Raw genomic sequence first — 56395 nt, 5'->3', positions numbered from 1 at the left:
GCCCGCGATGTAAACGGGGACGTTGCTGCGCGCCAGACGGCGGATAAGGTGGCGCACTTCCACCATCTGCGGCGAGCTGCCCAACAGACGCGGCATGTCGCTCTCGCCGCCCAGTTGCGGCTCTTGCTGCGCTTGCGGCGTGATGTCGCCGCTGCTGAAACGCTCTTTGAGCGAACGCAGCCCGTCGGGGACGGACAAGGGCTGGTTGAATGTACGCTGCACAGATTTGGGCGGCGGCGCAGGCGTAACCGGCGTCGGTGTTTTTTCAGACGGCATCTGGTTTAATGCCGCCATCACCGGCGCGGGTTTGGGCTTTTCCTGCGGTGGTGGGGTAAGGGCTTCGGCATGGTCAGATACCGATACCGCCGATTTGACTAAGGAGCGCAGTTGCGACAGGGTAATCGGCTTTTGCAGGTAGTCGAAAGCGCCGGCTTTGAGCGCTTCGACGGCTTGGTCGGCATTGCCGAAAGCGGTAATCACCGCCACGGGGGTGTCCAACATCAACTCGTTGATGTATTGCACCACTTCCAAACCTGAGCCGTCGGGCATACGCATGTCGGTCAGAACCAGCGAATAATCGCGGTCGTCGAGTTTGTCTTTGGCTTCTTCGACACCGGCGGCGGTTTCGACGCGCAGACCCATTTTCATCAGGGTCATTTCCATCAGGTCGCGGATGTCGGCTTCGTCATCGACAACCAACACGGGGTCTTGCAGTTTACTCATTCGCTTCCCTCGGTAAAATCAGTTCAAAGCCGTTCATTTCGGCGTGATAGTGTAGTTGTCCCATATTGGCATGCGCCAGCTCGCGGGCGACATACAGCCCCAAGCCTGTACCTTGTTTTTCGGTGGTATAGAAAGGCTCGAAAAGATGGCTGCGCACCTCGGGCGTAATGCCTTTGCCGTTGTCGGCCACCACAATGGAGACGTGCATGCGACCGCTCGGGCGGATGAGCACGGTAATGGCGTTTTCATCTTGGCGGCTGTGGCGCCAAGCATTGTTGCACAAGTTCCACATAATCTGCTGCACATGCATGGCGTCGGCCAATATGGTTAGGTTGTTGCCGTCCATGTTCATGCGCAGGCAGCCGATGGCGGCGGGATTGTTGAGCGTGAATTCCTGTTTGAAATTGAGCCAGAATTTCATCAGGTTCATCGGCTCGCGGCTGATGTTGTCGCGCTTGTTGAGCAACGACACGTCTTCGAGCATTTTGTCGATACGGCGGATGTTGCTGTCGATAATGCCGTAGAGCTTGGTTTTGGCCGGATCGGGTTCGTCGTCTTCTTGTAACAAATCGCTGGCGTGGCGGATGGCCGACATGGGATTGCGGATTTCGTGCGCCAGATTAGCGGTCAGTTGGCCGAGCGAAGTCAGCTTGGTGGACATCGCTTCCGCCGCCACTTCGCGCAAAGAGCGAACATACAGCATTAGAAGCTCGGTTTGCTCCTGAATCAGCGGCACGGCGCGCACATGCATGGCGTGTTGGAAAATATGGATGTCGGTTTCAAAGGCTTTGTCGGGCTGATACTGCCAACGGGCGACCAATTCGGAAAACACCAATTCCTGCTGATCGACGGCCAAGTTGGGAAAATAGGTTTTGGCTTGTTTGTTGAACAGCCATACCCGTTGGGAAGCGTCAATCACAACCACAGCTTCCTGAACGCGGTTGAGCACCAAGCGGTTGAGCCCGCTGAGACGGCGGTAGGCCAGCTGGTGTTTGTTGGCCGATTCGGTGGCTTTTTCCAGATATTTGGCGGCAAAGGCAGTCAGAACGGCAACCAGATAGCAGGCGGTTATCAGCAGCCCGCCTTCAATCACGCTGCGGTTGTCCCAGCTAAAGGGATTGAATTTCAAACTGCCGTCCAGCAGCATATTGATGACAAACAGCATGGCCGCATAGCCCGCATGCAGCAGCGGATAATGGCCGTAGCTGAGCAGGCAGGAGGTGGCGACAAACGGCAGCACCAAAATGCCGAAACCCGAATCCAAACCGCCGGCGATATACACCAGAATCATCATCATGGAAATATCGACCACCGCGCTGGCATTAGGCAAAGCCAGCGACTGCCATTGCCAGTCGGGGCGGAAAATGGACAGCAAGATTAAGACGGCATACGCCGCCGCCCAGCTGTAAAATTCCATTTTCGGGAAAGACGCTTCGGAGAAAATGCCGCTGTATGTGCCGAAGATTTGAAACACAAGCAAAGACAGGACGATGGCAATCCGGGCGATGTTAATCAGCCCCGGTATGCGCTCGCCCAGGTTTTCCAATTCTGTGTTGCCGAATTTTGTCATGCTTCAGATTGCCTTGTTTATTGTTATCGTTGCGGATTTTTGATTACGGCGGCAAATTTTCAAGGAATTTGCCGGTTTCGGTTTTGCCGTCCCAGTAAGCGGTCGAAATCGTCAGGAAAAAAAGTATAACGGATTTGCTGCAATTTATGATGACGTTTGTACAAAACAATCATGAAAAAGCCGTTCAGACGGCCTGAACAGGCTTTTTCACTGCTTTTTGCGTTGAATTTGGCATACAAATCCACGGATTATTCGTCAAACAAACCTTTCAGACGGCCTGACAGATTCAGCGCCTTGCCTTTTCTGCCGCGCTTGCCGTCAATCTCGGCAATGCTGATGTTTTCCTTATGCACTGCGCCGCGTTTGCCCACGCTTTCCAGCGCCACGGCAGGGGCGGTCGTCGTCAGCACATGCGCCAGCTTCTCGCCCTCGTGCAGGCTGATGAGTTGCAAGCCGCGGCCTTTGGCCATCACTTTCAATTCGCCCAGCATAAACGCCAAAGCGCGGTCTTGGTCGGTCAGTGCCACCACTTTGCAATCGGGGTTAATCAGCGAAGAAGTGTACACGGCCACCGGCGGCAGCACGTTTTCGCCCTTATCCAGCGACATGACCACTTTGCCCGCTTTAATGCGGCTGACCATATCGCCGAGTCTGGTGATAAAGCCGTAACCGCCGCTGTTGCTCAAGAGATAATGCTGCTCGGGCAGGCCGGTGAGGATGGCGGCCACTTCCGCGCCGTTGTGCAGTTCGATTAATGAGGACACCGGCACGCCGTCGCCGCGTCCGCCGGGGATTTCCGCCGCGTCCAGCGTGTAGGTGCGGCCTTGCGTGTCAAGCACGATGACCGGCCACACGGTGCGCCCTTCCAGCGTTTGCTGCAAACGGTCGCCTTCTTTAAACGAAGTTTGGCTCAAATCCAGATTGTGTCCGGAGCGGCTGCGTATCCAGCCTTTGGCCGACAGAATCAGGGTAACAGGCTCGTCGGCGGTGGTCTGGGTCAGCGTGGCGCGGCCGGCTTCTTCCACCAGCGTGCAGCGTGCGTCGCCAAACTGCTTCATGTCCGCCTGCATTTCTTTGATGATAAGCTTTTTCTTTTCGCCTTCATCGCCCAGCAAAATATTCAGACGGCCTTGCTCTTCCTGTAATTCGTTCAACTCTTTTTCCAGCTTGAAGCCTTCCAAACGCGCCAGTTGGCGCAGGCGGATTTCCAAAATGTCTTCCGCTTGGATTTCGCTCAAACCAAAAGCTTTCATCAATTCCGGCTTGGGCTCGTCGCTCTCACGGATGACGCGGATAACTTCGTCGATGTGCAGAAAAACTTTCAGACGGCCTTCGAGAATATGCAGGCGTTTTTCCACTTGGCTCAAGCGGAACTGCAAACGGCGGGTCACGGTCACGACGCGGAAATCCAGCCATTCCTGCAAAATGGTTTTCAGGTTTTTCTGCGCCGGGCGGTTGTCTGAGCCCATCATCACCAGGTTTACCGGCACATTGCCTTCCAGCGAGGTTTGCGCCATCAGCGTGTTCATAAACGCTTCCGGCTCGATACGGCTGGATTTTGGCTCGAACACAATGCGCACGGGCTGCTCGCCGTCGCTCTCATCGCGCACTTTGTCGATTAAATCCAACATCAGTTTTTTGGTATTGAGCTGATCTTGGTTGAGCTGCTTTTTGCCCGCTTTCGGTTTGGGGTTGGTCTGCTCTTCGATTTCGGCGAGGATTTTCTGCGTGCTGGTGTTGGGCGGCAGCTCGGTCACCACCACACGCCACTGGCCGCGCGCCAGTTTTTCGATTTCATAACGCGCCCGCACGCGCACGCTGCCTTTGCCGGTTTCATACAAATGCTGCAAATCGGCGGCAGGGGTAATGATTTGGCCGCCGCCTGCAAAGTCGGGCGCAGGGATGTAGGCCATCAAATCGGCAGTGTCCAAGGCCGGTTTTTTCAGCAGCGCAATCGCCGCTTGGGTCACTTCGGTCAGGTTGTGCGACGGGATTTCCGTAGCCATGCCCACCGCGATGCCTGATGCGCCGTTGAGCAAAACCATCGGCAGACGGGCGGGCAGATGCAGCGGCTCTTCAAATGCGCCGTCGTAGTTGGGCACAAAATCCACCGTGCCCTGATGAATTTCCGACAACAGCAATTCGGCAATCGGCGTCAGCCGCGCTTCGGTATAACGCATGGCCGCCGCGCCGTCGCCGTCGCGCGAGCCGAAGTTGCCGATACCGTCGATGAGCGGATAGCGCAGGGTAAAATCCTGCGCCATGCGCACCATTGCTTCATAGGCGGAGCTGTCGCCGTGGGGGTGGTATTTACCCAAAATCTCGCCGACCACACGCGCCGATTTCACCGGCTTCGCGCCCGCCGTCAAACCCATGTCGCGCATGGCATACAGGATACGCCGCTGCACCGGCTTCTGGCCGTCTGAAACATCAGGCAAGGCGCGGCCTTTGACCACGCTCATGGCGTATTCGAGGTAGGCGCGTTCGGCATATTGGCCGAGCAGCAGGTAATCTTCGCCGACAGCGGCGGGAGCGGTGTGTTCAGTCATCGGATTGCTAAGATTTGAAAGACAAATAGACCGTTATTGTAAAGCAAAATAGGGGATTGCGCTTGGGTTGCGGGTGTGGAGCAAAATGGGAAGGGTAAGGCCGTCTGAAAAACGGCGGTTTTCAGACGGCCTTTGCCATTACGGTATGTCAAACCGAAACTCTTTAGAAAGTATAACGCAGCCCCAGCGTAAAGTTGCGTCCCGGCGCGGTGTAGTAATCCGCGTTGGTCGCATTCATGCTGCTGGTGAAGTAGTCATACGCGCCGGAGTAGGTGCTGCGCACCGCCAGATAGGAAATGTCTGCCCAGTTCCAATATTTTTGGTTAAACAGGTTGTTCGCGCCTGCGCTCAGGCTCAGGTTTTTGGTCGGTTTCCAATAAGCACCCAAGTCCACCAGCGTGTAATGGCGGGTCGGGTTGTAGCTGCTGCCGCTGATTTGGCTGGAGGATTTGCCGTTGACGCGGGTCAGCAACACATTGCCGCCCCAGCGCTCGGTATCGTAAGCCAAACCCAGTTGGATTTTCAGCGGATTGATGCTGTTAATCGGCTGCTTGCCGCCGTTGTTGTCGCCGGAATTGGTATCGGGACTGTTTTTGGTGTAGCCGCGAGAGAAGGCGATGGCGCCGTTGAGTTTCCAATTCGGGGCGAATTTCCAAGTGGCGTTGGCTTCCGCGCCGTAAATGCGGGCGCGGTCGAAGTTATGGTATTGAATAAGCATCGGAATCGACGCCTGAACGGTGTTGTAGTCGATAAAGTTTTTATACAGGTTGTTGTAGCCGACAATCTGATACTCGAAAACGGCATTTTTACCGCGTGCGCCGATTTCAAAATTATCCGCGTATTCCGGTTTCAGATTACCGTTGCCGATAATCGAATAGGTGCCGCTGTAACCCCAAGAGCTGGAAAGCTGCTGCGCCGACGGTGCACGAAAGCCGCGTGCGTATTGCGCATAAGGTTGGAGCAGCGGGTCGAGTTTCCACACCACGCCGATATGCGGACTGGCTGCCCATTTGTCTTGCTTTTTGACATCTTCTGCCGACGCATTGACCGAGGTATAGCTGGAAAAATCAGGACTATAACGGTAATAATCCACGCGCAGGCCGGGTTGCAGTAGCCAGTTGCCGAAGTCGAGCGTGCCGTCGGCATAGGCGGCGGCAGAAGTGACTTTGGCGTCGGCCGACGGATTGCGGGTCATGGCGGCGGTGGTCGAGGTGCTGTAATTGTCGTAGGTCAGGTCATGCTGCGCGAATTTGATGCCGTAACGCCAATCTTGTTTGATCGCGCCGGTAGTGAAGCTGCTTTTGCCTTCGCTGTCCAAGCCCCAAACGGTGTCGCGGGTATTGCCCGTATCCAAGCGCACAGTGTTGCTGGAGACACCGGAGCGGGTGGTAGTGTAATCGCGCACACGGCGGTTGTCGGTGCGGCTGTCCTGCCAATAGATTTGGCTGTTGACTTGCTCCAGCCAGCCTTCGCCTTCATAGCGGTGCGCCAGTGAGACGCGGTTGCGGGTGTTTTTGTCGCTGGTATCGTCGGCGTTGTAGGTGGTGGTCACGCCTCGGGAAGTGCTGCTGGTTAATTTAGACAGGTTGTCCATCCATTGATTACGCTTCAAATGCTCGGCGGTCAGGGTGACGCGCTGTTGCGGCGTGATTTGGAAATGGTGTTTGGTCAGGAAATAGCGGCTGTTGTAATCCAGCGGATCGGCTTCGGTACGGGTTGCGCCCGTGCCGCCGACATCGCCGCGTGTTTCGGTTTCGTGGCCGAGGCGGTAAGTGCCCATGACCATACCTTGCCAGATTCCGGCTTCGGCTGCCACGCCGCCGCTGACGGTTTTGCCTTTGTCGGCGCTTTGGTAACCGCCTTCAATGTAGCCACCGAATTTGCGGCCTTTCAAGAGGTCTTGCGGGTCAACCGTGCGGAACTGTACCGAACCGGCCAAGCCTTCGGCTTCCGCTCCGCGCTCGATGGTGGCGCTGCGCAGAGAGGTGGTTTCGATAAAGTTGCCCCGGCCGAAAGCCAGACCTGTGGAGGTGAAGATTTTGCTTTCCTGTGCTTCGGGCAGCGGAATACCGTCGATGTCCATGCCGACGCGGTTGCCGCTCAATCCTCGGATGTTGACGCTGTCGTTGCCTTGGCGCGAACCGGGAGCAGCGGTGACGCTCACGCCGACTTCGTTTTTCAGCAGCTGTTTCAGGTCTTTGGGCTGCTCGTTTTGGATTTGTTCGTAACCGATTTCGCTCACGCTGCGCGCCGGCGGTGTGGTTTGTCCGACCACGTGGACGGTGGGCAAATCGGCATTGTATTCGGCATCGGCGGCAACGGCTGGCAGGCTGCTGCCGATGGCGGCAACGGCAAGAAACAATTTATTGAATTTCATCATCTTTCCTTGTTTTGATTCGTGTTGGTGTTGTTTTGGGTGTTTCAGACGGCTTTACATAATCAAACAAACCGTGATTTCCGGCATTATACAAATGATAATAGATAATATTCAACATCAATATTTCAAAACGGCAAATGCTTATTTTTATTGATATGCAGCCGGTATCGTTTATTTTCAGACGGCCTGCAAGGTGGGAAGATAAATGTGTTTGAATAATAATGAATAAAGCAGCAAAAGGCAGATTAATTTACCTGATACAGCAATGTGTTGCTCAGTATCAACAGGGTGGCGGATATGCAACACTTTATGCCAATCATTAAAGGAAACATGAAATTTTGGCGCTTGCCCATAATATTGCGCAATCGGGCTGAAAATCCTGTGCGCTTGCATAATGCGCAAAGGCGTTTTGCCGACTAAGATAAGCCAACTTTATAAAAACATAACGGAACACTGCCATGACTGCTTCTAATCTCAAACCGTTATTTATCAAGGTTCATCCGACCGACAATGTCGCCATTATCGTCAACAGCGGCGGCCTGCCCAAAGGCACGGCGTTTTCAGACGGCCTGACGCTGATTGAAGATGTGCCGCAAGGACATAAAGTGGCGCTGGCCGATATTGCCCAAGGACAGGAAATTCTGCGCTACGGCGAGGTCATCGGCTATGCGGCGCAGGATTTGCCGCAAGGCTCGTGGATAGACGAATCCAAAGTGGTGCTGCCCAAAGCGCCGCCCTTGGACACGCTGCCGCTGGCGACCCGCCCCGCGCCTAAATTGGAACCGCTGGAAGGCTTTACCTTTGAAGGCTACCGCAATAAAGACGGCAGCGTCGGCACGAAAAACCTGCTGGGTATTACCACCAGCGTGCATTGTGTGGCGGGCGTGGTCGATTATGTGGTGAGACTGATTGAGCGCGATTTGCTGCCGAAATACCCGAATGTGGACGGCGTGGTCGGTCTCAACCATTTATACGGCTGCGGCGTGGCGATTAATGCGCCGGCGGCGGTAGTGCCGATTCGCACCATCCACAATATCGCACTGAATCCGAATTTCGGCGGCGAGATTATGGTGGTCGGTTTGGGTTGCGAAAAACTGCAACCGACGCGCCTGCTGGACGGTACGTCCGACACTATTCCGATTAAAGCGGAAAACGCGACGGTCAACAGTTTGCAAGACGAGCAATATGTCGGCTTCCAAGAAATGGTCAAAGCGATTTTGGAAACCGCCGACAAACATTTGGCGAAATTGAATGCGCGCCAACGCGAAACCTGCCCCGCTTCGGATTTGGTGGTGGGCATGCAGTGCGGCGGCAGCGACGCTTTTTCCGGCGTGACCGCCAATCCTGCGGTGGGCTTCGCTTCCGATTTGCTGGTGCGCTGCGGCGCGACCGTGATGTTCTCGGAAGTGACCGAAGTGCGCGACGCGATTCATCTGCTGACCCCGCGTGCGGCGGACGAGCAAGTGGGTAAACGCCTGCTGGAAGAAATGAAGTGGTACGACGATTATCTGGATATGGGCAAAACCGACCGCAGCGCCAACCCCTCTCCGGGGAACAAAAAAGGCGGCTTAGCCAATGTGGTGGAAAAAGCCCTCGGCTCGATTGCCAAATCCGGCCAGTCGGCGATTGCGGAAGTATTGTCGCCGGGTCAGCGCCCGACCAAAAAAGGCCTGATTTTCGCTGCCACGCCCGCCAGCGATTTCGTCTGCGGCACACAGCAGCTGGCTTCCGGCATTACCGTGCAGGTATTTACCACCGGACGCGGTACGCCTTACGGCTTGGCCGCGCTGCCGGTAATTAAAGTCGCCACGCGCACCGATTTGGCGCAGCGCTGGTTTGACCTGATGGACATCGACGCCGGCCGGATTGCCACCGGTGAAGCCACCATCGAAGACATCGGTTGGGAAATTTTCCGCTATATTTTAGATGTCGCCAGCGGCCGGAAAACCACTTGGTCAGACCAATGGGGGCTGCACAATGCGCTGTCGGTGTTCAACCCGGCGCCGGTGACTTGATTTTAGACAGCATGGTGCAATAGCGTGCCGGATAGGTTTTGAATGTGTGTGTTATTGTTTCCTGATTTAGGAATCATCCCGTGTCCGTGTGACATTTCATCGAGTTGGGTCGTCTGAAAAAGACGGCCTTTTTTTGCAGATACGGCTAAAAAATTTTGAAGTGCATACCAACATCAGCCACCTATACGCAAAATGACGTTTCTTAGCTAGGGAGATGAGTGGATGCTTTTTGGTCACTGCTGATAAATCAGAAAAGGCCGTCTGAAAATGCGGCATACATTTTCAGACGGCCTTTTCAGCCAATCCGCGCAGGGCTTAACGCAGGCGCAGTTGGAAAATCACTTTTTCAGATTGGCAGCTGAACACCAGTTCCATTTTCAGTTGGAATGCGCTGTCCACAGGTGTAATGCTGCTCTTGATTTGGCAGGGTTCGCTTTCCACTTCGCGGGCTTTCGCGGTGTAGAGCACTTCGGCTTCTTTGGCTAGCTGCTCGGTCTCGTAGGATTGCAGGATATCGACGGTGCAGTCTTCGCCGTCAAACACGGTGCCGACTTCGACGGTGCAGTCGGGGCATTTGCCGACGCCGTTTTCTTCGGTTTCAAATACGTTGCTGGATTTGTCCATGATGAAGCTCCTTATGTTGGGGATGGTCAAGTATAAACCCGATACCGGCCGTCTGAACAGTTTTCAGACGGCCTTTTGCGCTGGGTCAGAATTTAGAACCTGTATTCACAATCTTGATAGCGGCTTTTTATTGCCTAATCACACGCCTACTGCGTTGGACTTTTACGCCAATAGCCCACTATTGGCGCAAAAATCCGCCTTGTATTCGTATGATTATCCAACAAAAATCCATCTATCAATCTTATGAATACAGGTTCTTAGCCGTCCAAACGCTTGCCCAAGACATCGCGCACTTTCGCTACTAAAATATCCACCGCCACCGGGTTTTCCTCGTTGCAGGGGATGATGATGTCGGCGTAACGCTTGGTCGGCTCGACAAACTGGTTGTGCATGGGGCGCACTTGGCCGCAGTATTGCTCGGTGATGGATTGCACCGTGCGCCCGCGTTCGGCTACGTCGCGGCTCATGCGGCGGATAAAGCGCAGGTCGGCGTCGGTATCGACAAACAGCTTGATGTCCATCAGACTGTGCACCTGCTCGTCATACAGCGCCAAAATGCCTTCCAAAATAATCACGTCCACCGGCGGCTGGTGCTTGGTGTGTGCCGAACGGGTATGCTGCACATAATCGTATTGCGGCAGCTCGACGGCCTCGTGGTTGCGCAGCTGCGTGAGCTGCTGATAGAGCAGGTCGTTGTCAAAGGCAAACGGATGATCGTAGTTTTGCGTGCAGCGTTCGGCAAAACTGCGGTGGGTTTGGTCTTTGTAATAATAATCCTGCTCGATGATGGTAATCGGATGGTCGCGGAACGATTGGTACAGAGCGCGGGCAATGGTGGTTTTACCCGAGCCGGAGCCGCCGGCCACGCCGATGATAATGGGGTTTTGCATGGTGTTTTTGCGCCGGAAAAAAGATTCTGTAATTATATAACGAAATGCTGCGCCGCCGTATAACGGGCTTCAGACGGCCTTTGCCGCCGCCGAAGATACGGGATAATGTCAAAAAGTATGCGCATAAATGCGCGGCCGTCTGAAAAATATGTTATAAATTACATTTCCTGATTTTTACTGTTGACCTACTGGAGCGATTACATGGAATTGGTATTTATCCGTCACGGCTTGAGCGAATGGAATGCGAAAAACCTGTTTACAGGCTGGCGCGATGTGAAACTGAGCGAGCAAGGCATTGCCGAAGCGCAAGAAGCCGGCCGCAAGCTCAAAGCCGCCGGTTACGAATTTGACATTGCGTTTACTTCCGTTTTGACCCGCGCCATCAAAACCTGCAACCTGGTATTGGAAGAATCCGACCAGCTGTGGGTGCCGCAAATCAAAACCTGGCGTTTGAACGAGCGCCACTACGGTAAACTGCAAGGTTTGGACAAAAAACAAACCGCCGAAAAATACGGCGAAGAGCAAGTGCACATTTGGCGCCGCAGCTACGACACCCTGCCGCCGCTGCTCGATCCGAGTGATGAACTTTCCGCGCATAACGACCGCCGCTATGCCAACCTGCCGGACGATGTGATTCCGGACGGCGAAAACCTGAAAGTAACCTTGGAGCGCGTCTTGCCGTTCTGGGAAGACCAAATCGCCCCGGCCATTTTGAACGGCAAACGCGTATTGGTAGCCGCACACGGCAACTCCCTGCGCGCTTTGGCCAAACACATCGAAGGCATTTCCGACGACGACATCATGGCGCTGGAAATCCCGACCGGCAAACCTCTGGTGTACAAATTGGATGACAATTTGAAAGTGTTGGAAAAATTCTATCTGTAAACCACAGATAAAATCAGTATGACGAAAGGCCGTCTGAAACCCGATTGGGGTTTCAGACGGCCTTTTATTTTCAATATTGAATTTACAGCAAAAACAACGTTGCCAGCCCTAAGAAAATCAAAAATCCGCCCGAGTCGGTGACGGCGGTAATCAATACCGAGCTGCCCAGCGCCGGATCGCGGCCGGCTTTTTCCATCAGCGTCGGAATCGCCACGCCCATGACGGCGGCGAGCAGGAGGTTGAGGGTCATGGCGGCGACCATCACCAGGCCGATACCGATGCTGCCGTAGAGCAGCCAGGCGGCAAAGCCCATGACGCTGCCCCACAATAGGCCGTTGACCAGCGCCACGCCGACTTCTTTTTTCAATAGCCGCCACGCCTGCGCGTTGGTAATCTGGCTGGAGGCCATGGCGCGGACAATCATGGTGATGGTTTGGTTGCCGGAGTTGCCGCCGATACCGGCCACAATCGGCATGAGCGCGGCCAGCGCGACGATTTTTTCAATGCTGCCTTCAAACGCGCCGATGACACGGCTGGCGACAAAGGCGGTGCAGAGGTTGATGGCGAGCCACATCCAGCGGTTTTTCACCGAATCCCAAATCGGCGCAAACAGGTCTTCTTCTTCCTGCAAACCGGCCATGTTCAACATGTCGGCTTCGGATTCTTCGCGGATCACGTCCACGATTTCGTCGATGGTAATACGGCCGATGAGCTTTTTGTTGCCGTCAATCACGGGCGCGGTCACCAAGTCGTAACGCTCGAACGCCTGCGCTGCGTCTTCTACATCATCTTCGGGGCGGAAGCGCACGACTTCGGTGGACATGACGTTTTCCACCGATTCGTCGGGGTCGGACACCAACAGGCGGCGGATGGGCAACACGCCTTTTAAAATATCGTTTTCATCCACCACGAAAATTTTGTCGGTATGGTCGGGCAGGTGGTCGAAGCGGCGCAGGTAGCGCAGCACCACTTCGCAGGTCACGTCGGCGCGGATGTTGACCAGCTCGAAGTCCATAATCGCACCGACTTGGTTGTCTTCATACGACATCGCCGCCTGCACTTGGGCGCGCTCTTCGGCGTCGCGCGTTTGCAGGGCTTCGTACACCACTTGGTGCGGCAAATCGTCGGCGAGGTCGGCCAGCTCGTCGGCATCCAAATCATCCACGGCGGCCAACAGCTCGTCTTTGTCCATCGACTCGATGAGCGTTTCGCGCACGGAGTCGGACACTTCCAGCAATACTTCGCCGTCGTCTTCCGGTGCGACCAAGAGCCAGACAATCTGGCGCTCGCGCGGCGGCAGCGATTCCAATACGGCGGCAACGTCGGCAGGGTGGAGTTCGGCTAAAAGGGCGGAAAGTTCGGTAAATTTGACGTGCAGGCTTTCGTCTTCAATCGGAACGCCTTGTTCGATTTGCGGGAAAGCGGGTTCGAGAATTTCGCAGAGGGCGTGGATGCGGTCGAAATCGGCGCTGGCGCGCTCGATGCCGCCGTGTTCTTCATCATCGGCGCGGCGGTCTTCGGCCGGTTGTTGTTCGGTATTGAGGCTCATAAATGCTCCGCCCGCCTTGAGCGTCGGGGCATTCGGGCGGGGTGGTTATGGTTTTGGTTGTGAAGGGTTTGCGGTATTTAAACGCGAACTGGGAAGATCCATGGCGGTCGGCCTGACATCAGGCGCTGAGTCAAAAACGGGCGTATTCTACACGTTTTTGTGTGGGTTTACTATTTCAAAAATGTGACGATTCAAAAAGATGGCAAGGCCGTCTGAAAGCAGATGGTGTTTCAGACGGCCTCGGATGATTTGAAGATTTGAATCAGATAACTTTGACAGGTAAGGTCAGATAAGGTGTGTTGGAGCAGAGGCGGCAGTTGCGGCCTTACTCTTTCATCTCCAATACGCTCAAGCCCGGCAAGTCGGCAAAGCTGCGGTCACGCACGATTTGGCAGAAATTGTCGAGATAGCTTTTGTTGCGGTCTTCGTTGCGCATGGCGGCGTAGAGTTCGCTTTGCAGGCCGTTTGTAGTAATCGGGCGCGAGATGATGTAGCCTCTTTCCAGATAGGGCATGGCTGTCCAATAGGGCAGGGCGGCAATTCCCCTGCGGCTGGCGACCAGTTGGATAATGGCGATGGTCAGCTCGCTGTGGCGGCGCGGCGGGTTAATGCCTTTGGGCAGCAGCACTTTTTTCAATAAGTCCAGCATGTCGTCGGGCACGGGATAGGTAATCAGCGTTTCATCCATAAAATCTTCCGCCTCCCACACTGCTTTGGCGGCTAAAGGGTGGTCTTTGGCGCAAATGCCGACCATTTCGTAGGCAAACAACGGCTGATAATTCACATCGGGCTGGGTTTCGACTTCCGAAGTAATGGCGATGTCGGCACGGTGTTCCAGCAGCAGGCCGACGGGATCGACGTGGAAACCGGAGACGATGTCCAATTCCACCTGCGGCCACAAGGGGCGGAATTCGCCCATCGCCGGCATCAGCCAGTCGAAACAGGTATGGCATTCCACTGCCAAACGCAATTCGCCCGCTTCACCTTCGATAATCTGCGCCAAATCGCGCTCGGCTTCCGTCACACGCGGCATCAAATCATGCGCCAGCCGCAGCAGCCGCTCGCCCACAGGGGTAAAGCGCAGCGGGTTGGATTTGCGTTCAAACAGCGGCGCTTCGTAATAGTTTTCCAAAATGCGGATTTGGTGGGAAAGGGCGGACTGGGTCAGGAATACGCGTTTGGCCGCCAGCGACACGCTGCCGGTTTCTTCCAGCGCCAGCAGGGTTTTCAAATGGCGCAACTCGATAATGGAATCCATGATGTGTATTTCGTATGTTGGTTTTCAGACGGCCTGCTCATTAAATATCGTATAGCGCAGCCGTGATGTATTTCGTTGGAGCGTGAATATTAAAATAATTCATTGCCGGCGTGCAAATGATTCATGTAAATGATGGAGGCCGTCTGAAACGGAATGTAAGGATTCGGCAGCCCGGCTGTTTTCAACATAAAATGCGTAACCGATTATTTTTCATTTTGAGTAAACCCAATCAATAAGGAGGGCAGCTTATGGCCGCACGTCAGGACATTTTAAATTGGTGCGACGACACCTTGCAGGTTTCCGCCTACCGCGATTACGCGCCCAATGGTTTGCAGGTGGAGGGCAAAGCCGACATCGCCAAAATCGCCACTTCTGTGACCGCCAGCAAAGCGGCGGTTGATTTTGCCGTGGAGCAGGGCGCGGATATGCTGTTGGTGCACCACGGCATGTTTTGGAAAAGCGAACCTGTTACCATTATCGGCTGGAAAAAAGCCCGTATCGAAACCCTGTTGCAACACCAAATCAATATGGCAGGCTACCATCTGCCCTTGGACGGCCATCCGGAACTGGGCAACAATGCGCAGTTGGCGAGGCTGTTGGGCTGGACGCTGGAGCGGCAGTTTGGCGAACAAAACCTGCTCAATATAGGTCGTCTGAATACGCCGCAGACGTTGGCGCAGTTTTCAGACGGCATCGAGCGGGCATTGTCCCGCCGACCTGTAGTCATTGGTAATGCCAATCGGGAAATCAAGCACGTTGCATGGTGCAGCGGCGGTGCACAGGGATTCTTTCAAGAAGCAATCGACGCAGGCGCGGATGTGTATGTCACCGGCGAAATGTCGGAAGCGCAATACCATCTGGCCAACGAAACCGGCGTAGCCTTCGTCAGCGCCGGCCACCATGCTACCGAGCGTTACGGCATCCGCGCCCTGGGCGAAGCCTTGGCGCAAACCTTCGGCGTAGAAGTCTGCCATCTGGACGAACCCAATCCCATCTAAATGTTGAGAAATACCACAAAAACTTTACCTTATTTTAAATAATGCTTTGAGGATTACAACAAACTAGGTAGAATCACACTGTTTAATGGCTCGGTATTCCCAAAATTTTAGGACGACTGAATAATGGATAATCAAGAAATCAATAACGGCCGCCGCCGTTTCCTGACGCTTGCGACATGCGGCGCGGGCGGTGTGGCGGTCTTAGGCGTGGCTACGCCGTTTGTAGCCAGCTTTTTCCCGTCGGAAAAAGCCAAAGCCGCCGGTGCTGCCGTCGAAGTGGATGTCAGTAAAATCGAACCCGGTCAGCTGTTGACCGCCGAATGGCAAGGCAAACCGATTTGGGTGTTAAACCGCACGGACCAGCAGGTTAAAGACCTGAAATCCAACGACGGCGCATTGACCGACCCGAATTCGGATGTTGACCAGCAGCCCGAATATGCGAAAAACGAAAACCGTTCGATTAAGCCGAATATTTTCGTAGCCATCGGTATCTGTACCCACTTGGGTTGCTCGCCGACTTTCCGTCCCGACATGGCGCCGGCAGACTTGGGTGCCGACTGGAAAGGCGGCTTCTTCTGCCCTTGCCACGGCTCGAAATTCGACCTGGCCGGCCGCGTATTCAAAGGCGTGCCCGCACCGACCAACCTGATCGTTCCACCGTACAAATATCTGAGCGATACCACCATTTTGGTAGGCGAAGACAAATAATAAGGAACTGAACTATGGCAAACCAAACCAATAACAAAGCAAAAGCATTGTTAGACTGGGTGGACGCGCGTTTCCCCCTGACTAAAATGTGGAATGAGCACGTAGGCCAGTACTACGCGCCGAAAAACTTCAACTTTTGGTATTACTTCGGTTCGTTGGCATTGCTGGTTTTGGTGATTCAAATCGTCAGCGGTATCTTCCTGACCATGAACTACAAACCGGATGGCAATCTGAACGCCTACCATCTGCCTGCTGCCTTTACCGCAGTAGAGTACATCATGCGCGACGTGTCCGGCGGCTGGATTATCCGCTACATGCACTCCACCGGCGCTTCTTTCTTCTTCATCGTTGTTTACCTGCACATGTTCCGTGGTCTGATTTACGGCTCATACAAAAAACCGCGCGAATTGGTGTGGGTGTTCGGCTCGCTGATTTTTCTGGCATTGATGGCGGAAGCCTTTATGGGCTACCTCTTGCCGTGGGGTCAGATGTCGTTCTGGGGTGCGCAGGTGATTATCAACCTGTTCGGCGCCATTCCGGTTATCGGTCCGGATTTGTCCACTTGGATCCGCGGTGACTTCAACGTCTCCGACGTAACCCTCAACCGCTTTTTCGCCCTGCACGTGATTGCCGTGCCGCTGGTGTTGATCGGTTTGATTGTGGCGCACATCATCGCCCTGCACGAAGTCGGCTCTAACAACCCCGACGGCGTGGAAATCAAAAAGCTGAAAGACGAAAACGGTATCCCGCTTGACGGCATTCCGTTCCATCCATACTACACTGTCAAAGATATTTTGGGTGTAGTGGTGTTCCTAATTGTCTTCTGCGCCGTGTTGTTCTTCGCGCCTGAAGGCGGTGGTTACTTCCTCGAAGCGCCCAACTTTGACCCGGCCAATGCTTTGAAAACCCCTGCGCACATCGCGCCGGTATGGTATTTCACGCCGTTCTACGCCATTTTGCGTGCGATTCCTTCTTTCTTGGGTACACAAGTTTGGGGTGTGATTGGTATGGGCGCGGCGGTTGTATTGATTGCCTTGCTGCCTTGGTTGGATCGCGGCGAAGTGAAATCCGTGCGTTATCGCGGCCCGATTTTCAAAACCGCGTTGGTGCTGTTTATCATTTCCTTCATCGGCCTGGGTATCTTGGGCGCGATGGTGGCAACCGACACCCGCACTTTGGTAGCGCGTATCCTGTCAGTCATTTACTTTGCCTTCTTCTTGGGTATGCCGTTCTACACCAAGCTGGATACCAACAAACCGGTACCTGAGCGCGTGACCATGAGCACCACCAAGCAGAAAGTCATGTTCTTGGTGTATGTGGCGATTACCGCAGTAGGTGCATACCTGTTTGCAACCAATATCTGATGAGGGCAGTGAAAATGAAACAAACTCTGAAAAACTGGTTTGCTGCCCTTTTGTTGGCGGCGCCGATGAGTGTGGCCGTTGCTTCCGGCAGCGCCCACTATGAAAAAGTCGATATCGATTTGCGCGACCAAGTCAGCCTGCAACGCGGCGCACAGATTTTTACCAACTACTGCCTGTCCTGCCACTCGGCCAGCGGTATGCGTTTCAACCGTCTGAAAGACATCGGTCTGACAGACGATGAAATCAAGAAAAATCTGATGTTCACCACCGATAATGTCGGCGATGTCATGCTGTCGGCCATGAATCCGAAAGACGCACAAAAATGGTTTGGCGCCGCACCGCCGGATTTGACCCTGATTGCCCGTTCGCGTGGTGCAGATTACCTGTATGCCTACATGCGCGGCTTCTATAAAGATCCGACCCGTCCGAGCGGCTGGAACAACACCGTATTTGATAAAGTCGGTATGCCGCACCCGCTGTGGGAGCAGCAAGGCGTGAAAGCGGTTGAGCTGGACAGTAAAGGCCAGCCGGTTTGGGTAGAAAACGAACACGGCGTTCGCGAGCCCAAACTGTATTGGGAAACCACCGGCCTGCACAGCCGCCGTCTGCCCAACGGCAAAGTCATCGAAAAAGAGTACGATGCTTATGTACGCGATTTGGTGAATTACTTGGTGTATATGGGCGAACCGGCTCAGTTGCAACGCCACCGCCTCGGCTATGTGGTCATGATTTTCCTGTTGGCTATCATGCTGCCGCTGGCGTATTTCCTGAAAAAAGAATTCTGGAAAGACGTACACTAATCCAAGCATTTTGCATGCAAAAGGCAAGCCCGAAAGGGTTTGCCTTTTTGTTTGTAAAATGGTTTAAATTATATTTAAAAATAACAGCTTATATCGGTTTTGTGGATTTTAAATACCCAATCAGCTATAATTTCATCATTAACTTTATAAATAAAGGCCGTCTGAAAAAGACGGCTTTGCCGCCGGAGTAAAAGCATATGATGACCTTGTATTCGGGTATTACCTGCCCCTTCAGCCAACGCTGCCGATTCGTGTTATACGAAAAAGGCATGGATTTTGAAATCAAAGACGTGGATATTTTCAACAAGCCGGAAGATTTGGCGGTGATGAATCCCTACAACCAAGTGCCGGTATTGGTGGAACGCGATTTGATTTTGTACGAGTCCAACATCATCAACGAATACATCGATGAGCGTTTCCCCCATCCGCAGCTGATGCCGGGCGATCCCGTTATGCGCGGTCGCGGCCGTTTGGTGCTGTACCGCATGGAAAAAGAGCTGTTCAGTTTGGTTCAGGTATTGGAAAACGCCGAGTCCACCAATAAAGAGCAGGCCAAAGCGCGCGAAGCCATCGGCAACGGCCTGACCCTGCTGGCGCCCGCGTTCTCCAAAAACAAATACATCTTGGGCGATGAGTTTTCCATGATTGACGTGGCCTTGTCCCCGCTGTTGTGGCGTTTGGACTACTACGACATTAAGTTGGGCAAATCCGCCGCGCCGCTGTTGAAATACGCCGAACGCATTTTTCAACGCGAAGCCTTTATCGAAGCGCTGACCCCCGCCGAGAAAGCCATGCGCCGTTAATGGGAGCAAAGTCATGAGCACCTCTACCAAACCCTATCTGCTGCGCGCCCTGTATGAATGGTGTTTGGACAACAGCCAAACCCCGCATATCGTCGCTTGGGTCAACGAGCATACCCGCGTACCGCCGCAATATGTGCGTGAAAACGAAATCGTGCTCAACATCGGCCCGACCGCCAGCCACGATTTGAGCATAGACAACGAATGGGTCAGCTTCGCCGCCCGCTTCGGCGGCGTGCTGCACGATATTTGGATTCCCGTCGGCCACATCATCAGTATTTTCGGCCGCGAAAGCGGCGAAGGCATGGGCTTTGAAGTCGAGCCGTATCAGCCGGATAATGCTTCTAAAACTGCTGCGAAGGCAGCGGATAAGGCAGAAGTTTCTGATGAAGCAGACAAACCGAAAAAAGGTTTGAAACTGGTGAAATAAAAGCGGGACATGCAACAATGCCGTCTGAAAATAAGGATTTTCAGACGGCATTGCTCAAAATAAAAAGCAACGGTTTTTCCGTTGCTTTTTATTTGCGGGCTTAAACCCGAATTACAAACTGCCCAAGATAATGCGCAGTACGCGGCGCAGCGGTTCGGCGGCGCCCCACAAGAGTTGGTCGCCGACGGTAAAGGCGCTGATGTATTCGCCGCCCATGCCCAGTTTGCGGATACGGCCGACAGGGACGGTCAGCGTGCCGGTTACGGCGGCGGGGGTCAGGTCGGTCATGCTGGCTTCTTTTTGGTTGGGCACGACTTTTACCCAATCGTTGGCACCGGCCAACAGTGATTCGATTTCTTCAACCGGCAGGTCTTTTTTCAGTTTCAGCGTGATGGCTTGGCTGTGGCAGCGCATGGAGCCGATACGCACGCACAGGCCGTCGATAATGGTCGGGTTGTCGCTGCGGCCGAGGATTTTGTTGGTTTCTACGCCGCCTTTCCATTCTTCTTTGGATTGGCCGTTGCCCAAATCCACGTCAATCCACGGAATCAGGCTGCCGGCCAGCGGTACGCCGAAGTTGGCTTTCGGGTAGTCGTCACTGCGCAGGAAATCGGATACTTTGCGGTCGATGTCGAGAATGGCACTGGAAGGGTCAGCCAATTCGTCAGCAACTTGACCGTAAATCGCGCCCATGCCGTTAATCAGCTCGCGCATGTTTTTTGCGCCGGCACCGGAAGCGGCTTGGTAAGTCATGCTGGTCGCCCATTCGACCAAATCGTTTTGGAACAGGCCGCCCAAGGCCATCAACATCAGCGATACGGTGCAGTTACCGCCGATGTAGTTTTTCACACCGTTTTGCAGACCGGCGTCAATGACGTTGCGGTTAACCGGGTCGAGTACGATAATGGCGTCGTCGGCCATGCGCAGGGAGGAGGCGGCGTCAATCCAGTAGCCTTGCCAGCCGGAGTCGCGCAGGGGTTGGAACACGGCTTTGGTGTAATCGCCGCCCTGACAGGTCACGATGATGTCCATTTTCGCCAACTCTGCCACATCGTTGGCATCCAGCAGCGATTTGGCGCTTTGGCCGAAATCAGGGGCTGCGCCGCCGACGTTGGAGGTGGTGAAGAAATACGCGTCAGGGATGTGGGCGAAATCGTTTTCTTCCTGCATGCGCTGCATCAAAACCGAACCGACCATGCCGCGCCAACCGACGAAACCTACTTTCATGCTGTGCTCCTAAAAAGGGAAAATTGTTAACAAGTTTGTAAATGAGTGTTTTAACGCCGTCTGAAAAAAATGTAAAGGCTTTTATTGGATTTTTGTCTGAAAATGTTGTAAAACCCGAAATAGGGATTTTTTAAGAAAGGGATGTGATGATGAACGGATTGCAGACGCCGCTAACGCCTGTGTCGCAGGAAGAGGAAGTGGAAGTCGGTTTGGCTTCTGCGGGCAGCCGCATTGCGGCGGCTTTATTGAACAGCTTGTTTAATGTCTTGGTGTATCTGCCGTGGCTGGCGGCTTTGCTGCTGGTGGGCGACGATTATGAAACCTTGGCGCAGGGGGCGGGTGATACCGCTTTGGATGACAGCCGCGTTACCGGATTATTGTTGGGCGGCAGCCTGCTGATTTTGGTGTACGGCATTGCGCAAATTTTCTATATGAGCCGCGACGGGCAGTCGCTGGGTAAAAAAATCATGGGCATACGCGTGTTGAAAAGCAATGGGCGCAACCCCGGTTTTTTGGGTACGGTTTTGATTCGCGAGGTGGTGTACAGCCTGCTGGTGGTATTGGTGGCGGTAGGCATTTCCATGCTGGGCATGCTGCTGGGCTTGGGCGGCGCAGCGGATATGCTGGGTAATTTGGTGTCGTATGCGACTTATATTGCCTGCTTGGTCATGTTGTTCCGCACGCAAAGCGACCGCCGCACCTTGCAGGATATGTTGGCGGATACGGTGGTGGTGAAACTGCCCAAACGCTGAGTAGCGCAAGGCCGTCTGAAAATAATGTGTTTTTCAGACGGCCTTAGCCTTAAATAATATGAGTAAGGAGAACACAATGTTAGGCGCAGCCATCGGTGATATTGTCGGCTCACGTTTCGAGTTCGACAATTATAAGGCCACCGATTTCCAACTGTTTACCGCCGCTTCTGATTTTACCGATGATACCATTTGCACCGCTGCCGTAGCCGATTGGGTCAACCGGGGCTGCCGCGACGATTTGGTGCCCATTCTGCAAAGCTGGTGCCACCGTTATCCCCATCCGACCGGTGCTTACGGCGGAAGGTTCAGCAGCTGGATTCAGGCGGAGCAGCCGCAACCCTACAACAGCTGGGGCAACGGCTCGGCCATGCGCGTATCGGCGGTAGGTTGGGCGTTTGACAGTTTGGACGACGTTTTACATTATGCCGAACAGTCCGCCATTGTGACCCACAACCACCCCGAAGGCATTAAAGGTGCGCAAGCCACCGCCGCCGCGATTTTTTGGGCGCGGCAGGGCAAAGGTAAAGATTTTATCCGCGAGCAGATTGAAACACGCTTTGCTTATGCCCTGAACCGCAGTTGCGACGAAATCCGCCCCGATTACCGCTTCAACGAAAGCTGTATGCACACCGTACCCGAAGCGCTGACGGCATTTTTAGACAGTGAAAATTTCGAGCATGCCATCCGTTTGGCGGTGTCGCTCGGCGGCGATTCGGATACGCTGGCAGCCATTACCGGCAGCGTGGCAGAAGCGTATTATCGGGAGATTCCGCAAGAGATGGTGCGGCAGGCATTGGAGATTTTGCCGGACGAGTTGGCCGAAGTCTTGCTGGCGGTAAAAGCAAAATAAACGCTAAGGCCGTCTGAAAAATGTTGACTTACTTTTCAGACGGCCTTGATAAAATAAAAAGTCCTTACCGAAGTAAGGACTTTTTTAAATCTTGGTGGAGGTAAGCGGGATCGAACCGCTGACCTCTTGCATGCCATGCAAGCGCTCTACCAACTGAGCTATACCCCCAATGGTGGCGAATCAGGGACTCGAACCCCGGACACAAGGATTATGATTCCTCTGCTCTAACCGACTGAGCTAATTCGCCGTTTCGTGAAGTTGCTATTATATGTTTTTTTGAACGCTTGGCAAGGTTATTTTTGTGGGAAAATTTCGGATGTTTGATTTTAAAGGTAAAAAAGTTTGATGGTGGCAGCGCGAAAGGCCGTCTGAAAATATTTTCCGGTAGGGTAGGGCGGTTTCAGACGGCCTTTGGCAGGTATTTTACAGCTTGCGGCACAAATCGCCGACGGCAAAACCTTGCCAATCAACCTCGATATTTTTGCCAAAGGCGATGACCTTGAATAATTCGCCCATTTCGTGCGGGTTAATCAGTTTTTGCACGGCAGCGGCCTCGCGCAGGTAGTCGGCGGAATCAGGGTTGCCGCTTTGCGCCAGATATTCGGTCATGCCGAGGTTAAGCAGAAAATGCGCTTGGGTGGTGTAACCAATCAAATCCAAGCCGCCGTCCACGCCTGCTTGGGCGATGTCGGTGAAGTTGACGTGGGCGGTCAGGTCGGTCAGGCCGATGTGGAAAAACGGGTCGTGTATGGTGTGGTGGCGGTAGTGGCCGATGAGCGTACCCATGTCGCGTTGCGGGTGGTAATACTGCGCGGCGTCGAAGCCGTAGTCTATCCAAATCATGCCGCCGCGTTCGAGTTTGTCGGCCAGCGTGCGCACGAAAGCGTATTGGGCGGGGTGCAGCTCGCTGGTATAAGGCGTTTCGGTAGGGGGGAAATAGTGTTGCGCCGCGTGCAGCAAATCAGGGTCGGTCAGCGGTCGGGAGCTTTGGGTGAGGCCGTCTGAATTCAGGCTGACACCGATGTGTTCAAATGCGTCCCTGTCGCGGCGGACTAGCTCTATCGGCATGGCATCGAGTACTTCGTTACCAATCATTATGCCGTCAAAGCGCTCGGGCAAACGGTCTAAATGGACGACTTTTTGCGCCAACTCAGAGGGCAGCCGCTGCACCAATAGCTCACGTTGGCGTTCGGCCAGCTCGGGCGAGAGTTCGATAATATAGTAATGGTTGAGTTGCTCACTCAGGTTTTCAACCAAAATGGCGGCCAAATCACCCGTGCCGGCGCCGAATTCATACACATTACCGGCGGTCTGCGGCAGCAGGGCGGCCAGTTGGCGGGACAAGGTTTGGCCGAACAGGGGCGAGAGGGTAGGGGCGGTCACAAAATCGCCGTCCGTGCCGATTTTATGGCTGCCGCCGGTGTAATAGCCGTATTGCGGCGCATAGAGTGCCAACTGCATAAAACGGGAAAACGGAATCCAACCGTCGGCGGCTTCGATTTCGTGCGCGATAAGGGTGTGGAGGCGGCGGCTGGCGGCCAGCGCATCGGCGGTAGGGGAGGGGATGTGCGGTTTCATGACTGTTAGATAATGTAAAAATTTAAAATTCGTTCGTATATTATAACGGCAAAGGTGGAGCGGGCGTATTTCAGATAACTACACTATATTTAGTATTTTATTGAAATTAAAAATACTAAATATAGTGTTTGGCTATGGATTTGAGGTGTGTAATTCCGTTGAGGTAATCCATGTTGTCTGTATATCTTTTTGTATATTAAAGAGATTTTTATGTCTTTCCGGCCAATTTTTTCAGACGGCCTGATTTGACCCACGAAGTAAAATTTCTTATAGTGTCGGCTGGTGGGGTAATGTGGGCGAAAGTGTCTGATTTCCCCAAAAAGAGAAAATTTCAGACAGCGGAGAAAACGGTGTTCGGCGGTGCGCACGAATTGAGCATAGACAGCAAGGGGCGGTTGGCGATTCCGGCCAAATTCCGCGATTTGCTGCTGCGCCGCTACACACCGGTAGTGGTCGCCACGCTGGATTCGCGCCAGCGTATCCTGATGTATCCCGAATCGGAGTGGGAAAAAGTGGCGAACCATCTGTTGGGCATGAAAACGGCAGGTAAGCCCGAGTTGCAGCGTTTTCAAAACCTGCTGCTGCATAACGCCGATACTTTGGAATGGGATACTGCCGGGCGTATTTTACTGCCTGCCAACCTGCGCCGTCTGGTGGATTTTGAAAAAGAAGTGACTTTAGTAGGCCGTGCCAACCGTTTGGAGCTGTGGGGTCGCGAGCATTGGGAACGTGAAATGAATCAGGCGCTGGACGATGATCCTGACGAATTGGCGTTCCAACTGAGTCAAACGGATTTGCAACTGTGAGCCAAGCTGAAACTTACCAACATATTACCGTCTTGTTACACGAAGCCGTTGACGCGCTGAATATCCGCGCCAACGGCGTGTATGTTGACGGCACGTTCGGCCGGGGTGGTCACTCGCGTTTGATTTTGTCGCGCTTGGGCGAGAATGGTCGGCTGGTGGTGTTTGACAAAGACCCGCAGGCCATCGCCGTGGCGCAGGAATTGGCGGCGCAGGATAAGCGCGTGCGCGTGGTGCATGACGGTTTTGCCACTTTTCAGGCGGCCTTAGACGGTTTGGGTATTGTCAAAATCGACGGTGCGCTGTTTGATTTGGGTATTTCTTCGCCACAAATCGACGAGGGCGAACGCGGCTTCAGCTTCCGTTTTGACGCGCCGCTGGATATGCGCATGGATCCGACACGCGGCCTGTCGGCAGCCGAATGGATTGCCGTTGCCAGCGAACAAGAATTAAATGAGGTTATCAAAAATTATGGTGAAGAGCGGTTTAGTCGCCAGATTGCGCGCGCCATTGTCGCGCAACGCGAAGAAAATCCCATTGATACAACCCGCAAGCTGGCGCAGCTCGTGGCGCAAAACGTCCGTACTCGCGAGCGCGGACAAGACCCCGCAACGCGTACCTTTCAGGCCGTTCGCATCTTTATTAACCGCGAGCTCGAAGAGGTAGAGGCGGTATTGCCGCAGGTAGTAGGCCGTCTGAAAGAAGGCGGGCGCTTGGCGGTGATTGCGTTCCATTCGCTGGAAGACCGCATTGTGAAGCAGTTTGTGAAAAAACATTCGCAACATGCGCCGCTGCCGCGTTGGGCGGCGGTAAAGGAAGCGGATTTGCCGCAACCGCCGCTCAAGGCTGTCGGAAAAGCTGTCAAGCCAAATGAGGCGGAAACCGCCGCCAATCCGCGCGCGCGCAGCGCCGTGTTGCGGGTGGCCGAGCGTACCGGCGGCGCGTTTGAGGCTTAAAAGCCGAAACGCAGTGATAAAGGGGAGGTTTTGCGCCATCCGTTGATTGCGCAAAGGCCGTCTGAAAAATACGGAAATTCATGAACAAGCTGAACATTATTCTACTGCTGGCGGCGCTGGCTTCGGGTTTTGCCGTGGTGACGGTGCAAGATGAGTCGCGCCAGCATTACATCGCCTTGGATAAGGCGCAAAAGCAGGAAATCAAACTCGATCAGGACTATGCCCGTTTGAAATTGGAACAGGCGCGTTTGGCAAACCACAAGTTGATTAAAGTGGCGGCGGAAAAACAGCGCTTGCAGCCGCCAAGTGCAAACAATACGGTCATGATCGAGCGTAAGAAATAAGCAAAAATAACGTTACAGGGAAAGGGAAGCCCTAACCCCTGCTTAAAGAGAAGTTTTCAAATGTTAATCAAAAACGAATATAAACCGCAGATGCTGCCCAAACCGGTGAAAACCAAAAAGCCGATTACCAGCGACGGGCGCATTTATTTGGTCTTGGGGCTGATTGCTGTCGCCTTCGGCGGCCTGCTGCTGCGCGGTTTTTATTTGCAAACCACCCAGCATGATTTTCTGAAAAACCAGGGCGACCAGCGCACCGTGCGCACCCTGACCCTGCCTGCTTCTCGCGGTACGATTACCGACCGCAACGGCGCAACCTTGGCTTTGAGCGCGCCGACCGAATCCCTGTATGCCATGCCGTCTGAAATGGAGCAAATGCCGACCGCCGAGCAGTTGGCGAAATTGGCGGCCATTACCGGTGTGTCTGCCGACAGCCTGTTGGAAAAACTGGAGAAAAAAGACAAAGATTTTATCTACCTGAAACGCCAGTTGAGCAAAGAGAAAGCCGACGCCATTACTGCTTTGGGCATTAAAGGCTTGGGTTTCCAAAAAGAATTGAAACGCCATTATCCGATGGGTAATCTGTTTGCCCATGTCATCGGCTTTACCAATATTGACGGCAAAGGCCAAGAAGGTTTGGAACTGTCGCGCGAAGACAGCCTGCGCGGTGAAAACGGCGCCAAAGTGGTGCTCAAAGACGCCAAAGGCAATATTGTTGATGACTTGGATTCTCCGCGTAACAGCGATCCGAAAAACGGCCACGACATTGTATTGTCGTTAGACCAGCGTATCCAAACGCTGGCTTATGAAGAGTTGAATAAAGCCGTGGCTTACCACAAGGCCAAAGCAGGTAGTGCGGTGGTCTTGGATGCCCAGACCGGCGAAATTCTGGCTTTGGTCAACAGCCCGGCCTACGACCCCAACCAGCCGGGCAAAGCAGGCAGCGAGCAGCGCCGCAACCGTGCCGTGACCGATATGGTTGAGCCGGGTTCGGCCATGAAACCCTTTACCATCGCCAAAGCTTTGGATTCGGGTAAGATTTCCGCAGACGAAACCTTCAATACCATGCCGTATAAAATCGGCCCGGCAACCGTACAAGATACCCATGTTTATCCACGTTTGAGCGTGCGCGGCATTATTCAAAAATCTTCTAACGTCGGTACCAGCAAACTTTCGGCCATGTTCAAGCCGAAAGAAATGTACGACTACTATCACGAGTTGGGTGTCGGTGTGCGCATGCATTCCGGGTTCCCGGGCGAGACCGCCGGTCTTTTGCGCAACTGGCACAAATGGCAGCCGATTGAGCAGGCAACCATGTCGTTCGGTTACGGCTTGCAATTAAGCCTGTTGCAACTGGCACGTGCCTACACCGTATTGACCCACGACGGCGAGCTGCTGCCGGTGAGCTTTGAAAAACAAGCCGCCGCGCCTAAAGGCAAGCAGGTGATTAAAGCCTCGACCGCACGTCAGGTACGCGAAATGATGGTATCGGTAACCGAGCCCGGCGGTACGGGCACGGCCGGCGCGGTGGACGGCTTCGATGTCGGCGCCAAAACCGGTACGGCGCGTAAGCTGGTCAACGGCCGTTATGTTGATAACAAGCACGTCGGTACGTTTATCGGTTTCGCCCCAGCTAAAAAACCGCGCGTGATTGTAGCGGTAACGGTGGACGAGCCGACGGCCAACGGTTATTACGGCGGCTTGGTGGCAGGGCCGGTGTTTAAAAACGTGATGGCGGGCAGTCTGAATATTTTAGGTGTGTCGCCAACCAAACCGCTGGCCGATACCTCAACCGTGAAAGTGGCGACGCCAGCTAAAAAATCTTAAATCATCAAGAGAAAATTATGTTCAGCGAACTGTGTCCTTTGGCTGAAACCGACTTCCCCGCTCTGCTGCGCCCCGACGCAGCAGGGCATTTGTTGCATTCGGACAGCCGCCAGATTCAAAACGGCGACGTATTTGTGGCCTGTCAGGGCGAATATGCCGACGGCCGCAGCTATATCCCCGCCGCCATTGCCAATGGTGCGTCTTTTGTTTATTGGGACGACGACGGCAAATTTGCCTGGAATCCCGAGTGGAATGTGCCCAACCAAGGCATTAAAGATTTGAAACACCGTGCTGGGATCCTAGCTGCCAAAATTTACGGCAATGTGACCGGAGTACTTGCAGAGCCTTCCGAAGGTTCAGACGGCCTCAAAGTATGGGGCGTCACCGGTACCAACGGCAAAACCTCCATCACGCAATGGCTGGCGCAGGCGGCGGATTTACTGGACGAAAAATGCACCGTCATCGGCACGGTCGGCAACGGCTTTTGGGGTGCATTGGAAGAAACCACACATACCACGCCCGATCCCGTAACCGTGCAAACCCTGCTGGCGCGTTTCAAGCAGCAGGGCGCAACGGTGGCGGCGATGGAAGTCTCCAGCCACGGTCTCGACCAATTCCGCGTCAATGGCGTAGCGTTTCAGACGGCCGTGTTTACCAACCTGACGCGCGACCACCTCGATTACCACGGCACGATGGCCGCCTACGGCGAAATCAAAGCGCGCCTGTTTTACTGGTACGGCCTGAAACACGCGGTGATTAACGCCGACGATGCTTTTGGTGCCGAGCTGATAGGCCGTCTGAAAAAAGACCGCCCCGAAGTGGCGGTGTACGGTTACGGTTTCAGCGATAAGGCCGACATCCGCATTACCGCGTTTGCCGCCTCTTCAGACGGCATGGCCGTCGAATTGGCAACGCCGTGGGGCAACGGCCACTGGCATACCCGCTTGCTCGGCCGTTTTAACGCGCAAAATCTGGCCGCCTGCGTCGGCGTGTTGTGCGCCAACGGCTATCCGTTGGATAAGGTATTGAACGCGTTGGCGCAAATCCGCCCGGCCACCGGCCGCATGGACTGCATCATGAATCCCGGCAAACCGTTGGTGGTGGTCGATTACGCGCACACGCCCGACGCGCTGGAAAAAGCCTTGTCCACCTTGCAGGAAATCAAAGCGCAAGGCGCGGCTTTGTGGTGCGTGTTCGGCTGCGGCGGCAACCGCGACAAAGGCAAACGCCCGCTGATGGGCGCGGCGGCGGCCGCAGGCGCGGATAAAGTGGTGGTCACCAGCGACAATCCGCGTATGGAAGTGCCGGAGGACATCATCGACGATATTCTGCCCGCCGTCCCCCATCCCGAAAAAGTCGAGGCCGACCGCAAAGCCGCGATTGAATACGCCGTGGCGCAGGCAGCTGCCGCCGACATTATCCTGATTGCCGGCAAAGGCCACGAAACCTATCAGGACATGCGCGGCGTGAAACATCATTTTTCCGATTTTGAGATTGCCGAACAAGCATTGGCGGTGCGTTAAAAAGGCCGTCTGAAAAAGAAGTCAACCGTGAAGAGATTGAAACAATTAAGCCGCCTTACCGCCGTTGCCGCCACATTAACCCTGTTGGCAGGCTGTTTCGGCATGGTTGGCGGCGGCGCATCCAACCGGCCGTTTGGCGAAATTACCCGCCTGCAAAATATGCCGCCGCCGACTACGGGCAGCCTGCCTAATCCGGTCAAAGGCAAAACCTTCAGCGATACTTGGAGCGCCGCCCGCAGCAACGGCCGCCGTCACGAAGGCGTGGACATTTTTGCCAAAAAAGGCACGCCGGTACGCAGCACCACTTACGGCATTGTCACTAAAATCGGCGAAAACCGCTTGGGCGGCAAAGTGGTCGGCATTCAAGGCGCGGGCGCATGGCATTATTATGCCCACCTGAGCCGCTTTGCCGACATCAAACTCTACCAAAGCGTGCAGGCCGGACAAATCATCGGCTATGTCGGCGATACGGGTAATGCCAAAGGCACTGCGCCACACTTGCATTACGGCGTGTATCTGCGTAACGGCGCGATTAACCCCTATCCGCTGGTAAACCCATACCGCTAGGCCGTCTGAAAAACAAAGAAAAAGATATGAAACCTTTAGACCTAAACTTTATCTGCCAAACCCTTAATCTGCCGTTGCCGTCTGAAAATAAGGCGGTAAACCGTATTGTCACCGACAGCCGCGACATCCGCGAGGGTGATGTATTTTTTGCTTTGGCAGGCGAGCGTTTTGACGCGCATGATTTTGTTGCCGACGTATTGGCGCAAGGCGCGGCTGCGGCGGTGGTGTCGCGCGACGACTGCGCCGCGCTGGTTGGTGCATTGAAAGTGGACGACACGCTTGCTGCCCTGCAAACACTGGCGGCGGCTTGGCGTGATAATGTGAATCCGTTTGTGTTCGGCATTACCGGCTCCAGCGGCAAAACTACCGTGAAAGAAATGCTGGCAGGTGTATTGCGTCATGCCTTCGGCGAAGAAGCGGTATTGGCGACGGCGGGCAATTTCAACAACCACATCGGCCTGCCCTTAACTCTTTTGAAATTAAACGGAAAACACCGCTATGCCGTGATTGAAATGGGCATGAACCATTTTGGCGAACTGGCCTTGCTGACCCGCATTGCCCGCCCCGACGCGGCTTTGGTCAACAATGCCCTGCGCGCGCATGTCGGCTGCGGTTTTGACGGCGTGGGCGATATTGCCAAGGCCAAAAGCGAGATTTACCAAGGGCTGTCTTCAGACGGCCTCGCGCTGATTCCGGCGCAAGACGCCAATATCGACGTATTTAAAGCCGCGACCGCTGGTTCGAATACGCGTACTTTCGGCGCGGAAAGCGGCGATGTACACGCGGAAAATATTGTGTTGAATCCCTTGTCCTGCACTTTTGATTTGGTCAGCGGCGAAGAATGCGCCGCCGTGGTGCTGCCCGTACCCGGCCGCCATAATATTGCCAACGCCTGCGCCGCCGCAGCTTTGGCGCAGGCTGCCGGTTTGAGTCTGCAACAAATTTCAGGCGGCCTCAAAGCGTTCAGCAACATCAAAGGCCGTCTACAAATCAAAGCCGGTATCAAAGGTGCTACTGTGATTGACGATACCTACAACGCCAATCCTGACAGCATGAAAGCAGCGATTGACGTATTGGCCGCGCTGTCCTCTCCGCGCGTGTTTGTGATGGGCGATATGGGCGAATTGGGCGACGATGAAGCCGCCGCCATGCATGCCGAAGTGGGCGCGTATGCCCGCGACAAGGGCATTGAGTTTGCCTATTTTGTCGGCGATGACAGCGTGGAAGCGGCGGAAACTTTCGGTGCGGCCGGTTTGTGGTTCGCTGCCAAAGACCCGCTGATTCAGGTGATGAGCCACGATTTGCCCGAGGGGGCGAATGTGTTGGTGAAAGGTTCGCGCTTTATGGCGATGGAAGAAGTGGTCGAAGCGTTGCTGGACAAACAGGCCGTCTGAAAACTGCCTGCAAAGACAATAGGAAGGCGCTGCTTGCGTGTTCCGGAAAGAAAAAAGATTATGTTTGATTGCGCTTTTTACATCCAAACCGAAGAGCAGGCGCGTGAAATTGCGGCGCAAATGGCTCATCCTGCCGAAGCGTTGGAAACTTCCGGCCTGACTGATGTCGATATGGCCAATGTGTTTGCGATTGCCGCAGGCGAAGACTTCGATTTTGACCGGCACGAGCTGATTCCCGTGGAAGAAGCGCAGGATTACTCGCTGTATCAAGTGCCGCCGCGTTTGCTGGATTTGCTGGCTGCCGCCGATGAAGCAACCTTGAAAGGATGGGCGGCGGAATGGGCGAAATCGGAAGAATTCGGTTTTATCGAGGAAAACAGTTTTGAAGACGAAGCCGATAAAGACAACGGCGAATTTGTGACCCAACTGGCCGATTTGTTGACTTCCTTATCCTTATTGGCACACGAAGCCGACGGACAAAGCGTGGTTATGATGATTTACACCGATTATCTGCCCGGCGATGACGAAGACAACGAAGAATACGATATTGAAGCGGATCGGATTGACTGACGTTTGCAGATTAAGCCGCCGAACCATTTTTCAGACGGCCTCGCGCCGCGATACGAATAAATACACAAGGAAAGACATGTTATGTTTTTATGGTTAGCCCACTTCAGCGATTGGTTTTCCGCGCTGAATGTATTTCAATACACCACCTTCCGCGCTGTGATGGCGGCATTGACCGCGCTGGCGTTTTCACTGCTTTTGGGTCCGTGGACCATCCGCAAGCTGACTGCGCTGAAAGTCGGCCAAGCCGTGCGCACCGACGGCCCGCAGACCCACTTGGTAAAAAACGGCACGCCGACCATGGGCGGATCGCTGATTCTGACTGCAATTGCCGTATCCACCCTGCTGTGGGGCAACTGGGCGAATCCGTATATCTGGATTCTGCTGGCGGTGTTGCTGGCGACCGGCGCATTGGGCTTTTACGATGACTGGCGCAAAGTGGTGTATAAAGACCCCAACGGCGTGTCTGCCCGTTTCAAAATGGTGTGGCAGTCGAGCGTGGCTTTGGGGGCGGGTTTGGCCTTGTTTTTCCTCGCCAGCAGCAGCGCCAATGATATTTTAATCGTGCCTTTCTTCAAACAAATCGCCCTGCCGCTGGGCTTTATCGGCTTTATTATTTTGAGCTACCTGACCATCGTCGGTACGTCTAACGCGGTCAACCTGACCGACGGTTTGGACGGCTTGGCCGCCTTCCCCGTGGTGTTGGTGGCGGCGGGTCTGGCGATTTTCGCCTACGCCAGCGGCCATGCCGAATTTGCCCGTTATTTGCAACTGCCGTATGTCAGCGGCGCCAACGAAGTGGTGATTTTCTGTACCGCCATGTGCGGCGCGTGTTTGGGCTTTTTGTGGTTCAACGCTTATCCCGCGCAGGTATTTATGGGTGATGTCGGCGCATTGGCGCTGGGCGCGGCTTTGGGCACGGTGGCCGTGATTATCCGCCAAGAATTTGTCTTGGTGATTATGGGCGGCCTGTTTGTGGTGGAGGCCGTATCGGTGATGTTGCAGGTCGGCTGGTACAAACGTACCAAAAAACGCATTTTCCTGATGGCGCCGATTCACCACCATTACGAGCAAAAAGGCTGGAAAGAAACGCAGGTGGTGGTGCGCTTCTGGATTATCACCATTGTATTGGTCTTGATTGGTTTGAGCAGCCTGAAAATCCGCTAAGGCCGTCTGAAAAAATATATAACATATAAAGAGCAGGCAGATACTGCCGCCGATTGTTTACGCTTCGTTGTTTGAATCACTTTCACACAGGAAAGGGAATAAACAATGTTGGGGATATTATTGCTGTTGGTATTCGGCAAATTGCAGGAATCGTTTTTTACCGAAAACAGCCGGGCGTGGCATTGGGCGTTGGCCTATACGCTGCTGAGCGGCATATGGTCAGCCGTATTCGGCATAAGCGGCACGCTGCTGCTGGGCTTGGTTTCGCTCTTTTTATACACATGGGGCTATTTCGCCCTACTGCGCCGTGTCAGCGACAGTCTGCTGCTTTGGCTGGCGGTGTATCTGCTGGGGGCGCTGCTTCCGTTTCTGTTGGCGGTTGCCGCCGTAGGTTGAAAGGCCGTCTGAAAAATGGCTACTCTGTATGAAATTATCGGCGGCGATGCAGGTGTAACCGCGCTTGTTGCCCGCTTCTACGATTTGATGGACAGCGACCGCCGCTACGCCGCCCTGCGCGCCACCCACAGCGAAAGCTTGGATTACGCTCGCGAGCGGCTGTATCAATTTCTCAGCGGCTGGCTGGGCGGGCCGCCTTTGTACGAGCAGGCGCACGGCCATCCGCGCTTGCGTGCGCGGCATATGCCGTTTGCCGTGACCGTGAAAACGCGCAACCAATGGATAGCCTGTTTCGCCCAAGCCCTGCATGACAGCGGTTTGGATAAGAAATACGCCGAAGCCCTGCTGCTGAACCTGTTTGCCTTGGGCGATTGGATGCGCAACCAAAACGAAGCGAATCATCCGCCGCCGCAACCGCCCGCCGCCGTACCGCTAGAAATGCGTTTGGCGGAATTGAAAGTATTGTTGGCGGAATACGGGATTGCGGGATTTTTTTGAATAGACAAACGGTTTTCAGACGGCCTTATCATTACAAAGGCCGTCTGAAAGCAATCTATGTAAGACAAATAGGGTGGGTTAAAACCACACTCTGCAAATGACAAACAAAATACGGTTAACACAATGAACTGGCAAAACAAAAAAGTTTTAGAAAAGTAGGGTGGGTTTTAACCCACCATTTGCGTAATAATATTAAATTAAATAACTATATTATTTGGATTTATTTGATGGGAAACTCTGAACAGAAAAAAGAAAAGTCTGCATTCGAGCAGCTACTATATTCAGCAAGAATTACTGCAAATTGTAAGTATATAGCAGCTGATAGATTGATGAGATTCAAGCATCTTACTTTTTGCGTGACTACAATGCTTTCTTTAGGCTTAATTTTTATCCCTCTATGGGTAATGCATTACCCGCCACCACATAAGTTTAGTGCGGAATTTTTAAATATTTTCCAAATTTTTCTAGCTGTTGCAACATTGGTATATTCTGTAATTATTTCAATGGCTGGGTATGATTTAAGGATATATAAATTACAGGATTGTGGTGGTAAGTTAAGAGCATTTGTAAAGAAATTGAGAGTGAAGCAAGATAATAGTCGACAGGATATATTTAATAAAAGTATAGAGAAGATTAATAAAGATGAGGCAACTGAAGAAACTAATGAAAATACTGGCAGAATAGTAACCGATGAAGATATGGGAAAATATCAAAAAGAATATCATCAGATATTATCTTCTGCTGAACAACATATGGGTATAGATTATTTGATTCATATCAATAGTGATAAGGAATATAAAGATAAAGTTTTTAGCTCCTATTATTTTAAAAAATTTTGGAGTCTTCATACTGCAGCTTTTTTCTACCTATATTAATGATTATATTGGAACTTGTTGTTATTGCAGACTTAATTGGATTTACAGATATTCTATCCAAGATATGATTGATATAATTTGAAAATATTTATTTAGATTGGAATTGCAGGGCATGAATTGGCAAAACAAAAAAGTTTTAGTCGCCGGCTTGGGCGGCACGGGTATTTCCATGATTGCATTCTTGCGTGGGGCAGGGGCGCAGGTAGCGGCTTACGATGCCGAATTGAAGCCTGAGCGCGTGTCGCAAATCGGCAAGATGTTTGACGGCCTGACCTTTTATACCGGCAATCTGAAAGACGCGCTGGACAACGGCTTTGAAGTTTTGGCACTCAGCCCGGGCATTACCGAGCGCACCCCCGAAATCGAAGCGTTTAAACAGCGCGGCGGGCGCGTGGTCGGCGATATTGAGATTTTGGCAGGTGTGTTGAATGAGCGCGGCGACAAAGTCATCGCCATTACCGGCAGCAACGGCAAAACCACCGTGACCAGTCTGGTCGGCTACCTGTGTATCAAATGCGGTTTGGATACCGTGATTGCGGGCAATATCGGCACGCCGGTGTTGGAAGCCGAATTGCAGCGCGGCGGTAAAAAAGCCGATGTGTGGGTGTTGGAATTGTCCAGTTTTCAATTAGAAAACACCGAGCATTTGCGCCCCAGCGCCGCCACCGTGTTGAATATTTCCGAAGACCACCTCGACCGCTACGACGATTTGCTGGACTACGCCCATGCGAAAGACAAGATTTTCCGTGGCGAAGGCGTGCAGGTATTGAATGCCGATGATGTGTTCTGCCGCGCCATGAAACGCCACGGCCGCGACGTGAAATGGTTTTCGCTGGCACATGAGGCCGATTATTGGTTTGACCGCGAATCAGACCGTCTGAAACAGGGCGGCAGCGATTTGATTGATGCCGCCGAGATTCCGCTGCAAGGTTTGCACAACGCCGCCAATGTCTTGGCTGCGCTTGCCTTGTGTGAGGCCATCGGTCTGCCGCGCAACGAATTGTTGGAACACGTCAAAACCTTCCAAGGTCTGCCGCACCGCGTGGAAAAAGTGGGTGAGAAAAACGGCATAACCTTTATTGACGACAGCAAAGGCACCAATGTCGGCGCCACCGCCGCCGCGATTGCCGGTCTGCAAAGCCCGCTGTGGGTGATTTTGGGCGGTATGGGCAAAGGACAGGACTTTACCCCGCTGCGCGAGGCACTCAAGGGCAAGGCCAAAGGTGTGTTGCTGATGGGCGTGGACGCGCCGCAAATCCGTCAAGATTTGGCCGGCTGTGGTGTGCCGCTCACCGATTGCGCCACGCTGCAAGAGGCGGTTCAGACGGCCTACCGCCAAGCCGAATCAGGCGACATCGTGTTACTCAGCCCGGCTTGTGCCAGCTTTGATATGTTCGACGGTTACGCCCACCGCGCCCAAGTGTTTGTTGAAGCGTTTAAGGCTTTGTAAAATCTGAATGAGTGAATAACGTGAGTGTGGAGTAGGCCAATAGAATATTTTTTGGACTTCAGAAACGTATTTTGTTAGGCAGACAGAATCCGCAAGGATTCGTCGTTCCCGCGCAGGCGGGAATCCAGAAGCCAAATATTTCTGCAATATTTCCAAGATAACAGGAATTCAAACGTCTGGATTCCCGCCTGCGCGGGAATGACGAAAATCTGGCGATTTTCTGTCTAATGAAGATACCTACTGTTCTGAAAACAATATAATATTTGGAATTTTATTCCGACCCCGCATTGAACCGCTCGCCACATTTTTTCAGACGGCCTCAAATCATTCAGGCCGTCTGAAAACACAACCCCAATAAAATAATGAAAACTGATTTCCTAAAACTTCCCCGTTTGTCTGTTTTTCTCGATCGGCCGATTGTGCGCAGCGGTCAGAAAATCGACGTGTCGCTGCTGTGGATGATTATCCTGATGACGGCGTTCAGCCTGATGATGATTTACTCTGCCTCCATCGCGTATGCGGCGGCGGAGGGCGGCGACAAGTATTCGTTTGTGACCAAACAGGCGGTGTTTGTCGGCTTGAGCGTGGTAATTTGCGGCGGCTTGGCTTTGTTCAATATGAACTGGTGGAAGAAAATCATGCCGTGGTATTTTGCCTTCAGCGGCCTGATGTTGCTCTTGGTACTGGTGGTCGGGCGCGAGATTAACGGCGCGACGCGCTGGATTCACATTGGGTCGGTCAATTTGCAGCCGACGGAATTATTCAAGCTGGCGGTGGTGCTGTATCTGGCTAGCCTGTTTACGCGCAAGGCGGAAGTGTTGCAGTCGGTGAAAAAAATCATCAAACCGGGCAGCCTGCTGGTGGTGGGGCTGCTGCTGATTATGATGCAGCCGGACTTCGGCTCGTTTGTGGTGATTGTGTCGATTGCGGCGGGTATGCTGTTTTTGGCCGGTTTTCCGTGGAAATATTTTGCCATGCTGATGGGCTTGCTGCTGGCGGGCATGGCGCTGCTGATTTTGGCTGCGCCTTACCGTATGGCGCGTGTGGCGGCGTTTCTCGACCCGTGGTCAGATCCGCTGGGCAAAGGCTACCAGCTTACCCATTCGCTGATGGCGATTGCGCGCGGGGAGTGGTTCGGCGTGGGTTTGGGCGCAAGTTTGGAAAAACGCTTTTACCTGCCGGAGGCGCATACCGACTTTATTTTTGCCGTGATTGGCGAGGAATTCGGCTTTTTGGGTATGTGCGTATTGGTGTTCTGCTACGGCTGGCTGGTGTTGCGCGCCTTTTCCATCGGCAAGCAGGCACGGGATTTGGATTTGACCTTCAGCGCGTATGTGGCCAACGGCATCGGCATTTGGCTCGGTATCCAAAGTTTCTTCAATATCGGTGTCAACATCGGTATCCTGCCGACCAAGGGTCTGACCCTGCCGCTGATGTCTTACGGCGGCTCGGCGGTGTTGGTCATGCTGGTGTGCATGACCCTGCTGTTGCGGATTGATTATGAAAACCGCCAAAAAATGCGCGGTTACCAGATAGAGGAATAAGCCCATGAGCGGCAAGACATTTATGCTGATGGCCGGCGGTACCGGCGGCCATATTTTCCCCGCGCTGGCGGTGGCCGATTCGCTGCGCGCGCGCGGCCATCATGTGATTTGGCTGGGCAGCGAAGGCTCGATGGAAGAGCGTATTGTGCCGCAATACGATATTTTGCTGGAAACGCTGGCGATTAAAGGCGTGCGCGGCAACGGTATCAAGCGCAAGCTGATGTTGCCGTTTACTCTGTGGAAAACCGTGCGCGAAGCCAAAAGGATTATCAAAAAACACCGCGTGGCCTGTGTGATCGGTTTTGGCGGCTTTGTGACCTTCCCCGGCGGGGTGGCGGCGAAACTGTCGGGCGTGCCGATTGTGATTCACGAGCAGAACGCCGTCGCCGGTTTGTCGAATAAGCAGCTTTCGCGCTGGGCAACGCGCGTGTTGTATGCATTTCCGAAAGCCTTTGAAAACGCAGACGGTTTGGTCGGCAATCCCGTGCGGGCGGATATTGCCAACCTGCCGCCGCCACAAGAGCGTTTCGCGCAGCGTGAAGGCCGTCTGAAAGTGTTGGTGATGGGCGGCAGTTTGGGTGCAACGGTGTTGAACAATACCGTGCCGCAGGCTTTGGCTTTGCTGCCGGAAAACGAGCGCCCGCAGGTGTTTCACCAATCCGGCCGCAACAAGCTGGCCGATTTGCAGGCCGCTTATGCCGCCGCCGGTGTGGAAGCCGAGTGCGCCGAATTTATTACCGATATGGTGTCGGCTTACCGCGATGCCGATTTGGTGGTGTGCCGCGCCGGTGCGCTGACCATTGCCGAACTGACCGCCGCCGGTGTCGGCGCTTTGTTGGTACCGCTGCCCAGCGCGGTGGATGACCACCAAACCGCCAACGCCCGCTTTATGGTGCACGCCGAAGCCGGTCTGCTGCTGCCGCAGTCGCAGCTGACCGCCGAACGTCTGGCGGAAGTGTTGAGCCGTCTCGACCGCGAAAAATGTTTGGCTTGGGCGCAAAACGCCCGCACTCTGGCCTTGCCGCACAGCGCGGACGACGTGGCCGAAGCCGCGATTGCCACTTTAAAATAAACCTTTGATACTGCTGATAAAGCGAGAGGCCGTCTGAAAAAACGATTTTCAGACGGCATTGGCTATTTTGTTAAATATCCTTTACAATAAAACAATGGCGCAGATTGGCTCAGGCCTTTAAAATAACGCCCTTACGCGCTATTTGCGCTGCTTTCTCTAACCCATTCCCGGAACACGGACCATGATGAAAAATCGCGTGACCAATATCCATTTCGTCGGTATCGGCGGTGTCGGTATGAGCGGCATTGCCGAAGTTTTGCACAATTTGGGCTTTAAAGTGTCGGGTTCCGATCAGGCGAAAAACGCCGTAACCGAATATCTGAGCAGCCTGGGTATCCAAGTGTATCCGGGTCACACCGCCGAGCATGTCAACGGCGCCGATGTGGTGGTGACGTCCACCGCCGTTAAAAAAGACAATCCCGAAGTGGTGGCCGCGCTGGAGCAGCAGATTCCCGTGATTCCGCGTGCGCTGATGTTGGCCGAGCTCATGCGTTTCCGCGACGGCATCGCCATTGCCGGTACCCACGGCAAAACCACCACCACCAGCCTGACCGCCTCCATTTTGGGCGCGGCCGGTCTTGACCCGACCTTTGTAATCGGCGGCAAACTGAATGCGGCCGGTACCAATGCGCGTTTGGGCAAGGGTGAATATATCGTAGCCGAGGCCGACGAATCCGACGCCTCGTTCCTGCACCTGACGCCGATTATGTCTGTCGTCACCAATATCGACGAAGACCATATGGACACCTACGGCCACAGCGTCGAGAAGCTGCACCAGGCCTTTATTGATTTTATCCACCGCATGCCGTTTTACGGCAAAGCGTTTTTGTGCACCGACAGCGAGCATGTCCGCGCCATCCTGCCGAAAGTCAGCAAACCCTATGCCACTTACGGCCTGAACGAAGACGACGATATTTACGCCACCGACATCGAGAGCGTTGGTGCGCAGATGAAATTTACCGTCCACATCAACATGAAAGGCCATGAGCAAGAGCCGTTTGAAGTGGTATTGAATATGCCCGGCCGCCATAATGTGTTGAACGCGCTGGCCGCCATCGGCGTGGCGTTGGAAGTGGGTGCGTCGGTTGAGGCGATTCAAAAAGGTTTGTTGGGCTTTGAAGGCGTCGGCCGCCGTTTCCAAAAATATGGCGACATCAAGCTGCCGAATGGCGGCAGCGCCCTTTTGGTGGACGACTACGGCCATCATCCTGTGGAAATGGAAGCCACCCTTGCCGCCGCCCGTGGTGCGTATCCCGACAAACGCTTGGTATTGGCCTTCCAGCCGCACCGCTACACCCGTACCCGCGATTTGTTTGAAGACTTTACCAAAGTGTTGAACAAAGTCGATGCGCTGGTGCTGACCGAAGTGTATGCGGCCGGTGAAACGCCGATTCAAGAGGCCGACAGCCGCGCTTTGGCGCGCAGTATCCGCGCCTACGGCAAAGTCGAGCCGCTGTATTGCGCCGATGTGAACGAGTTGCCGCAAATGCTGCTGGATATTTTGCGTGATGGCGATGTGGTGCTGAACATGGGCGCGGGCAGCATTAACCGCGTGCCGCAGGCTTTAGTGAATCTGTCGCAGCAGGCGCAGAGCGAATAAATTAAGTAACAGGCGGTCAGAATAACAAAAAAGGCCGTCTGAAAACCGCCGTTTTTCAGACGGCCTCAATGAAGTAAAACCAGAAAGATTGTATGCAAGACTTTGGCAAAGTAGCCGTATTGATGGGGGGCTTTTCCAGCGAGCGCGAAATTTCGCTGGACAGCGGTCGCGCGATTCTCGCCGCCCTGCAAAGCAAGGGTGTGGACGCGCATGCCTTTGACCCGAAAGAAACGCCGTTGGGCGAATTGAAAACGCAAGGTTTTCAGACAGCCTTTAATATCCTGCACGGTACCTTCGGCGAAGACGGCGCGGTGCAGGGCGCGTTGGAATTGTTGGGCGTGCCTTATACCGGCAGCGGCGTGGCCGCTTCCGCCATCGGCATGGACAAATACCGCTGCAAACTGATTTGGCAGGCTTTGGGTCTGCCCGTGCCTGAATTTGCCGTATTGCGCGAAGACAGCGATTTTGCCGCCATCGAGCGTGAATTGGGCTTGCCGATGTTTGTCAAACCGGCCGCCGAAGGCAGCAGCGTGGGCGTGGTGAAAGTCAAAGAAGCAGGCCGTCTGAAAGAAGTGTACGCAGAATTAAAACACTTGCAGGGAGAAATCATTGCCGAACGCTTTATCGGCGGCGGCGAATATTCCTGCCCGGTCTTGGGCAACCGAGGCCTGCCCAGCATCCGTATTATTCCGGCAACCGAGTTTTACGATTTTGCCGCCAAATACGAGCGCGACGATACGGTTTACCAATGCCCGTCTGATTTGAGTGCGGAAGACGAAGCCCTAATGCGCGAACTGGCCGTACGAGGCGCATTGGCCATCGGCGCGGAAGGCTGCTCGCGCGTGGATTTTCTGAAAGACACCGACGGCAAGCTGTATCTGTTGGAAATCAATACCCTCCCGGGCATGACCAGCCACAGTTTGGTTCCGAAATCCGCCGCTGAAACCGGCGTGGATTTTGCCGATTTGTGCATTGAAATACTGAAAACCGCTCATGTGGGATGATGCAAGCGCGATGGGTCGGCTGACCCGCTGGCTACTGCTGCTGATGACGCTGCTGCTCATCGGTACGGGCGTGGCGTGGCTGTATAACTCCAACCATTTCCCCGTGAAGCAGGTAACGGTTAGCGGTAAGCTGAAATATGTAAACGGCAAAGAATTGCAGGCCGTGGCGCAGAAATACATGCGCGGCAATATTTTCCGCGCCGATGTCAACGGTGCGCGTGGCGCATTGCAGCAAATGCCGTGGATTGATTCTGCTTTGGTGCGCCGCCGACTGCCGGATACCGTGGAAATCATTTTGGAAGAGCGCGTTCCCGTGGCGAAATGGCGTGCGGGCGGTTTGGTGGACAGCAAAGGCAATGTGTTCCAGGCCGAAGTAGAAGCGAAGCTGCCGGTATTTGAAGGGCAGCCCGGTACCGGTAAAGACATGGTGCGCCACTACGGAGAGTTTACGGCGGTATTAAAACCGGTCGGGCTGGGTATCCGCGAATTGATTTATACGCCGCGCTCGGCGTGGAAAGTCGTATTGGATAACGGCGTAACCGTGCGCTTGGGGCGTGAAAACGAAACCAAACGCTTGCAGCAGTTTGCCGAAATCTGGCCGGGTCTGCTGGCCAAAAACAAAGACCGCTTGGCCTATGTCGATATGCGTTATAAAGACGGGTTTGCTGTGCGTTACAGCAAGCTTTTAGACGAACCGGCCGAATAATCAGGGCAACGGTTCATACAGATTAAATTTAGCGAAATGAATGGGAATTTGGAAGTTATGGAACAAGGCAAATACATCAGCGCATTAGACATCGGTACGTCGAAAGTCATCGCGCTTATCGGCGAAGTGCAGGAGGATAACGAAATCCACATCGTCGGCTTGGGGCAAGCCCCGTCGCGCGGCCTGAAAGCCGGTATGGTGACCAATATCGACGCTACTGCGCAGGCCATCCAGCAGGCGGTGAACGAAGCCGAGCTGATGGCGGACACCAAAATTTCCCATGTCACCACAGGTATCGCGGGCAACCATATCCGCAGCCTCAATTCGCAAGGCGTGGTCAAAATCAAAGACGGTGAAGTCACGCAGGCCGACATCGACCGCGCCATTGAAACCGCCAAAGCAGTGAATATTCCTCCGGATCACAATATCCTGCACACCGTGGTGCAAGAATACATCATCGACAACCAGCCCGGCGTCAAAGAGCCCATCGGCATGAGCGGCGTGCGCTTGGATACCCGTGTGCATATTATTACCGGCGCAAACACCGCCTTACAGAATATCCAAAAATGTATCCACCGCTGCGGCCTGCAGATGGATCAGATTATGCTGCAGCCCTTGGCCAGCGGTCAGGCAGTGTTGACTGAAGACGAAAAAGATTTGGGCGTGTGCGTGATTGACATCGGCGGCGGCACAACCGACATCGCTGTTTATACCAACGGTGCCATCCGTCATACCGCCGTGATTCCCGTGGCCGGCGATTTGATTACCAAAGACTTGGCGCAAGCCTTGCGCACACCGCACCGTGACGCCGAATACATCAAAATCCATTACGGCGTGGCGATTCCGACCATGGAAGGTTTGGACGAAATGGTGGAAGTACCCAGCGTAGGCGACCGTCAGCCGCGCCAAGTGTCTCGCCGCGTGTTGGCCAGCGTCATCGGTCCGCGCGTTGAAGAGATTTTGGAATTGACTCTGAATGAATTGCGCCGTTCCGGTTTCCCCGAAGAAGTACTGACTTCCGGTATCGTCTTGACCGGCGGCGCGTCTATGCTGACCGGTATCGTCGAATTGGCGGAAGATGTGTTCAATCTGCCCGCCCGTATCGGCGTGCCGCAGGAAATGGGCGGCGTGTCCGAGCGTATCCGCAATCCGCGTTACGCCACCGCTATCGGCTTGCTGCAGGCAGCACGCGGCGAGGAAGACGGCGCACCGGTTGGCGGTGCGGTGCAGGTCAGCAGCGACAACGGCGAAAAAGTCAGTCTGTGGGCGCGCTTCCAAAAATGGCTGAAAGACAATTTCTAAGAAGAATTGGAGCAAACTGTCTGTTTTTACCGACGGTAGGCCGTCTGAAAAAGAATGGCAGTTTTGAAAATAAGAAGTATTTTGCCAGTCGGCGGATACTTCTTATATAATATGCAGATAATTGATTTTTGAACCGTCCCGACACAGGGCGCGGAGGAGTATTTGAATGGACTTTGTTTACGATGTAGCCGAATCAGTCACAGGCCCTGTGGTGATTAAAGTAATCGGTTTGGGCGGCGGCGGTTGCAATGCCATCAACAATATGGTGGAAAACACCATTCAAGGCGTGGATTTAATCAGCGCCAATACGGATGCGCAGTCTTTGGGTCAAAACAAAGCAGGTAAGCGTATCCAGCTGGGTACCAATTTGACCAAAGGTTTGGGCGCAGGTGCCAATCCCGAAATCGGCCGTGCGGCGGCGCAAGAAGAGCGCGAAGTGATTGAAGATGCGATTCGCGGCGCCAATCTGCTGTTCATTACTACCGGTATGGGTGGCGGTACGGGTACCGGTTCTGCACCGGTTGTGGCTGAAATTGCCAAAGAGATGGGGATTTTGACCGTGGCCGTAGTCAGCCGTCCGTTTAGCTTGGAAGGCGGCAAACGCCTGCGCGTGGCGATGGAAGGTCTGGAGCAGTTGAAAGACCAAGTGGATTCGCTGATTGTGATTCCGAATGACAAGCTGTTTGACGTATTGGGCGAAGATGCCAATATGCGCGACGTGTTCCGCATGGCTGATACCGTATTGCGCGATGCGGTCGCCGGCATTTCCGAAGTCGTTACCCGTCCGGGCTTTATGAACTTGGACTTTGCCGACGTGAAAAACGTGATGGGTATCAAAGGTATGGCCATGATGGGTTCCGGCTATGCGCAAGGTATCGACCGCGCGCGTTTGGCGACCGAGCAGGCCATTTCCAGCCCGTTCTTGGACGATGTAACTTTAGACGGTGCGCGCGGTATTTTGGTCAATATCACTACTGCGCCGGGCTGCCTGAAAATGTCCGAATACCGCGAAATCATGAAAGCGGTCAACGCCAATGCCCATCCGGAAGCCGAATGCAAAGTCGGTACGGCTGAAGATGACAGCATGAGCGAAGATGCAATTCGCGTTACCATTATTGCGACCGGTTTGAAAGAACACGGCAGCAGCGCACCGCAATTCCGCAGCGCCCGCCCGCAACCGGCTGTTAGTGCCCGTGAAGAGCAAGTCGCGCATACTGCTGCGGCAGCGCAACCGCAAGGCCACAGCATTGAGGGTTTGGTTCGCTCCGGTCGCGGTACGCGCGGTATGAATCTGACGGCTGCCGATTTCGGTAATCAGTCGGTATTGGATGATTTTGAGATTCCGGCCATTTTGCGCCGCCAACAATCTTCTGACAACTAAAATGGTTTGAGCGAAAAGCCTGCTTGTTGAAAAGCAGGCTTTTTTATTTGGATATATGGGGAGGAATTTAAAGCAGATTCCAGATTTGAGCTTGTTGATAAAAGTGCAAAGGCTGTCTGAATTTCAGACGGCCTCTCGCTTGTCATCAAGGAAATTATACCGCTTTACGCCCAATCCGAGGCCAAACGGTTGGCTTCGGCCAAGCGTTCGACTGTACCAACATCTAGCCATAAGCCGGCGTGTTTCTCGCCGCTAACCTTGTCTTCATTCATTGCGGCACGCAGTAAAGGCGCTAATTTGGCGGCCTGATGAGGTGGTGTATCAGCAAACAAATCGGGATGATATACGCCCATGCCGCTGAAGGTCAGCGCTTTACCTGCAGCCGTATCTGATTGCACCCGGTCGTTTGCGCACAGGGCAAAATCGCCTTTTGCATTGTGCGCCGGATTGGGTACCAGCCACAAGTGGGCCATATCGCGGGTTTCAGCTAAATTTTGCGCCGCAGCAAAGGCCGTCTGAAAATCAATATCGGTCAAAACATCGCCGTTGATGACTAAAAAGGGTTCATGCCCCAGCAGAGGCAGTGCAGTGGCAATGCCGCCGGCCGTTTCCAAACCGCCATGACGCTCGGGAGAATAAGCAATCGTTACACCATATTGGCTGCCGTTGCCCAATGTCTGTTCAATTTGATCGCCCAGCCAAGCATGGTTAATGACAATTTCGTCTATTCCGGCCTGTTTCAGACGGCGTAAATGCCAGCCGATAAGCAGTTCTCGCCCAACCGGCAATAGGGGTTTCGGGCAGGTATCGGTTAGCGGGCGCATCCGTTCGCCGCGTCCTGCGGCCAGAATCATGGCTTTCATGGGCTTTCCTAGGTAAAGAATGGGGAGGATTGTATAGTGTGATCGGCTTCCTAACAAGTGGGACGCTTTGCTTATGGGTCGATGAGATAAAGGCCGTCTGAAAATAGGGGGAATGGATTGCCCCGTTTTCAGACGGCCTTGTGGTCGCTCCCATTATCGGATACAGCGTTGCTGAGTCTCGCGCTGTTTACAGCTGCTGTTTTGTCTCAAACCGGAAACTACTATCACGCCAGCGATTTGAATTGCCGTCGGAAATAAAGGAGCGCGGGGGTATGACGGTCGGCAACTTTGATTTCATTGAGGCGGACATAAAAGACATAATGCGTGCCGATTTCATGCTGCTCAATAATGCTGCCGTGCAAATGCGCCAATGCACCTTCGACTTCCAACTGGCCGCTGTGACCCCTGTGCCAAATATGATATGCGAAGCGCTCTTCCGGCGACAAATTGGTTATCCCCGCAAAATGCTCGGCAATATCCTGCTGGCCGTCTGAAAGCGTGTTGATACATAAATCGCGGTTTGCCGTCAAAATAGGGATAATGCTCGCCTCTTTGTTGATGCACAGCATGACCGTAGGCGGCTCATCGGTAATCGAAGTAACGGCCGTCATGGTAATGCCGTAGCGCCCGGCTGTACCGTCGGTGGTGATGACATGAACACCGGCGGCGCAAGAGGCCATTGCATCCCTGAAAGGCTGCTTAAGTGTGTGTGTTGGTGTGGTCATTTATTATCTTTGTTGCTGCAAATCTTGACCGATGGCGGCCAATTCAGTCAGTAAGCCTTGAAGCTGCTCCAATTTTTCCCGGGAGAATATTTCTTCAATTGCGTCATAGCGCTCATCCACTTGCGCACCGATGGTGTGGTACAGTTTTTCACCTTCGGCGGTCAATTTTAAAAATACCCGGCGCTGGTCATTGGATGGTTTCAGGCGGACAACCAAACCTGCTTTTTCCAGCCGGGTCAAAATACCGGTTAAACTGGGGCGCAGGATACAGGCCTGATTAGCTAAATCTTGAAAGTCTAAGGTACCGCTTTCCGCCAGTAGGCGGACGATACGCCATTGCTGATCAGTGACATTGGCTTGATTCAGGATCGGGCGGAATTGAATCATCAGCGCTTCCCGTGCCTGAATCAGACTGATGTTGATAGATGCATGTTTAGATTGATGGGCCATTTAAGTCTCCGTGATTACCGAAAATCAAACAATTGAAGCGCCGGGTTGTGATAAAAGGGTATAGCCCGTCTCTTGTAAAGCCAACAAGTTTCGATGGAAATGAAGCTTAACTGTTTCGGTTTATGGAAAGTATCAGGTAAGTTTATTTTGATGATAATAGGTTGAGGTAACTTTATGGACATATCTTATTCCATTTTGCAAACAATCTCAACAAAATCATAAGTTACGGAGGGATGAATGATTCATTAAGCCGGAGAATGAAATATGGGGCGGCAAGAGAAATCTATCAGTAAGCAGGGTATCGGTGCAATATTTGAATAATCTCAGTCGGATATATTTAAAAAAATGTCTGAAACAGGATAGTCAGACAAAATAAAAGCAGGTCGAAAGCCGACCTGCTTTTATCAAGGATGATGATTAACCTTTTTTAATGATACGGGTGTAAATAGCCAAAATCACAACAGCGCATACAGTGGAGGCAATCCAGCCTGCCGGCTGACCAACTTCATACCAACCGGCAGCTTGTCCGACGAAACCGGCCAATGCAGCACCGGCAATGCCCAGGATAGTGGTCATAATGAAGCCCAGGTTGTCGTTACTCGGATGGAGAATTTTAGCCAAAACGCCAACGATAAAACCTACGATAATTGTGCCTAACCAGCCCATGATTTTCCTTTCATAATGTTTTCCGCGTAAGTTTGTCCAAGTGCTGCGGATAGGTTGCTATCATACGCAGTCATGGTGGTTTCGTCTTTTGCCATTGCATGATTTTTCAAAATATTGAAATATTTTGGGTAAGTTGTTGCAGGTAAACAAAAACCAAAGGTCATGGTAGAGGAAAGAGTTTGTTTGGCAAGTTAGACAAAAATATCATTTATCAGAAAATTATATTTCCAATTTTAAAGAAAAAGCCCGCAAAATGCGGACTTTTTTGATGTATTCTGAAAACGGATTAACGTTTGGAGAACTGTTTGGCACGGCGTGCTTTGCGCAGACCTGGTTTTTTACGTTCCACTTCGCGGGCATCGCGGGTAACGAAGCCAGCTTGAGACAATGCAGGTTTCAATGCAGCGTCAAAATCAATCAGGGCGCGGGTAATGCCGTGACGGATGGCACCGGATTGGCCGGTTTCACCGCCGCCGATAACATTGACTTTGATGTCGAAAGATTCGGCGTTTTCAGTCAGAACCAATGGTTGGCGAACCACCATGCGGCTGGTTTCGCGGGCGAAAAATTCGTCAACGGGACGGCCGTTTACGATGATTTGGCCGGTACCTTTGGTCAGGAATACACGAGCCACTGAACTTTTGCGGCGGCCTGTGCCGTAGTAGTATTTACCGTTCATGTCGTGTCCTTATCGCAATTCTAAAACTTTAGGCTGTTGTGCAGCGTGGCTGTGTTCGGCACCGGCGTACACTTTCAGTTTTTTAATCATGGCGTAACCCAGCGGGCCTTTCGGCAGCATGCCTTTTACGGCTTGTTCCAGAGCGCGGCCCGGGAATTGCTCTTGCATTTGGCGGAAAGAACGCTCGTAGATACCGCCCGGGTAGCCTGAGTGACGGAAGTATTTTTTGTCTTCGAATTTGGCACCGGTCACGCGCAGTTTGTCTGCATTGATGACGATGATGTAATCGCCGGTATCAACGTGAGGGGTGTATTCGGGTTTGTGTTTGCCACGCAGACGGTGTGCGACTTCGGCAGCGACGCGACCCAAAACTTTGTCTTGGGCATCGATGACGAACCATTCGCGCTTCACCTCATGCGGTTTCGCTGAGAAGGTTTTCATAGTGGAAATCCAGATAGATATAGAAAGTTATGAATTTTAAAGAGATGATTGGCGTTTGTCAATCATATTGGGCGCTGTTGCGGGATTTGGTGCGATAAAATTTTGCAGACAGCAAAATCGGGCGGATTTATGTCGTATTTGGGTGTCAGTCGTGCTGTGAAAAAGCCATACCTTTAAGGTATGGCTCGGAAAGGGAATCCCCGCAGATGCCGTTACGGCTGAATCCGCTTGAACCTTGCTGACAAGGCGGTCACCTCGGGTAGTTTCGGGTTCGTCTGTAAACAGACAATCGCGCCCACTACTGCTCCCGGCAACCTGAAGCGAACTTATTGGTTCAAAGGAATGTGTGCCTTCGCGAACACCGCAGGGAAAAAGAAAATCAATGTTGCTCCAGTCTGGACAATGCTTTCTCGCAAGCACTGTTCATGTCGGCTATTTTACGCTCAAATTCGCCGATTGCCAAATCATCTTTGAGGCTGACTTTCAGCAAATCGTGTACGACGTTGAGGGCGGCCATGATAACGATTTTATCCGTGCCGACAATGCGGCCGCTTTCTTTGATGGCGTCGCTTTTTTTATTCAGCAGTTCAACGGCTTGCAGCAGGGTGTCTTTCTCTTCGGCCGGCGTGTTGATGGTGAAGTTGACATTCATGATGTCGAGGCTGACTTGTTCGATGCTCACGGGGTGTCCTTAAAATTGAATCAGTGTTGTTCTTCTTGCGGCAGGCGCGACAACAGATGGCGCACTTCGCGGCTGCTTTGCTCCAGCGCGTTGCGGTAGCGGTCTTTTTCGGCGGTCAGTACGTCGATTTTGCTCTGCAAATCTTCTTTCAGCTTGCCGACCTGCACCAGCAGGGCTTCGCTCAATTCGTCAACAGCGGTTTCGTGTTCGCGCTTTTGTTGTTCCTGCTCCAGCTTCAGACGGCCGATTTCTTCGTTCAAACGGCGGTTTTCGCCCAGCAGGGTCTCAAATTTTTGCGCCAGCTGGTAAACGTTGATTTCCAATTTATCAAGGGATTGGTTCATGGGACATCGTTTTCGGTAAAAGTTGGACGGTAAGCATAGTGGTATGCCGTGCGGCTGTCAATCCGAGGTCGTCTGAAAAAGAAGATTTCAGACGGCCTATCGGCAGGATGGTGTCGGTTTATTCGAAACGGGCGCTGCGCTCCATCAGGCGCTCGACAACTTGCTGCGGGGTCATTTCTTTGCGGATGAGTTGCAGCAGGGTTTGTGTAATCGGCATGTCGATTTGGTATTTGCAGGCGCTGTTGAACACTTCTTCGATGGTGCTCACGCCTTCGGAGACGTGGCCGATTTCCAGCAGAACCTGGTGCAGCTCTTTGCCTTCGGCCAATCCCAAACCAACGCGGTAGTTGCGCGACAGCGCACCGGTACAGGTCAGAATCAAGTCGCCGATACCGGCCAAACCCATCATGGTTTTGGGTTGGGCGCCCATTGCGGTGGCCAGACGGGTAATTTCTGCCAAACCGCGCGTTACCAATGCGGCGCGGGCATTCAGGCCGTATTCGAGGCCGTCTGAAAGGCCGGTGGCAATCGCCATAATGTTTTTCACTGCGCCACCGACGGATACGCCGATGACGTCGTTGCTGCCGTATAAACGCATGACGTTATTGTTCAGCTGCGGCACCAGCTCTTCAATCCATTCTTTGTTTTCCGAGGCAACGGCTACGGCGCAGGGCAGCTGCTTGGCCAGCTCCAATGCAAAACATGGGCCGGACAATACGCCGATTTTTTTGTTTTCCGGCAAAACTTCCTTGACTACTTGGAAAGTCAAGAGGCCGGTGTCCTGCTCGAAACCTTTACAGGTCGCCAATACGGGAACATCACCCGCGCCCAATGCTTTTAATAACTCGCTGCTGCTGCGCAAACCGGCCACCGAGGTGGAAATTAAAACCAGCTCCGAATCCTGCAAGGCTTCGCCCAAGTCGGCGTGTACGCTTAAAGAGGCGGGAAACGGAAAACCGGGCAAGCCGTATTTGTTTTCGCGGTCGGCTTGCAGGGTTTGGACTTGTTCGGCATTGCGCGTCCAGAGCGCAACTTCATGATTGTGCTGGGCAAAATGTATTGCTAATGCCGTACCCCACGAGCCGGCGCCCATTACGGTAATTTTCATAAGTTTCTTCCCATATCAAAGATATGCGCCTAACTTTAAAACAATCGGCAGTCAGGTGCAAGTGGGCGCATAAAAGAGTTGGAAAATGATGAATATTTTCAAATGAGAAAAGTTCCGGCTATTGTGTAAATTAAACAACTTAATCGAAAACGGCGGATTGATTTATCTCAAAAATGAATAACGGATTCCTGCCTATACTAAACAGCATAAAAAAGCCGGATTAGGGAGATGATGTCGTTTTTTCCCTAAAAAAGAAAACGGTTCGGCGCAGTTGTAGGGTCTTTATATATCTAACGCAAAAGCACGCTTCTCTTATTAAATCAAAATAGAAAAGGAACATGCATGACTACCCAAATTTTCCGTCATCTCGCTTTGCCCTTTGCTGTGCTGGTGGCCTTGTCCGCTTGCGGCGAGAAGGCGGCCGATAAGTCTGCGGCGGAGGCTTCCGCTCCTGCGGCAGCGTCTGAGGCGGCATCAGCCGCCGCTAATGGCGACAACAGTAATGTTTCCGCTGAAGATCAAGACTTGCTTAAGCGGGCACAGGCCATTTTCAAACCTTTGCCGGATGCGGCAGAAATGCAGAAGTTGCGCCCGTTTACCGAAGAGCAGGTCAAACTCGGACATCAGCTTTGGTATGAGCCGCGTTTGTCCAAAGGCAATACGGTCAGTTGTAACTCCTGCCATAATTTAGCCAGCGCGGGCGTGGATAATTTGCCGACCAGCCAAGGGCACAAGGGGGCGTTTGGCGGCCGTAATTCGCCGACAGCGTTGAATGCCGCGACATTGGGCATGCAGTTTTGGGACGGTCGTGCGGCGGATGTGGAAGAGCAGGCCGGCGGCCCGCTGCTGAATCCGGTGGAGATGGCGAACGACAGCGAAGAAGCGGCTGTGGCGAAAATTGCCAATATCCCCGAATATCAAGCCATGTTTAAAACGGCTTTCCCGCAAGACGGGGCAGTTTCTTTCAAAAATATCACCACGGCGCTGGGCGCATTCGAGCGCACGCTGCTGACACCGACCAAATGGGATGATTATCTGAAAGGCAATGTCAACGCTTTGAGCGAGAAAGAGCGCAAGGGCGTGCGCGCATTTATGGACAACGGCTGTATCGCCTGTCATACCGGTATGAACTTGGGCGGTAATTCGTTCCAAAAATTCGGCTTGGTGCAAGGTCCGTATTGGAAGTTTATTGAAGATCCGAAGCACGACAAAGGCCGTGCCGATGTGACGAAAAAAGCGGAAGACGAATTTTTCTTCCGTGTGCCGGGTTTGCGCAATGTGGCCAAAACGTATCCGTATTTCCACAACGGCAGCGTTTGGGAATTGGACAAAGTGGTGAAAATTATGGGTCAGGCGCAACTGGGTAAGGATTTGCCGCAGGAAGATGTGGATAATATCGTGGCGTTCCTGAATGCGCTCTCCGGCTCAGTGCCGGAAAAAGCGCGTACCATGCCGGAGCTGCCGCTTTCCAGCCCTTCCGAATCACACCCGAATAATAAGTAATGTTTTACTAGCGCAATAAGTAAAAAATGAGCAAGGCCGTCTGAAACCATGTTGAGTATGGTTTCAGACGGCCTTTATGGTTTGAGGACTAGGGTTTCTGCTGCTCTTGCCAGTCTTTTAATGAAAACCACGTTAAATCCAGCAAGTCTTGTAATTGCTGCCATTGCTCGTCATTGAGTTTGCGGAACAATTCGCGCTCCAGCTTGCGGCCGATTTGTTCGGCTTTTTCCCAGGCGGCTTCGCCTTCTTTGCTGAGTCTCAAATATTGCCGCCGGGCGTCGGCTGGGTCGGTTTTACGCAGAATCAGGCCTTTGTCTTCCAATGTGGCCAGATTTTTCGACCACAGCGTTTTATCCAGTTCGATGAGCTTGAGCAGTTCGGTGGAAGTGCTGTCGGGATAGGTGTGGATGAGGCGTAATACGCGCAACTCGCGTACTTTTAATCCGACGGCAGACTGGTAAACAGGGTCGGCAATCTTGATACCGGCCTGGCTGATTTGAGTGAGGCGATAGGTCAGGTAGGGCATGATGGATACCTATATGATTTTAAATTAAATAGTTGGGTGTAGTATAATGTAGTTCATAGAATTGGTTTTGAAAAATTGATTTGTGTCAAATAAAAAATCTATAATACGTGTAGATTTATCCTATCAGTAAGTGTATTATGACGCCGATAGTTGAATTATTCAACTAAATATTCACGTTTAACAAAACGGAGTTTAAATCATGAGTACAGGAACTGCCAACAATGCCGCAGCCAGCTTTAAAGGCAACGACAAGCTGTTGTTCGGCATTATTTTTGGTGTTATCGCCTTCTGGCTGTTTGCCCAAACGACGCTGAATATTGCCCCGACAATGCAGAATGATTTGGGTATCGGCCAGTGTGATGAACATTGCCGTCTCTATTACTGCCCTGTTTTCAGGTATGTTTATTGTGATTATGGGCGGCTTGGATGACCGTATCGGCCGCGTTAAAATCGTGCAATGCGGCTTTGTGTTGAACATTATCGGCGCATTGCTGGTGGGCTTGGCGCCAAGTGGTTCGATGGCTGTTCCGTTTTTGATGGCAGGCCGTATTGTTCAAGGTTTGTCGGCTGCCTGCGTTATGCCGGCAAGTTTGGCCTTGGTGAAAACTTATTGGGACGGCGCTGACCGCCAACGCGCAATCAGTATGTGACCCATCGGCTCTTGGGGCGGTTCGGGCTTGTGTTCGCTGTTTGGCGGCCTGATGGTGGCGTATTTCAACTGGCGTTGGATTTTCTTCGCCTGCGCCGCATTGTCGCTGCTGGGTATGCTGATGGTGCGCGGTACGCCTGAAAGCAAAGTGGAGTCAACCGATGCCGGTAACCGCAAAACCGACTGGGGCGGTATCATTACCTTCATGCTGACCATGGTGGCTTTGCAGATTGTGGTAACACAAGGCAGCAGCTTGGGCTGGACCAGCGGTACGACACTTTGTTTGGCTGTGGCGGCAATCGTGTTCGGGGCTTTGTTCTTCCGCTTTGGGACCCGCAACAATGAGCCGTTTATTGATTTCAAACTGTTTAAAAACTCAATTTTTACCGGTGCGACCGTTTCCAACTTTATGCTCAATGGTGTAGCCGGTATGCTGATTGTATCGTTACAACTGTTACAACTGGGGGCGGTATGACTGCCAACCAAACCGGTATGCTGACCATCGGCTATGCGGTTACCATTATCGCCTTTATCCGTGTCGGTGAAAAATTGCTGCAACGCTACGGTTCGCGCAAGCCGATGATTTGGGGCTGCTTGATTACTGGTTTGTCTATCTTCATGTTGATGCAGACACATCTGATGTTGGACAACTATAAAATCTTGGCTGTCATCTCTTATGCTCTGTTTGGTATCGGTTTGGCGTTTTACGCTACCCCTTCTACCGATGCGGCCTTGTCCAACCTTCCTGCCGATCAAGCAGGTGCCGGTGCCGGTATTTACAAAATGGCCTCTTCTTTGGGGGCGGCATTCGGTGTGGCGATTTCCGCTGCCATCTTTACCGCTTTGCGTGGCGATAAAGGTATGATGATTAGCCTGATTGACTTCCACGGTCGTCAAGACAACTTGGTAATTCGTGAAGCTGCATTGATTGCCTTAGGTTTTAACCTGTTTATGGTCATGGCTGCCATCGTATCCATTACCGCTACGATTCCGAAAGGTAAACGCAGCGAGCAGTAAATCCTCCGGCCGCCTGTTTTCAGACGGCCTCCGATAAGGGGAGCGACGGAGAAACAACATACCGTTCCCCATTCTTTTCAAACGAAGTAATGACACAAAGGAAACTATCATGGCAAATAATTTAGTACAAACTGTTAAAGATTCTGTGTTCGACAGCATGAAAGAAACCTTCGAACATATCCACCGTCATCCGGAAACCGCATTTGAAGAAAGCAGCACTTCTTCTTATATCGCCGAAAAATTGCGCAGCTTCGGCTATGAAGTAACCGAGCATTTGGGTAAAACTGGCTTAGTAGCCGTATTGAAAAACGGCGACGGAATGCTTTTATCGCCTTGCGCGCCGATATGGACGCGCTGCCGATTCAAGAGCTGGCTGATATTCCGTATAAAAGCGAAGTCGCCGGTAAATCCCATATGTGCGGTCACGACGCCCACTCCACCATGCTGCTGGGTGCGGCCGAATACTTGGCGAAAACCCGCAATTTCAACGGCACTTTAAACCTGATTTTCCAACCGGCCGAAGAAATCATGGGCGGTGCGACCGAAATGATTAAAGACGGCTTGTTTGACAAATTCAAATTTGACCATGTCTTCGGTATGCACAATATCCCCGGCTTGGATCAAGGTAAATTCTACTTCGTTTCTGGCTCGGTCTTTACCGCTGTGGACAACTGGGAAATTACCCTGACCGGTCGTGGCGGCCACGGCTCTGCCCCTGAAAAAACCATTGATCCGGTAGTCGGCGGTGCTTCTTTGGTGATGGCGCTGCAATCTATTGTATCGCGCAATATTTCCGCCCGCGACGTGGCAGTGGTAACTATTGGTGCATTCCAAGCCGGTGACGCCGGTAACGTGATTCCGGAAACCGCCACTCTGCGCCTGAGCATGCGTACCAGCACGCCGGAAGGCCGTGAATTGGTATTGAACCGTATCCGCCAGCTGACCGCTTCGATTGCCGAAGGTTTCAACCTAAAACACGAAATCAAAGAATCTTATCCGGGTGCGGTGACTGTGAACGACGACGCGACCGTGAAAAAAGCATTGGAAATCGCTACCGAAACATTCGGCGCGGAAAATACCGTGTTCCCGGGTCCTGCGCAAATGGCCAGCGAAGACTTTGCTTTCTACGCGCAAAAAGTGCCGGGTTGCTACGTCTTGCTGGGTAACGGCAATACACCGATGGTACACACTCCGGATTACCACTTCGACCAAGCCAACCTGCCGGTCGGCGCTGCTTACTGGGTAGCCATTGCTGAAGGCTATCTGCGTTAAGATACCGCTTGATTTAAGATAAAGGTTGAAAGGCCGTCTGAAACGAAATTTGTTTCAGACGGCCTTTTTTGTTGACGAAAGTGTGTTGAGCAGACTGAAATACAGCTAAAAATTTTGAAATGCATATAAACATCAGATGGCTGAGCGCAGTCGAAGCCGTAGGTTGGGCTTCGACTGCGCTCAGCCATCTGTATGCAAAATAGCGTTTCGTAGTTAATGTCAGTTCGGGATAAGCGTTTTAAAAATTTTATTATTTCCAGAATCATACGGAATCCCAGCAGACAGAAAATCGCCAGATTTTCGTCATTCCCGCGCAGGCGGGAATCCAGAAGCCCGACATTTCTGTAATGTTTTCAAGGTATCAGAAACTCAAACGCCTGGATTCCCGCCTGCGCGGGAATGACGAATCCTCGCGGATTCTGTCTGCTAGAAGAAACACATTTCTGAAATTTAAAAGGGGCTGTACTAGATAATTAGAGCAAATTACCTTTTACTAACTGTTTCAAAATAGAAATTTGAGATTTTATTTCACTGTTGTTAAAACGCCATT

At 53.0% G+C, this 56395-nt stretch carries 57 protein-coding genes, 2 tRNA genes, 1 other RNA gene and 1 pseudogene (1 of these 61 cut by a window edge); 37 read left to right on the top strand and 24 right to left on the bottom strand.

What is annotated here, in order from left to right; genetic code table 11:
* The 4 genes from J2T37_RS06270 to J2T37_RS06255 form a co-directional block, all read right to left on the bottom strand.
* Nucleotides 1–723 carry the beginning of a sigma-54-dependent transcriptional regulator gene (locus J2T37_RS06270; RefSeq protein ID WP_253354598.1) on the bottom strand. It extends 921 nt beyond the left edge of the window, so 723 of the gene's 1644 nt are visible here — the first part of the coding sequence; the start codon lies at nucleotides 721–723; its stop codon lies beyond the left edge, outside the window.
* Nucleotides 716–2293, bottom strand: a complete 1578-nt coding sequence (locus J2T37_RS06265) for an ATP-binding protein (protein ID WP_253354596.1) — start codon at nucleotides 2291–2293, stop codon at nucleotides 716–718. Before J2T37_RS06265 ends, J2T37_RS06270 begins: the two co-directional genes overlap by 8 nt.
* A gap of 248 nt (nucleotides 2294–2541) precedes the next feature.
* Entirely contained in the window at nucleotides 2542–4842 is a 2301-nt protein-coding gene (gene parC, locus J2T37_RS06260; protein WP_253354594.1) for a DNA topoisomerase IV subunit A, read from the bottom strand.
* A gap of 163 nt (nucleotides 4843–5005) precedes the next feature.
* Nucleotides 5006–7219 (bottom strand): TonB-dependent hemoglobin/transferrin/lactoferrin family receptor, encoded by a 2214-nt coding sequence (locus J2T37_RS06255; protein ID WP_253354592.1) that lies wholly within the window; start codon nucleotides 7217–7219, stop codon nucleotides 5006–5008.
* A 458-nt stretch (nucleotides 7220–7677) separates the two neighbouring features.
* Between J2T37_RS06255 and garD the strand changes: the two genes are divergently transcribed.
* The gene (garD, locus tag J2T37_RS06250; RefSeq protein WP_253354590.1) at nucleotides 7678–9234 is read left to right on the top strand and encodes a galactarate dehydratase; all 1557 of its coding nucleotides are present in this window, start codon (nucleotides 7678–7680) and stop codon (nucleotides 9232–9234) included.
* 315 nt (nucleotides 9235–9549) lie between these two features.
* On the opposite strand, the gene J2T37_RS06245 is transcribed toward garD, so the two are convergent.
* A complete protein-coding gene (locus tag J2T37_RS06245) occupies nucleotides 9550–9858 on the bottom strand; it encodes a YfcZ/YiiS family protein (RefSeq protein WP_253354588.1) in 309 nt (102 codons plus the stop codon).
* A 257-nt stretch (nucleotides 9859–10115) separates the two neighbouring features.
* Nucleotides 10116–10781: a uridine kinase gene (gene udk, locus J2T37_RS06240; protein WP_367398807.1), complete on the bottom strand. Its 666-nt coding sequence runs from the start codon at nucleotides 10779–10781 to the stop codon at nucleotides 10116–10118.
* Nucleotides 10782–10949: 168 nt separating this feature from the next.
* Here udk and J2T37_RS06235 point away from each other — a divergent pair, with 168 nt between their 5' ends.
* Nucleotides 10950–11633, top strand: coding sequence for a 2,3-diphosphoglycerate-dependent phosphoglycerate mutase (locus J2T37_RS06235; protein ID WP_253354584.1), 684 nt, complete (start codon nucleotides 10950–10952; stop codon nucleotides 11631–11633).
* An 82-nt stretch (nucleotides 11634–11715) separates the two neighbouring features.
* Here the strand turns inward: J2T37_RS06235 and mgtE are convergent, their stop codons facing one another.
* Both mgtE and J2T37_RS06225 read right to left on the bottom strand, forming a co-directional pair.
* Entirely contained in the window at nucleotides 11716–13182 is a 1467-nt protein-coding gene (mgtE, locus tag J2T37_RS06230; protein WP_253354583.1) for a magnesium transporter, read from the bottom strand.
* 325 nt (nucleotides 13183–13507) lie between these two features.
* Nucleotides 13508–14440, bottom strand: a complete 933-nt coding sequence (locus J2T37_RS06225; RefSeq protein ID WP_253354582.1) for a LysR family transcriptional regulator — start codon at nucleotides 14438–14440, stop codon at nucleotides 13508–13510.
* 248 nt (nucleotides 14441–14688) lie between these two features.
* Here J2T37_RS06225 and J2T37_RS06220 point away from each other — a divergent pair, with 248 nt between their 5' ends.
* From J2T37_RS06220 to J2T37_RS06190, 7 genes are all read left to right on the top strand, one after another.
* Nucleotides 14689–15438, top strand: a complete 750-nt coding sequence (locus J2T37_RS06220; protein ID WP_253354581.1) for a Nif3-like dinuclear metal center hexameric protein — start codon at nucleotides 14689–14691, stop codon at nucleotides 15436–15438.
* A gap of 123 nt (nucleotides 15439–15561) precedes the next feature.
* Entirely contained in the window at nucleotides 15562–16146 is a 585-nt protein-coding gene (gene petA / locus J2T37_RS06215) for a ubiquinol-cytochrome c reductase iron-sulfur subunit (RefSeq protein ID WP_253354580.1), read from the top strand.
* Nucleotides 16147–16160: 14 nt separating this feature from the next.
* Entirely contained in the window at nucleotides 16161–17510 is a 1350-nt protein-coding gene (locus tag J2T37_RS06210) for a cytochrome b (RefSeq protein ID WP_253354579.1), read from the top strand.
* Nucleotides 17511–17524: 14 nt separating this feature from the next.
* Complete coding sequence (locus J2T37_RS06205; protein ID WP_253354578.1) at nucleotides 17525–18310, top strand: cytochrome c1; 786 nt, start codon at nucleotides 17525–17527, stop codon at nucleotides 18308–18310.
* Nucleotides 18311–18324: 14 nt separating this feature from the next.
* Entirely contained in the window at nucleotides 18325–18501 is a 177-nt protein-coding gene (locus tag J2T37_RS06200) for a hypothetical protein (RefSeq protein ID WP_253354576.1), read from the top strand.
* Nucleotides 18502–18507: 6 nt separating this feature from the next.
* Nucleotides 18508–19113, top strand: coding sequence for a glutathione S-transferase N-terminal domain-containing protein (locus J2T37_RS06195; RefSeq protein WP_253354575.1), 606 nt, complete (start codon nucleotides 18508–18510; stop codon nucleotides 19111–19113).
* Nucleotides 19114–19126: 13 nt separating this feature from the next.
* Nucleotides 19127–19540: a ClpXP protease specificity-enhancing factor gene (locus J2T37_RS06190; protein WP_253354573.1), complete on the top strand. Its 414-nt coding sequence runs from the start codon at nucleotides 19127–19129 to the stop codon at nucleotides 19538–19540.
* 111 nt (nucleotides 19541–19651) lie between these two features.
* Here J2T37_RS06190 and asd read toward each other — a convergent pair whose 3' ends face one another.
* The gene (asd, locus tag J2T37_RS06185; RefSeq protein WP_253354571.1) at nucleotides 19652–20767 is read right to left on the bottom strand and encodes an aspartate-semialdehyde dehydrogenase; all 1116 of its coding nucleotides are present in this window, start codon (nucleotides 20765–20767) and stop codon (nucleotides 19652–19654) included.
* A 146-nt stretch (nucleotides 20768–20913) separates the two neighbouring features.
* Between asd and J2T37_RS06180 the strand changes: the two genes are divergently transcribed.
* Nucleotides 20914–21519, top strand: a complete 606-nt coding sequence (locus tag J2T37_RS06180) for an RDD family protein (RefSeq protein ID WP_253354569.1) — start codon at nucleotides 20914–20916, stop codon at nucleotides 21517–21519.
* A gap of 76 nt (nucleotides 21520–21595) precedes the next feature.
* Nucleotides 21596–22369, top strand: coding sequence for an ADP-ribosylglycohydrolase family protein (locus tag J2T37_RS06175; RefSeq protein WP_253354567.1), 774 nt, complete (start codon nucleotides 21596–21598; stop codon nucleotides 22367–22369).
* A 92-nt stretch (nucleotides 22370–22461) separates the two neighbouring features.
* Here J2T37_RS06175 and J2T37_RS06170 read toward each other — a convergent pair.
* The 3 genes from J2T37_RS06170 to J2T37_RS06160 all read right to left on the bottom strand — a co-directional run bounded on the left by J2T37_RS06170 (nucleotide 22462) and on the right by J2T37_RS06160 (nucleotide 23947).
* A tRNA-Ala gene (locus J2T37_RS06170) sits at nucleotides 22462–22537 on the bottom strand.
* Nucleotides 22538–22539: 2 nt separating this feature from the next.
* Nucleotides 22540–22616, bottom strand: a tRNA-Met gene (locus J2T37_RS06165).
* A 176-nt stretch (nucleotides 22617–22792) separates the two neighbouring features.
* Nucleotides 22793–23947 (bottom strand): class I SAM-dependent methyltransferase, encoded by a 1155-nt coding sequence (locus J2T37_RS06160; RefSeq protein WP_253354565.1) that lies wholly within the window; start codon nucleotides 23945–23947, stop codon nucleotides 22793–22795.
* A 350-nt stretch (nucleotides 23948–24297) separates the two neighbouring features.
* Here J2T37_RS06160 and mraZ point away from each other — a divergent pair, with 350 nt between their 5' ends.
* From mraZ to ftsZ, 20 genes are all read left to right on the top strand, one after another.
* The gene (gene mraZ / locus J2T37_RS06155; protein ID WP_253354630.1) at nucleotides 24298–24753 is read left to right on the top strand and encodes a division/cell wall cluster transcriptional repressor MraZ; all 456 of its coding nucleotides are present in this window, start codon (nucleotides 24298–24300) and stop codon (nucleotides 24751–24753) included.
* The gene (gene rsmH, locus J2T37_RS06150; RefSeq protein ID WP_253354563.1) at nucleotides 24750–25706 is read left to right on the top strand and encodes a 16S rRNA (cytosine(1402)-N(4))-methyltransferase RsmH; all 957 of its coding nucleotides are present in this window, start codon (nucleotides 24750–24752) and stop codon (nucleotides 25704–25706) included. Before mraZ ends, rsmH begins: the two co-directional genes overlap by 4 nt.
* Before the next feature lie 80 nt (nucleotides 25707–25786).
* Nucleotides 25787–26050, top strand: coding sequence for a cell division protein FtsL (ftsL, locus tag J2T37_RS06145; RefSeq protein ID WP_253354561.1), 264 nt, complete (start codon nucleotides 25787–25789; stop codon nucleotides 26048–26050).
* A 60-nt stretch (nucleotides 26051–26110) separates the two neighbouring features.
* A complete protein-coding gene (locus tag J2T37_RS06140; protein WP_253354560.1) occupies nucleotides 26111–27874 on the top strand; it encodes a peptidoglycan D,D-transpeptidase FtsI family protein in 1764 nt (587 codons plus the stop codon).
* A 17-nt stretch (nucleotides 27875–27891) separates the two neighbouring features.
* Complete coding sequence (locus tag J2T37_RS06135; protein ID WP_253354559.1) at nucleotides 27892–29397, top strand: UDP-N-acetylmuramoyl-L-alanyl-D-glutamate--2,6-diaminopimelate ligase; 1506 nt, start codon at nucleotides 27892–27894, stop codon at nucleotides 29395–29397.
* A 27-nt stretch (nucleotides 29398–29424) separates the two neighbouring features.
* Nucleotides 29425–29964, top strand: coding sequence for a M23 family metallopeptidase (locus J2T37_RS06130; RefSeq protein WP_437179466.1), 540 nt, complete (start codon nucleotides 29425–29427; stop codon nucleotides 29962–29964).
* Nucleotides 29965–29990: 26 nt separating this feature from the next.
* Nucleotides 29991–31358, top strand: coding sequence for a UDP-N-acetylmuramoyl-tripeptide--D-alanyl-D-alanine ligase (locus J2T37_RS06125; protein ID WP_253354558.1), 1368 nt, complete (start codon nucleotides 29991–29993; stop codon nucleotides 31356–31358).
* 60 nt (nucleotides 31359–31418) lie between these two features.
* Entirely contained in the window at nucleotides 31419–31928 is a 510-nt protein-coding gene (locus tag J2T37_RS06120) for a hypothetical protein (protein ID WP_253354557.1), read from the top strand.
* An 81-nt stretch (nucleotides 31929–32009) separates the two neighbouring features.
* Nucleotides 32010–33092, top strand: coding sequence for a phospho-N-acetylmuramoyl-pentapeptide-transferase (gene mraY, locus J2T37_RS06115; protein ID WP_253354556.1), 1083 nt, complete (start codon nucleotides 32010–32012; stop codon nucleotides 33090–33092).
* Nucleotides 33093–33197: 105 nt separating this feature from the next.
* Nucleotides 33198–33488 (top strand): hypothetical protein, encoded by a 291-nt coding sequence (locus tag J2T37_RS06110; RefSeq protein WP_253354555.1) that lies wholly within the window; start codon nucleotides 33198–33200, stop codon nucleotides 33486–33488.
* 15 nt (nucleotides 33489–33503) lie between these two features.
* Nucleotides 33504–33986 (top strand): group II truncated hemoglobin, encoded by a 483-nt coding sequence (locus J2T37_RS06105; RefSeq protein ID WP_367398804.1) that lies wholly within the window; start codon nucleotides 33504–33506, stop codon nucleotides 33984–33986.
* Nucleotides 33987–34213: 227 nt separating this feature from the next.
* On the top strand, nucleotides 34214–34861 hold the full coding sequence (locus J2T37_RS06100) for an SLATT domain-containing protein (protein WP_253354553.1): 648 nt from the start codon (nucleotides 34214–34216) through the stop codon (nucleotides 34859–34861).
* 112 nt (nucleotides 34862–34973) lie between these two features.
* Nucleotides 34974–36311, top strand: coding sequence for a UDP-N-acetylmuramoyl-L-alanine--D-glutamate ligase (gene murD, locus J2T37_RS06095; protein ID WP_253354551.1), 1338 nt, complete (start codon nucleotides 34974–34976; stop codon nucleotides 36309–36311).
* Between the two features lie 362 nt (nucleotides 36312–36673).
* Entirely contained in the window at nucleotides 36674–37855 is a 1182-nt protein-coding gene (gene ftsW / locus J2T37_RS06090) for a putative lipid II flippase FtsW (RefSeq protein ID WP_253354549.1), read from the top strand.
* A 4-nt stretch (nucleotides 37856–37859) separates the two neighbouring features.
* Nucleotides 37860–38927, top strand: a complete 1068-nt coding sequence (gene murG, locus J2T37_RS06085) for an undecaprenyldiphospho-muramoylpentapeptide beta-N-acetylglucosaminyltransferase (RefSeq protein WP_253354547.1) — start codon at nucleotides 37860–37862, stop codon at nucleotides 38925–38927.
* A gap of 181 nt (nucleotides 38928–39108) precedes the next feature.
* The gene (gene murC / locus J2T37_RS06080; protein WP_253354545.1) at nucleotides 39109–40527 is read left to right on the top strand and encodes a UDP-N-acetylmuramate--L-alanine ligase; all 1419 of its coding nucleotides are present in this window, start codon (nucleotides 39109–39111) and stop codon (nucleotides 40525–40527) included.
* A 92-nt stretch (nucleotides 40528–40619) separates the two neighbouring features.
* Nucleotides 40620–41531 carry a D-alanine--D-alanine ligase gene (locus tag J2T37_RS06075; protein ID WP_253354544.1) on the top strand — a complete coding sequence of 304 codons (912 nt, stop codon included), beginning with the start codon at nucleotides 40620–40622 and terminating at the stop codon, nucleotides 41529–41531.
* Nucleotides 41521–42237, top strand: coding sequence for a cell division protein FtsQ/DivIB (locus tag J2T37_RS06070; RefSeq protein ID WP_253354542.1), 717 nt, complete (start codon nucleotides 41521–41523; stop codon nucleotides 42235–42237). The genes J2T37_RS06075 and J2T37_RS06070 overlap by 11 nt, the downstream gene beginning before the upstream one ends.
* A gap of 57 nt (nucleotides 42238–42294) precedes the next feature.
* Complete coding sequence (gene ftsA / locus J2T37_RS06065; protein ID WP_253354624.1) at nucleotides 42295–43539, top strand: cell division protein FtsA; 1245 nt, start codon at nucleotides 42295–42297, stop codon at nucleotides 43537–43539.
* A 166-nt stretch (nucleotides 43540–43705) separates the two neighbouring features.
* On the top strand, nucleotides 43706–44920 hold the full coding sequence (ftsZ, locus tag J2T37_RS06060) for a cell division protein FtsZ (RefSeq protein ID WP_253354541.1): 1215 nt from the start codon (nucleotides 43706–43708) through the stop codon (nucleotides 44918–44920).
* Between the two features lie 164 nt (nucleotides 44921–45084).
* Here ftsZ and murU read toward each other — a convergent pair whose 3' ends face one another.
* The 10 genes from murU to J2T37_RS06010 all read right to left on the bottom strand — a co-directional run bounded on the left by murU (nucleotide 45085) and on the right by J2T37_RS06010 (nucleotide 50878).
* Entirely contained in the window at nucleotides 45085–45783 is a 699-nt protein-coding gene (gene murU, locus J2T37_RS06055) for an N-acetylmuramate alpha-1-phosphate uridylyltransferase MurU (RefSeq protein WP_253354540.1), read from the bottom strand.
* A 224-nt stretch (nucleotides 45784–46007) separates the two neighbouring features.
* Entirely contained in the window at nucleotides 46008–46508 is a 501-nt protein-coding gene (gene hpaC, locus J2T37_RS06050) for a 4-hydroxyphenylacetate 3-monooxygenase, reductase component (RefSeq protein WP_253354539.1), read from the bottom strand.
* Between the two features lie 3 nt (nucleotides 46509–46511).
* Nucleotides 46512–46958, bottom strand: coding sequence for a homoprotocatechuate degradation operon regulator HpaR (hpaR, locus tag J2T37_RS06045; RefSeq protein WP_253354538.1), 447 nt, complete (start codon nucleotides 46956–46958; stop codon nucleotides 46512–46514).
* 417 nt (nucleotides 46959–47375) lie between these two features.
* Nucleotides 47376–47624: a GlsB/YeaQ/YmgE family stress response membrane protein gene (locus tag J2T37_RS06040; RefSeq protein WP_253354537.1), complete on the bottom strand. Its 249-nt coding sequence runs from the start codon at nucleotides 47622–47624 to the stop codon at nucleotides 47376–47378.
* A 286-nt stretch (nucleotides 47625–47910) separates the two neighbouring features.
* Nucleotides 47911–48303: a 30S ribosomal protein S9 gene (rpsI, locus tag J2T37_RS06035; protein ID WP_253354536.1), complete on the bottom strand. Its 393-nt coding sequence runs from the start codon at nucleotides 48301–48303 to the stop codon at nucleotides 47911–47913.
* A 9-nt stretch (nucleotides 48304–48312) separates the two neighbouring features.
* Complete coding sequence (rplM, locus tag J2T37_RS06030; protein ID WP_253354535.1) at nucleotides 48313–48744, bottom strand: 50S ribosomal protein L13; 432 nt, start codon at nucleotides 48742–48744, stop codon at nucleotides 48313–48315.
* 193 nt (nucleotides 48745–48937) lie between these two features.
* Nucleotides 48938–49117, bottom strand: a non-coding RNA gene (gene ssrS, locus J2T37_RS06025) — 6S RNA.
* Nucleotides 49118–49123: 6 nt separating this feature from the next.
* Complete coding sequence (locus J2T37_RS06020) at nucleotides 49124–49426, bottom strand: cell division protein ZapA (RefSeq protein ID WP_253354534.1); 303 nt, start codon at nucleotides 49424–49426, stop codon at nucleotides 49124–49126.
* Between the two features lie 20 nt (nucleotides 49427–49446).
* Nucleotides 49447–49770, bottom strand: a complete 324-nt coding sequence (locus J2T37_RS06015; protein ID WP_253354532.1) for a hypothetical protein — start codon at nucleotides 49768–49770, stop codon at nucleotides 49447–49449.
* A gap of 118 nt (nucleotides 49771–49888) precedes the next feature.
* Nucleotides 49889–50878: an NAD(P)H-dependent glycerol-3-phosphate dehydrogenase gene (locus J2T37_RS06010; protein ID WP_253354530.1), complete on the bottom strand. Its 990-nt coding sequence runs from the start codon at nucleotides 50876–50878 to the stop codon at nucleotides 49889–49891.
* A gap of 342 nt (nucleotides 50879–51220) precedes the next feature.
* Here J2T37_RS06010 and J2T37_RS06005 point away from each other — a divergent pair, with 342 nt between their 5' ends.
* The gene (locus tag J2T37_RS06005; protein ID WP_253354528.1) at nucleotides 51221–52381 is read left to right on the top strand and encodes a cytochrome-c peroxidase; all 1161 of its coding nucleotides are present in this window, start codon (nucleotides 51221–51223) and stop codon (nucleotides 52379–52381) included.
* Between the two features lie 88 nt (nucleotides 52382–52469).
* Here J2T37_RS06005 and J2T37_RS06000 read toward each other — a convergent pair whose 3' ends face one another.
* Nucleotides 52470–52907, bottom strand: coding sequence for a MarR family winged helix-turn-helix transcriptional regulator (locus J2T37_RS06000; RefSeq protein ID WP_253354526.1), 438 nt, complete (start codon nucleotides 52905–52907; stop codon nucleotides 52470–52472).
* 199 nt (nucleotides 52908–53106) lie between these two features.
* On the opposite strand from J2T37_RS06000, the gene J2T37_RS05995 reads away from it, so the two are divergent.
* The 5 genes from J2T37_RS05995 (at nucleotide 53107) to J2T37_RS05975 (ending at nucleotide 55845) form a co-directional block, all read left to right on the top strand.
* Nucleotides 53107–53337, top strand: coding sequence for a hypothetical protein (locus tag J2T37_RS05995; protein WP_253354524.1), 231 nt, complete (start codon nucleotides 53107–53109; stop codon nucleotides 53335–53337).
* Nucleotides 53267–53557 carry an MFS transporter gene (locus J2T37_RS05990; RefSeq protein WP_253354522.1) on the top strand — a complete coding sequence of 97 codons (291 nt, stop codon included), beginning with the start codon at nucleotides 53267–53269 and terminating at the stop codon, nucleotides 53555–53557. Before J2T37_RS05995 ends, J2T37_RS05990 begins: the two co-directional genes overlap by 71 nt.
* A 27-nt stretch (nucleotides 53558–53584) precedes the next feature.
* A complete protein-coding gene (locus J2T37_RS05985; protein ID WP_253354520.1) occupies nucleotides 53585–54031 on the top strand; it encodes a hypothetical protein in 447 nt (148 codons plus the stop codon).
* The gene (locus tag J2T37_RS05980; protein ID WP_253354518.1) at nucleotides 54028–54573 is read left to right on the top strand and encodes an MFS transporter; all 546 of its coding nucleotides are present in this window, start codon (nucleotides 54028–54030) and stop codon (nucleotides 54571–54573) included. The genes J2T37_RS05985 and J2T37_RS05980 overlap by 4 nt, the downstream gene beginning before the upstream one ends.
* Before the next feature lie 300 nt (nucleotides 54574–54873).
* Entirely contained in the window at nucleotides 54874–55845 is a 972-nt protein-coding gene (locus tag J2T37_RS05975) for an amidohydrolase (RefSeq protein ID WP_367398806.1), read from the top strand.
* Between the two features lie 473 nt (nucleotides 55846–56318).
* Here J2T37_RS05975 and J2T37_RS05970 read toward each other — a convergent pair.
* A pseudogene (locus J2T37_RS05970) lies at nucleotides 56319–56395 on the bottom strand (IS1595 family transposase); the annotation flags it as partial.

This window comes from Neisseria perflava (assembly GCF_024170405.1).
GTDB lineage: Bacteria > Pseudomonadota > Gammaproteobacteria > Burkholderiales > Neisseriaceae > Neisseria > Neisseria perflava_B.
Note: the sequence above shows the minus strand (reverse complement) of the source record. Positions and strands in the feature narration are given on the sequence as shown.

Excerpts from the sequence above, each read along its gene's own strand:
- J2T37_RS06265 (WP_253354596.1), bottom strand. The coding sequence starts at position 2,293 with ATGACAAAATTCGGCAACACAGAATTGGAAAACCTGGGCGAGCGCATA.
- parC (WP_253354594.1), bottom strand. The coding sequence starts at position 4,842 with ATGACTGAACACACCGCTCCCGCCGCTGTCGGCGAAGATTACCTGCTG.
- J2T37_RS06255 (WP_253354592.1), bottom strand. The coding sequence starts at position 7,219 with ATGAAATTCAATAAATTGTTTCTTGCCGTTGCCGCCATCGGCAGCAGC.
- garD (WP_253354590.1), top strand. The coding sequence starts at position 7,678 with ATGACTGCTTCTAATCTCAAACCGTTATTTATCAAGGTTCATCCGACC.
- J2T37_RS06245 (WP_253354588.1), bottom strand. The coding sequence starts at position 9,858 with ATGGACAAATCCAGCAACGTATTTGAAACCGAAGAAAACGGCGTCGGC.
- J2T37_RS06235 (WP_253354584.1), top strand. The coding sequence starts at position 10,950 with ATGGAATTGGTATTTATCCGTCACGGCTTGAGCGAATGGAATGCGAAA.
- mgtE (WP_253354583.1), bottom strand. The coding sequence starts at position 13,182 with ATGAGCCTCAATACCGAACAACAACCGGCCGAAGACCGCCGCGCCGAT.
- J2T37_RS06225 (WP_253354582.1), bottom strand. The coding sequence starts at position 14,440 with ATGGATTCCATTATCGAGTTGCGCCATTTGAAAACCCTGCTGGCGCTG.
- J2T37_RS06220 (WP_253354581.1), top strand. The coding sequence starts at position 14,689 with ATGGCCGCACGTCAGGACATTTTAAATTGGTGCGACGACACCTTGCAG.
- petA (WP_253354580.1), top strand. The coding sequence starts at position 15,562 with ATGGATAATCAAGAAATCAATAACGGCCGCCGCCGTTTCCTGACGCTT.
- J2T37_RS06210 (WP_253354579.1), top strand. The coding sequence starts at position 16,161 with ATGGCAAACCAAACCAATAACAAAGCAAAAGCATTGTTAGACTGGGTG.
- J2T37_RS06205 (WP_253354578.1), top strand. The coding sequence starts at position 17,525 with ATGAAACAAACTCTGAAAAACTGGTTTGCTGCCCTTTTGTTGGCGGCG.
- J2T37_RS06200 (WP_253354576.1), top strand. The coding sequence starts at position 18,325 with ATGCAAAAGGCAAGCCCGAAAGGGTTTGCCTTTTTGTTTGTAAAATGG.
- J2T37_RS06195 (WP_253354575.1), top strand. The coding sequence starts at position 18,508 with ATGATGACCTTGTATTCGGGTATTACCTGCCCCTTCAGCCAACGCTGC.
- J2T37_RS06190 (WP_253354573.1), top strand. The coding sequence starts at position 19,127 with ATGAGCACCTCTACCAAACCCTATCTGCTGCGCGCCCTGTATGAATGG.
- asd (WP_253354571.1), bottom strand. The coding sequence starts at position 20,767 with ATGAAAGTAGGTTTCGTCGGTTGGCGCGGCATGGTCGGTTCGGTTTTG.
- J2T37_RS06180 (WP_253354569.1), top strand. The coding sequence starts at position 20,914 with ATGATGAACGGATTGCAGACGCCGCTAACGCCTGTGTCGCAGGAAGAG.
- J2T37_RS06175 (WP_253354567.1), top strand. The coding sequence starts at position 21,596 with ATGTTAGGCGCAGCCATCGGTGATATTGTCGGCTCACGTTTCGAGTTC.
- J2T37_RS06160 (WP_253354565.1), bottom strand. The coding sequence starts at position 23,947 with ATGAAACCGCACATCCCCTCCCCTACCGCCGATGCGCTGGCCGCCAGC.
- ftsL (WP_253354561.1), top strand. The coding sequence starts at position 25,787 with ATGAACAAGCTGAACATTATTCTACTGCTGGCGGCGCTGGCTTCGGGT.
- J2T37_RS06140 (WP_253354560.1), top strand. The coding sequence starts at position 26,111 with ATGTTAATCAAAAACGAATATAAACCGCAGATGCTGCCCAAACCGGTG.
- J2T37_RS06135 (WP_253354559.1), top strand. The coding sequence starts at position 27,892 with ATGTTCAGCGAACTGTGTCCTTTGGCTGAAACCGACTTCCCCGCTCTG.
- J2T37_RS06125 (WP_253354558.1), top strand. The coding sequence starts at position 29,991 with ATGAAACCTTTAGACCTAAACTTTATCTGCCAAACCCTTAATCTGCCG.
- J2T37_RS06120 (WP_253354557.1), top strand. The coding sequence starts at position 31,419 with ATGTTTGATTGCGCTTTTTACATCCAAACCGAAGAGCAGGCGCGTGAA.
- mraY (WP_253354556.1), top strand. The coding sequence starts at position 32,010 with ATGTTTTTATGGTTAGCCCACTTCAGCGATTGGTTTTCCGCGCTGAAT.
- J2T37_RS06110 (WP_253354555.1), top strand. The coding sequence starts at position 33,198 with ATGTTGGGGATATTATTGCTGTTGGTATTCGGCAAATTGCAGGAATCG.
- J2T37_RS06105 (WP_367398804.1), top strand. The coding sequence starts at position 33,504 with ATGGCTACTCTGTATGAAATTATCGGCGGCGATGCAGGTGTAACCGCG.
- J2T37_RS06100 (WP_253354553.1), top strand. The coding sequence starts at position 34,214 with ATGGGAAACTCTGAACAGAAAAAAGAAAAGTCTGCATTCGAGCAGCTA.
- murD (WP_253354551.1), top strand. The coding sequence starts at position 34,974 with ATGAATTGGCAAAACAAAAAAGTTTTAGTCGCCGGCTTGGGCGGCACG.
- ftsW (WP_253354549.1), top strand. The coding sequence starts at position 36,674 with ATGAAAACTGATTTCCTAAAACTTCCCCGTTTGTCTGTTTTTCTCGAT.
- murG (WP_253354547.1), top strand. The coding sequence starts at position 37,860 with ATGAGCGGCAAGACATTTATGCTGATGGCCGGCGGTACCGGCGGCCAT.
- murC (WP_253354545.1), top strand. The coding sequence starts at position 39,109 with ATGATGAAAAATCGCGTGACCAATATCCATTTCGTCGGTATCGGCGGT.
- J2T37_RS06075 (WP_253354544.1), top strand. The coding sequence starts at position 40,620 with ATGCAAGACTTTGGCAAAGTAGCCGTATTGATGGGGGGCTTTTCCAGC.
- J2T37_RS06070 (WP_253354542.1), top strand. The coding sequence starts at position 41,521 with ATGTGGGATGATGCAAGCGCGATGGGTCGGCTGACCCGCTGGCTACTG.
- ftsA (WP_253354624.1), top strand. The coding sequence starts at position 42,295 with ATGGAACAAGGCAAATACATCAGCGCATTAGACATCGGTACGTCGAAA.
- ftsZ (WP_253354541.1), top strand. The coding sequence starts at position 43,706 with ATGGACTTTGTTTACGATGTAGCCGAATCAGTCACAGGCCCTGTGGTG.
- murU (WP_253354540.1), bottom strand. The coding sequence starts at position 45,783 with ATGAAAGCCATGATTCTGGCCGCAGGACGCGGCGAACGGATGCGCCCG.
- hpaC (WP_253354539.1), bottom strand. The coding sequence starts at position 46,508 with ATGACCACACCAACACACACACTTAAGCAGCCTTTCAGGGATGCAATG.
- hpaR (WP_253354538.1), bottom strand. The coding sequence starts at position 46,958 with ATGGCCCATCAATCTAAACATGCATCTATCAACATCAGTCTGATTCAG.
- J2T37_RS06040 (WP_253354537.1), bottom strand. The coding sequence starts at position 47,624 with ATGGGCTGGTTAGGCACAATTATCGTAGGTTTTATCGTTGGCGTTTTG.
- rpsI (WP_253354536.1), bottom strand. The coding sequence starts at position 48,303 with ATGAACGGTAAATACTACTACGGCACAGGCCGCCGCAAAAGTTCAGTG.
- rplM (WP_253354535.1), bottom strand. The coding sequence starts at position 48,744 with ATGAAAACCTTCTCAGCGAAACCGCATGAGGTGAAGCGCGAATGGTTC.
- J2T37_RS06015 (WP_253354532.1), bottom strand. The coding sequence starts at position 49,770 with ATGAACCAATCCCTTGATAAATTGGAAATCAACGTTTACCAGCTGGCG.
- J2T37_RS06010 (WP_253354530.1), bottom strand. The coding sequence starts at position 50,878 with ATGAAAATTACCGTAATGGGCGCCGGCTCGTGGGGTACGGCATTAGCA.
- J2T37_RS06005 (WP_253354528.1), top strand. The coding sequence starts at position 51,221 with ATGACTACCCAAATTTTCCGTCATCTCGCTTTGCCCTTTGCTGTGCTG.
- J2T37_RS06000 (WP_253354526.1), bottom strand. The coding sequence starts at position 52,907 with ATGCCCTACCTGACCTATCGCCTCACTCAAATCAGCCAGGCCGGTATC.
- J2T37_RS05995 (WP_253354524.1), top strand. The coding sequence starts at position 53,107 with ATGAGTACAGGAACTGCCAACAATGCCGCAGCCAGCTTTAAAGGCAAC.
- J2T37_RS05990 (WP_253354522.1), top strand. The coding sequence starts at position 53,267 with ATGAACATTGCCGTCTCTATTACTGCCCTGTTTTCAGGTATGTTTATT.
- J2T37_RS05980 (WP_253354518.1), top strand. The coding sequence starts at position 54,028 with ATGACTGCCAACCAAACCGGTATGCTGACCATCGGCTATGCGGTTACC.